The 41,024-nt window shown below is 72.2% G+C and carries 39 protein-coding genes (1 of these 39 only partly in view); 16 read left to right on the plus strand and 23 right to left on the minus strand.

Features of this window, described 5'->3' with window-relative positions:
* The 3 genes in view from HHL10_RS02910 to HHL10_RS02920 are tightly spaced (at most 10 nt apart) and all read right to left on the minus strand, a layout consistent with a single transcriptional unit that may run on beyond the window.
* Positions 1-176, minus strand: partial view of an ABC transporter permease gene (locus HHL10_RS02910; RefSeq protein WP_169158808.1) — the start only. Its footprint begins 1,003 nt before the window's first position; only the first 176 of its 1,179 coding nucleotides appear in the window; the start codon lies at positions 174-176; the stop codon falls past the left edge of the window.
* Positions 177-186: 10 nt separating this feature from the next.
* Positions 187-1,224, minus strand: coding sequence for a microcin C ABC transporter permease YejB (locus tag HHL10_RS02915; RefSeq protein WP_169158809.1), 1,038 nt, complete (start codon positions 1,222-1,224; stop codon positions 187-189).
* Positions 1,225-3,192: an extracellular solute-binding protein gene (locus HHL10_RS02920; RefSeq protein ID WP_169158810.1), complete on the minus strand. Its 1,968-nt coding sequence runs from the start codon at positions 3,190-3,192 to the stop codon at positions 1,225-1,227.
* Between the two features lie 209 nt (positions 3,193-3,401).
* On the opposite strand from HHL10_RS02920, the gene HHL10_RS02925 reads away from it, so the two are divergent.
* The 4 genes from HHL10_RS02925 to HHL10_RS02940 all read left to right on the plus strand — a co-directional run bounded on the left by HHL10_RS02925 (position 3,402) and on the right by HHL10_RS02940 (position 6,310).
* Complete coding sequence (locus HHL10_RS02925) at positions 3,402-4,184, plus strand: TerC family protein (RefSeq protein WP_169158894.1); 783 nt, start codon at positions 3,402-3,404, stop codon at positions 4,182-4,184.
* A 92-nt stretch (positions 4,185-4,276) separates the two neighbouring features.
* Positions 4,277-4,516 (plus strand): PA2433 domain-containing protein, encoded by a 240-nt coding sequence (locus HHL10_RS02930; protein ID WP_169158811.1) that lies wholly within the window; start codon positions 4,277-4,279, stop codon positions 4,514-4,516.
* A gap of 121 nt (positions 4,517-4,637) precedes the next feature.
* Positions 4,638-5,510 carry a pirin family protein gene (locus tag HHL10_RS02935; RefSeq protein WP_169158812.1) on the plus strand — a complete coding sequence of 291 codons (873 nt, stop codon included), beginning with the start codon at positions 4,638-4,640 and terminating at the stop codon, positions 5,508-5,510.
* Positions 5,511-5,602: 92 nt separating this feature from the next.
* Positions 5,603-6,310 (plus strand): phosphatase PAP2 family protein, encoded by a 708-nt coding sequence (locus HHL10_RS02940; RefSeq protein WP_169158813.1) that lies wholly within the window; start codon positions 5,603-5,605, stop codon positions 6,308-6,310.
* Positions 6,311-6,320: 10 nt separating this feature from the next.
* Here the strand turns inward: HHL10_RS02940 and HHL10_RS02945 are convergent, their stop codons facing one another.
* Positions 6,321-7,556 (minus strand): RtcB family protein, encoded by a 1,236-nt coding sequence (locus HHL10_RS02945; RefSeq protein WP_169158814.1) that lies wholly within the window; start codon positions 7,554-7,556, stop codon positions 6,321-6,323.
* A 106-nt stretch (positions 7,557-7,662) separates the two neighbouring features.
* On the opposite strand from HHL10_RS02945, the gene HHL10_RS02950 reads away from it, so the two are divergent.
* Positions 7,663-9,312, plus strand: coding sequence for a catalase (locus HHL10_RS02950; protein ID WP_169158815.1), 1,650 nt, complete (start codon positions 7,663-7,665; stop codon positions 9,310-9,312).
* Positions 9,313-9,475: 163 nt separating this feature from the next.
* Here the strand turns inward: HHL10_RS02950 and HHL10_RS02955 are convergent, their stop codons facing one another.
* Positions 9,476-9,964 carry a c-type cytochrome gene (locus HHL10_RS02955; RefSeq protein WP_169158816.1) on the minus strand — a complete coding sequence of 163 codons (489 nt, stop codon included), beginning with the start codon at positions 9,962-9,964 and terminating at the stop codon, positions 9,476-9,478.
* Between the two features lie 307 nt (positions 9,965-10,271).
* On the opposite strand from HHL10_RS02955, the gene HHL10_RS02960 reads away from it, so the two are divergent.
* A complete protein-coding gene (locus tag HHL10_RS02960) occupies positions 10,272-11,669 on the plus strand; it encodes a chloride channel protein (protein ID WP_169158817.1) in 1,398 nt (465 codons plus the stop codon).
* A gap of 138 nt (positions 11,670-11,807) precedes the next feature.
* Here HHL10_RS02960 and HHL10_RS02965 read toward each other — a convergent pair whose 3' ends face one another.
* The 8 genes from HHL10_RS02965 to HHL10_RS03000 form a co-directional block, all read right to left on the minus strand.
* On the minus strand, positions 11,808-12,155 hold the full coding sequence (locus tag HHL10_RS02965; protein ID WP_169158818.1) for a hypothetical protein: 348 nt from the start codon (positions 12,153-12,155) through the stop codon (positions 11,808-11,810).
* Between the two features lie 10 nt (positions 12,156-12,165).
* Positions 12,166-12,798 carry a cytochrome c oxidase subunit 3 gene (locus HHL10_RS02970; protein ID WP_169158895.1) on the minus strand — a complete coding sequence of 211 codons (633 nt, stop codon included), beginning with the start codon at positions 12,796-12,798 and terminating at the stop codon, positions 12,166-12,168.
* A gap of 2 nt (positions 12,799-12,800) precedes the next feature.
* Positions 12,801-14,783, minus strand: a complete 1,983-nt coding sequence (ctaD, locus tag HHL10_RS02975) for a cytochrome c oxidase subunit I (protein ID WP_169158819.1) — start codon at positions 14,781-14,783, stop codon at positions 12,801-12,803.
* Positions 14,780-15,718 (minus strand): cytochrome c oxidase subunit II, encoded by a 939-nt coding sequence (locus HHL10_RS02980; protein ID WP_235971003.1) that lies wholly within the window; start codon positions 15,716-15,718, stop codon positions 14,780-14,782. The genes ctaD and HHL10_RS02980 overlap by 4 nt, the downstream gene beginning before the upstream one ends.
* Before the next feature lie 265 nt (positions 15,719-15,983).
* On the minus strand, positions 15,984-16,655 hold the full coding sequence (locus HHL10_RS02985) for a c-type cytochrome (RefSeq protein WP_235971006.1): 672 nt from the start codon (positions 16,653-16,655) through the stop codon (positions 15,984-15,986).
* Positions 16,652-17,425: a quinoprotein dehydrogenase-associated putative ABC transporter substrate-binding protein gene (locus HHL10_RS02990; RefSeq protein ID WP_235971008.1), complete on the minus strand. Its 774-nt coding sequence runs from the start codon at positions 17,423-17,425 to the stop codon at positions 16,652-16,654. The genes HHL10_RS02985 and HHL10_RS02990 overlap by 4 nt, the downstream gene beginning before the upstream one ends.
* 223 nt (positions 17,426-17,648) lie before the next feature.
* Positions 17,649-19,460 (minus strand): methanol/ethanol family PQQ-dependent dehydrogenase, encoded by a 1,812-nt coding sequence (locus HHL10_RS02995; RefSeq protein ID WP_169158821.1) that lies wholly within the window; start codon positions 19,458-19,460, stop codon positions 17,649-17,651.
* Positions 19,461-19,574: 114 nt separating this feature from the next.
* The gene (locus HHL10_RS03000; RefSeq protein ID WP_169158822.1) at positions 19,575-19,757 is read right to left on the minus strand and encodes a hypothetical protein; all 183 of its coding nucleotides are present in this window, start codon (positions 19,755-19,757) and stop codon (positions 19,575-19,577) included.
* Between the two features lie 239 nt (positions 19,758-19,996).
* Here HHL10_RS03000 and HHL10_RS03005 point away from each other — a divergent pair, with 239 nt between their 5' ends.
* Positions 19,997-20,527 carry a hypothetical protein gene (locus HHL10_RS03005; RefSeq protein ID WP_169158823.1) on the plus strand — a complete coding sequence of 177 codons (531 nt, stop codon included), beginning with the start codon at positions 19,997-19,999 and terminating at the stop codon, positions 20,525-20,527.
* 90 nt (positions 20,528-20,617) lie between these two features.
* Here HHL10_RS03005 and HHL10_RS03010 read toward each other — a convergent pair whose 3' ends face one another.
* Entirely contained in the window at positions 20,618-21,904 is a 1,287-nt protein-coding gene (locus HHL10_RS03010; RefSeq protein WP_310734513.1) for a DUF445 domain-containing protein, read from the minus strand.
* Between the two features lie 150 nt (positions 21,905-22,054).
* Here HHL10_RS03010 and HHL10_RS03015 point away from each other — a divergent pair, with 150 nt between their 5' ends.
* Both HHL10_RS03015 and HHL10_RS03020 read left to right on the plus strand, forming a co-directional pair.
* Positions 22,055-22,387 carry a hypothetical protein gene (locus HHL10_RS03015; protein WP_169158824.1) on the plus strand — a complete coding sequence of 111 codons (333 nt, stop codon included), beginning with the start codon at positions 22,055-22,057 and terminating at the stop codon, positions 22,385-22,387.
* Between the two features lie 59 nt (positions 22,388-22,446).
* Positions 22,447-23,334: a YihY/virulence factor BrkB family protein gene (locus tag HHL10_RS03020; protein WP_169158825.1), complete on the plus strand. Its 888-nt coding sequence runs from the start codon at positions 22,447-22,449 to the stop codon at positions 23,332-23,334.
* Positions 23,335-23,343: 9 nt separating this feature from the next.
* Here the strand turns inward: HHL10_RS03020 and HHL10_RS03025 are convergent, their stop codons facing one another.
* Positions 23,344-23,673: a hypothetical protein gene (locus tag HHL10_RS03025; protein ID WP_169158826.1), complete on the minus strand. Its 330-nt coding sequence runs from the start codon at positions 23,671-23,673 to the stop codon at positions 23,344-23,346.
* A gap of 139 nt (positions 23,674-23,812) precedes the next feature.
* On the opposite strand from HHL10_RS03025, the gene HHL10_RS03030 reads away from it, so the two are divergent.
* Positions 23,813-24,292 carry a CreA family protein gene (locus tag HHL10_RS03030; protein WP_169158827.1) on the plus strand — a complete coding sequence of 160 codons (480 nt, stop codon included), beginning with the start codon at positions 23,813-23,815 and terminating at the stop codon, positions 24,290-24,292.
* Between the two features lie 19 nt (positions 24,293-24,311).
* On the opposite strand, the gene HHL10_RS03035 is transcribed toward HHL10_RS03030, so the two are convergent.
* The gene (locus tag HHL10_RS03035; RefSeq protein ID WP_169158828.1) at positions 24,312-26,087 is read right to left on the minus strand and encodes a S8 family peptidase; all 1,776 of its coding nucleotides are present in this window, start codon (positions 26,085-26,087) and stop codon (positions 24,312-24,314) included.
* A gap of 462 nt (positions 26,088-26,549) precedes the next feature.
* The gene (locus HHL10_RS03040) at positions 26,550-28,358 is read right to left on the minus strand and encodes a S8 family peptidase (protein ID WP_205832870.1); all 1,809 of its coding nucleotides are present in this window, start codon (positions 28,356-28,358) and stop codon (positions 26,550-26,552) included.
* A gap of 313 nt (positions 28,359-28,671) precedes the next feature.
* Between HHL10_RS03040 and HHL10_RS03045 the strand changes: the two genes are divergently transcribed.
* Positions 28,672-29,631 (plus strand): MBL fold metallo-hydrolase, encoded by a 960-nt coding sequence (locus HHL10_RS03045; RefSeq protein WP_169158829.1) that lies wholly within the window; start codon positions 28,672-28,674, stop codon positions 29,629-29,631.
* Between the two features lie 15 nt (positions 29,632-29,646).
* Here HHL10_RS03045 and HHL10_RS03050 read toward each other — a convergent pair whose 3' ends face one another.
* Positions 29,647-30,858 (minus strand): polysaccharide pyruvyl transferase family protein, encoded by a 1,212-nt coding sequence (locus HHL10_RS03050; RefSeq protein WP_169158830.1) that lies wholly within the window; start codon positions 30,856-30,858, stop codon positions 29,647-29,649.
* Between the two features lie 167 nt (positions 30,859-31,025).
* On the opposite strand from HHL10_RS03050, the gene HHL10_RS03055 reads away from it, so the two are divergent.
* On the plus strand, positions 31,026-31,643 hold the full coding sequence (locus HHL10_RS03055) for a BPSL1445 family SYLF domain-containing lipoprotein (protein WP_169158831.1): 618 nt from the start codon (positions 31,026-31,028) through the stop codon (positions 31,641-31,643).
* On the opposite strand, the gene HHL10_RS30380 is transcribed toward HHL10_RS03055, so the two are convergent.
* Positions 31,630-32,889, minus strand: a complete 1,260-nt coding sequence (locus HHL10_RS30380; protein WP_235971010.1) for a MerR family transcriptional regulator — start codon at positions 32,887-32,889, stop codon at positions 31,630-31,632. The genes HHL10_RS03055 and HHL10_RS30380 overlap by 14 nt on opposite strands.
* 110 nt (positions 32,890-32,999) lie before the next feature.
* Between HHL10_RS30380 and HHL10_RS03065 the strand changes: the two genes are divergently transcribed.
* From HHL10_RS03065 to HHL10_RS03075, 3 genes are all read left to right on the plus strand, one after another.
* Positions 33,000-34,070, plus strand: a complete 1,071-nt coding sequence (locus HHL10_RS03065; RefSeq protein ID WP_169158832.1) for an NAD(P)/FAD-dependent oxidoreductase — start codon at positions 33,000-33,002, stop codon at positions 34,068-34,070.
* 131 nt (positions 34,071-34,201) lie between these two features.
* Positions 34,202-34,966 (plus strand): SDR family NAD(P)-dependent oxidoreductase, encoded by a 765-nt coding sequence (locus HHL10_RS03070; RefSeq protein ID WP_169158833.1) that lies wholly within the window; start codon positions 34,202-34,204, stop codon positions 34,964-34,966.
* Positions 34,967-35,278: 312 nt separating this feature from the next.
* Positions 35,279-36,262, plus strand: coding sequence for a CAP domain-containing protein (locus HHL10_RS03075; RefSeq protein ID WP_169158834.1), 984 nt, complete (start codon positions 35,279-35,281; stop codon positions 36,260-36,262).
* Between the two features lie 269 nt (positions 36,263-36,531).
* Here HHL10_RS03075 and HHL10_RS03080 read toward each other — a convergent pair whose 3' ends face one another.
* The 4 genes from HHL10_RS03080 to HHL10_RS03095 all read right to left on the minus strand — a co-directional run bounded on the left by HHL10_RS03080 (position 36,532) and on the right by HHL10_RS03095 (position 40,196).
* On the minus strand, positions 36,532-37,842 hold the full coding sequence (locus HHL10_RS03080) for a patatin-like phospholipase family protein (protein ID WP_169158835.1): 1,311 nt from the start codon (positions 37,840-37,842) through the stop codon (positions 36,532-36,534).
* Positions 37,843-38,034: 192 nt separating this feature from the next.
* Complete coding sequence (locus HHL10_RS03085; RefSeq protein ID WP_169158836.1) at positions 38,035-38,508, minus strand: hypothetical protein; 474 nt, start codon at positions 38,506-38,508, stop codon at positions 38,035-38,037.
* The gene (locus HHL10_RS03090) at positions 38,505-39,221 is read right to left on the minus strand and encodes a LysM peptidoglycan-binding domain-containing protein (RefSeq protein ID WP_169158837.1); all 717 of its coding nucleotides are present in this window, start codon (positions 39,219-39,221) and stop codon (positions 38,505-38,507) included. The genes HHL10_RS03085 and HHL10_RS03090 overlap by 4 nt, the downstream gene beginning before the upstream one ends.
* A gap of 153 nt (positions 39,222-39,374) precedes the next feature.
* Positions 39,375-40,196 (minus strand): 2-keto-4-pentenoate hydratase, encoded by an 822-nt coding sequence (locus HHL10_RS03095; RefSeq protein ID WP_169158838.1) that lies wholly within the window; start codon positions 40,194-40,196, stop codon positions 39,375-39,377.
* A 215-nt stretch (positions 40,197-40,411) separates the two neighbouring features.
* Between HHL10_RS03095 and HHL10_RS03100 the strand changes: the two genes are divergently transcribed.
* A complete protein-coding gene (locus HHL10_RS03100; RefSeq protein ID WP_169158839.1) occupies positions 40,412-40,645 on the plus strand; it encodes a hypothetical protein in 234 nt (77 codons plus the stop codon).
* Positions 40,646-41,024 lie beyond the last annotated feature (379 nt).

Consider the following 41,024-nt stretch of genomic DNA (forward strand, 5'->3'; position numbering starts at 1 on the left):
TTGGGCGAGCGGTACGCCGGGGCGGTTGCGGGCGCGACGGCCGTGTCGGCGGCCTCGCCCACGGGCGGCTGCACCAGCAGGTCCACGGGCCGGTCGCCGCCCTGCGCCGCCGCGGGCGTGGACGGGGTGGCGGGGCCGCGGTCGGAGACGCCGGGCACGATCGGTTGAGAGCTCATGCCATGCGCCTCACTTGCCCACGCTGCCGAACTGCACGCGCGGATCGACCACCACGTACAGCAGGTCCGAGATCAGCTTCACCACCAGGCCGATCAGGGTGAAGAGGTAGAGCGAGCCCAGCACGACGGGATAGTCGCGCCGCACCACGGATTCATAGGCCAGCAGCCCCAGCCCGTCGAGCGAGAACAGCGTCTCGATCAGCACCGAGCCGGCGAAGAAGGCGCCGATGAAGGCCGCCGGGAAGCCCGTCACCAGCGGGATCAGCGCATTGCGGAAGATGTGCTTGTAGAGCACGCGCCGCTGCGACAGGCCCTTGGCGCGCGCCACCAGCACGTACTGCTTGCGCATCTCCTCGACGAAGGTGTTCTTGGTCAGCATGGTCATGACGGCGAAGCTGCCGATCACCAGGCAGATCAGCGGCAGCGTCAGGTGCCAGAGGTAATCGGCGATGCGCGCCGGCCAAGCCAGCTCCTCCCAGTTGTCGGAAGTGAGCCCGCGCAGCGGGAACCATTCGAAGAAGGTGCCGCCGGCAAACAGCACGATCAGCAGCACGCCCAGCACGAAGCCGGGAATGGCGTAGCCCACCAGCACCGCCATGGTCGTGACCACGTCGAAGCGCGTGCCTTCGCGCACCGCCTTGGCCACGCCCAGCGGGATCGACACCAGATAGGAGATGAAGAAGGTCCACAGCCCCAGCGAGATCGACACCGGCAGCTTCTCCTTGATGAGCTGCCACACGTCCTTGTTCTGCAGGAAGCTCTTGCCCAGGTCGAAGCGCGCGAACTGGCCCAGCATCTCGACGTAGCGCACATGCGCGGGCTTGTCGAAGCCGTAGAGCTTCTTGAGCTCGGCGATCTGGCGCGCGTCGCTGTCGCGCCCGGCCTTGTAGGCGTCGCTGTCGCCGCCCTTCTGAGTGGCGCGCGCCTCGGCCATGAGCTGTTCCACCGGCCCACCGGGCACGAACTGGATGACGATGAAGGTGATGGTCAGCGCCCCCAGCAGCGTGGGGATCATCAGCAGCAGTCGTTTGAGGATGTAGCCCAGCATTCAGCGGCGCTCCTTGTTCCACCAGCACATGATCGGCCACGCGGTGTGGTCGCCCGCGGTGTCGATGCTGAAGTACAGCGGCTGCTTGGGCGGGATGCCGAAGCGGTCCCAGTACGAGGCCCGCTCCGCCGAGACGTAGACGTCGGGCACCTGGTAGTGATTCCACATCACGATGCGGTCCATGGCGCGGCAGCAGTCGCGCAGCTCCGCCAGCGTCTTCACCTTGCCCATGACCGCCAGGATGTGGTCGATGGCCCGGCTCTTGATGCCGCGGAAGTTGTCGTTGCCCTTCTCGTCGGCGGCCTGCGAGCCGTAGCTGGTGATGTAGCCCGCGGCGTTGGGCAGCGAGAACTTGCCTTCGACGATGGTGATGATGTCGAAGTCGTAGTTCTCCAGCCGGTTGCGGTAGAGCGCGAAATCGACGTTGCGCTCCTTGAGCGTGATGCCCAGCTTCTCGCAGTTCTTCTGCCAGTCGGTGATGCGCCCGCCGGTCTCGCCGGGGTTGAGGTATTCCAGCTCCAGCGCCTGGCCCTGGGCGTTGCGCACCTTGCCGTCGGGCGCGAGCTTCCAGCCCGCCTGCTCCAGCAGGGCGCGCGCCTGGAGCAGGTGCCGGCGCAGGTCGGCCGCGCCGCCGGCGTTGCTGGGCGGGCGGTACGCGGGCCCGAACACCTCGGGCGGCAGCTCCCGGCGGTAGGGCTCCAGCAGCCGCAGCTCGCCCGGCGAGGGCAGGCCCTCGGCCGCGAACTCGGAGTTGTTGAACACGCTGTAGGCGCGCTTGAGCAGCCCGAAGCGGTTGAGGCGCTCGAAGTCGTAGGCCAGCCCCAGCGCCTGGCGCACGCGGCGGTCCTGCAGCAGCGGGCGCCGGGTGTTGAACTGGTGGCTCTGCAGGCCCTGGCCGGTGGCGGTCTCGAACGACTTCTTGACGATGCGCCCGTCGTCCCACTTGGGCCCGCGGTGCTGGCGCACCCAGGCGCGCGAGCTGTACTCCTTGTAGATGTCGTACTCGCCGGTCTTGAAGGCCTCCAGCGCCACGGCGCCGTCCTTGTACATGCGGTAGACGACGCGCTCGAAGTTGAACCAGCCGCGGCGCGCGGGATGGTCCTTGGCCCAGTAGTCCGGGTTGCGCTTGAACTCGATGCGCCGGCCCATGTCCACCGCGCCGATGGTGTAGGGGCCGGTGGTGATGGGGTACTCGCCGATGATCTGGTCGAAGGGCTTGAGCTTGCCGTTCTCCAGGCCCCACTTGCGCGAGAACACCGGCAGCCCGCCGACCAGAAACAGCGTGTCGGTGCTGCGGTCCTTGATGCCGAAGCGCACCGTGCGCTCGTCCAGCACCGTCACCGGCCCCGCCGGCGCGTAGGCCTGCACCAGCGCCGGCGAGGCCTGCTTGCTGGTGAGCATGTCGAAGCTGTGCTTCACATCGGCCGCCGTCACCGGGTCGCCGTTGTAGAAGCGCGCCCTGGGGTGCAGCCGGAAGGTGATGCTGGACTTGTCCGGCGCCACCAGGAAACGCTCGGCCAGCAGCCCGTACATGGTCTGTGGCTCGTCGTCCGAGGCGGTGCACAGGCCCTCGAACATGAACAGCCCCACCCCTGCCGGCGCGTTGCCGCGGATGGTGAAGGGGTTGAACTTGTCGAAGCTGGTGCGTCGGTCGGGGTTGCGCAGCCGCAGCACGCCCCCCTTGGGTGCATCGGGGTTCACGTACTCGAAGTGCGTGAAGCTCTCGGGGTACTTGGGCTCGCCGAAGGCGGCCAGCGCATGCACCCAGCGCCCGCCCTCGGCGGCGGGGGCGGCATCCTCCGGCGCGGCCGGGGCCGGCGGGCCATTGGGCGCGGCGGGCGCCGCCTGGGCGCGGGACTGGGCGATGGCTGCCAGCGCCGGCCAGGCCGGCCACAGGCCCGAGGAAAGCAGCAGCGCCGCGGCACGGCGCCGGTCACGCCGCGGCGGCGCGGCAGGCTTGTTTGGCATCGGTGTTAACAGGCGGACCCGCAGGTCCGGGGTTGGAAAAAGCGCGTCGATCATGCGCGAAATGGCGCCGGGGCGGCAACGCGGCCAAGCGGAACCCCGGCGCCGGCGTGCCGGTACGCGGCAGCCTGGAACGGCCACCCCGCAGGCGCCCTGAAACTCTTGGCCCGCAACCTGCTCCCACGACGACCACGACCCGCCACGAGGACCTGCTGATGGAACTGCTTACCGACCCGCAAGCCTGGATTGCCTTCCTGACGCTCACCGCGCTGGAGCTGGTGCTGGGCATCGACAACATCATCTTCATCTCGATCCTGGTCGATAAGCTGCCGCGCGAGCGGCGCGAATTCGCCCGGCGCCTGGGCCTGTTCATGGCCATGTTCATGCGCATTGGGCTGCTGCTGCTGCTGGCGTGGATCGTGGGCCTGGTGGAGCCGCTGTTCACGGTGCTGGGCCAGGAGATCTCGGGTCGCGACCTGATCCTGATCCTCGGCGGCCTGTTCCTGGTCTGGAAGAGCACCGGCGAGATCCACCAGTCGCTCGAAGGCGAGGAGGGCCACGAGTCCAAGAGCGTGGCCGCGAGCTTCGGCGCCGTGATCCTGCAGATCATGGTCATCGACCTGGTGTTCTCGCTGGACTCGATCATCACCGCCGTGGGCATGGTGGACGAGGTGGCGGTGATGATCGCCGCCGTCATCGCCTCGGTGGGGATGATGATGGTCTTCGCCGGCCCCATCGGCCGCTTCGTCTCCGACCACCCGACCATCAAGATGCTGGCGCTGTCCTTCCTGGTGGCCGTGGGCGTGGTGCTGCTGGCCGAGGGCTTCGGCCACCACGTGCCCAAGGGCTACATCTACTTCGCGATGGCCTTCTCGCTGGTGGTGGAGATGCTCAACATCCGCCTGCGCAAGCGCGCCCTGCAGCCCGCGCACCTGCACTCGGCCTACGCGCCGGACGAGCCCGGCGCCAAGCCCACCACGCCGCCGGTGCGCTGATCGGCACGGCCGCCGCGCCCTGGACAGCCGCCATGGGCGCGGCGCACCATCGCGCGGCGGCATCCGTGCCGCGACCGCCAAGGAGGTTCGCGATGAAGAAAGTTCTGCTCACCCTGGCGCTGGCCGGCGCCGCCGGCCTGGCCCTGGCGCACAACTGCCCCAATGAGATGAAGGCCATCGACGCCAAGCTCGCCACCAGCCCCACGCTGGCCGAGGCCGACATGGCCAAGGTCAAGCAGCTGCGCGCCGAGGGCGAGGCCGCGCACAAGGCCGGCAAGCACGACGAGTCGATGCAGAAGCTGGGCGAGGCCAAGAAGCTCCTGGGCATTTGAGCGCCGCCGCCACAGCCACAAAGACCAAGGGCCGCCTCCGGGCGGCCCTTTGCATTCCCTGCAACCCGGCATGCAGCCCGGCGCAATGCGGGCGCCGCGGGCGCCGCCTACAGTGGTTGGCATGAACACCACCTCGACTCCCGACACCGTCCGCCAACCGCGCAGCGTCGAACGCCTGGTCGCCGGCATGCCGACCAGCGACGGCGCGGGGGTGAAGCTCACGCGCGTGCTGACGCAGCCGCTGCAGCGCCGGCTCGACCCCTTCCTGATGCTGGACGCCTTCGGCACCGACAACCCTGACGACTACATCGCCGGCTTCCCCGACCACCCGCACCGCGGCTTCGAAACCGTGACCTACATGATCGCCGGCCGCCTGCGCCACCGCGACAGCGCCGGCCACGAGGGCCTGCTGGCCAACGGCGGCGTGCAGTGGATGACCGCCGGCCGCGGCCTGGTGCACAGCGAGCTGCCCGAGCAGGAGGAAGGCCGCATGGAAGGCTTTCAGCTGTGGCTGAACCTGCCGGCCGACCGGAAGCTGTGCGAGCCGGGTTACTGGGACATCGCCTCGGAGCAGATCCCGGAGTTCGAGACCGCCGAGGGCGTGCGCGTGCGCGTCATCGCCGGCGCCAGCCATGGCGTGGCCGGGGCCATGCAGCGCGAGCGCACCGAGCCGCTGTACCTGGACCTGCACCTGCCGCCAGCCGCCGCCTTCGCGCAGGCGCTGCCGGACGCGCACAACGCCTTCGCCTACGTCTATCGCGGCGCGCTGCGCATCGGCGACACCGACGTGCCGCTGCAGCGCATGGCGATCCTGCGCAACGACGCCGACAGCGACGGCGTGCGGCTGCAGGCCGGGCCCGAGGGCGCGCGGGTGCTGCTCATCGCCGGCCGGCCGCTGAACGAGCCCATCGCCCAGTACGGCCCCTTCGTGATGAACAGCAACGAGCAGATCTTCCAGGCCGTGGAGGACTTCCGCGCCGGCCGGTTCGTGTAGGGGGAAACCCCGAGGTTTTTGGCCGGTACGTCGGGAGCCTCCAGTAAGCTGCGCCGCGGTCCGACTTCCCGACCGCGCGCCGCGCGGCTGCCATGTCCGAAGCTTTCTGGAACCTGCTGACGCGCCTGGGCGAGGCGCAGATCCTCTTGCCCGCCATGCTGGCCACCTCGCTGTGGCTGATGCTGCGTTCGCACAAGCCGCGCGCGGCGCTGGTGTGGTGGGCCTGCACGGCGGTGGCGGCGCTGCTGACCACGCTCACCAAGCTCGCCTTCTTCGGCTGGGAGATCGGCTACGCGCCGCTGAACTACACCGGCATCTCCGGCCACGCCATGTTCTCCACCGCAGTGCTGCCGGTGCTGCTGCGCGTGCTGGTGGCCGACCGCGGCCCGCGCCGCCAGGCCGCCGCGATGGGCGTGGGCATCGCGCTGGCGGCGCTGATCGCCTGGTCGCGCGTGCAGGTGATGGCGCACTCGCCGGTGGAGGCGGTGCTGGGTTTCGCGCTGGGCCTGGCCGCCGCCGTCGCGGCGCTGCGCGTCATGCATGCCCCGCCGCTGCACGCGCCGCGCACGCTGGTGCTGGGGCTGGCGGCCTGGATGCTGCTTACGCCCGCCGGCGCCCCGCCCTCGCAGACTCATAGCTGGGTCACGCGGCTGTCGGTGGCGCTGTCGGGCCGCGCCGAGCCCTACTCGCGCTGGGACATGCTGCACGCCTACCGCCAGGACCTGCAGCGCCGCGGCCAGCCGCTGCCGCCCTTCTTCAGCGGCCCGATGGTGCTGGGGCGGATGCGGGCGATGGAGTGAGGCAGCGCCCTCACCCCTTCACGCACACCACCTGCCGCAGCGTGTGCACCACCTCCACCAGCCCCTCCTGCGCCGCCATCACCGCGCCGATGTCCTTGTAGGCGTGCGGGATCTCGTCGATCACGTCCTTGTCCTTGCGGCATTCCACGCCCTCGGTGGCGGCGCGCTGATCGGCCACGGTGAAGCGGCGTTTCGCTTCCGCCCGGCTCATCGTGCGCCCGGCGCCGTGCGAGCAACTGTTGAAGCTCTCCGGGTTGCCCTTGCCGCGCACGATGAAGCTGCGCGCGCCCATGCTGCCCGGGATGATGCCCAGCTCCCCTTCGCGCGCGCTCACCGCGCCCTTGCGCGTGACCCAGACCTCCTCGCCGAAGTGGCGCTCGCGCTGCACGTAGTTGTGGTGGCAGTTCACCGCCTGCGCCTGCACCTCGAAGGGCTTGCGGATCACCTTGCGCGCCGCCGCCACCACCGCTTTCATCATCAGCTCGCGGTTGGTGGCCGCGAACTTCTGCGCCCAGCCCACCGCGCGCACGTAGTCGCCGAAGTAGCGTGAGCCTTCCTCCAGGTAGGCCAGGTCGCGGTCGGGCAGGTTGGCCTGGTGCCGCATCGCGTCCTGCTTGGCCAGCTCGATGAAGTGGCTGCCGATAGCGTTGCCCACGCCGCGCGAGCCCGAATGCAGCATGAACCACACGGCATCGCTCTCGTCCAGGCAGACCTCGATGAAGTGGTTGCCCGTGCCCAGCGTGCCCAGGTGCGTACGCTGGTTGGTCTTCTCCAGCCTGGGGTGGTCGCGGCACAGCGCCTTGAACTCCGGCGCCAGCGCGGCCCAGGCCGCGTCCACCGGCGGCGGCACCTCGCGCCAGGCGCCGGGGTCGCGGCTGCCGGGCGCGCGGCCATGCGGCACGGCGTGCTCGATGGCGCTGCGCAGCGGGCCCAGGTTGTCCGGCAGGTCTTGCGCCGTGAGCGTGGTGCGCGCGGCGATCATCCCGCAGCCGATGTCCACGCCCACCGCGGCCGGGATGATGGCCTTCACCGTCGGGATCACCGAGCCCACCGTGGCGCCGATGCCCAGGTGCACGTCGGGCATGGCCGCGATGTGGCGGAAGACGATGGGCAACCTCGCCGCGTTGGCCAGCTGCTGCCGCGCCTGCTCTTCCACCGGCACGCCGCGCGTCCACATCTTGATCGGCACGCCGCCCTCGACCGCCTGTTCCTCGTAGTCCTGATTCCGTTGCGCCGTCTTGCTCATGGCCCAACCCCTTCTCTTCCTGTCCATGAAACCCTGACGCCTTGTCGGCGCCTCATTTGCCTCTGCTGATGCTCCGTTTTCCCTTCATCGCCGCAGAAGGACCACCATGAGCGACACCAGCAACCCGCGACCCACCCTCACGACCCGACAGGGCCATCCTGTTTCCGACAACCAGTCGCTGCGCAGCGTGGGCGAGCGCGGCCCGGCCACCCTGGAGAACTACCAGTTCATCGAGAAGATCACCCACTTCGACCGCGAGCGCATTCCGGAGCGCGTGGTGCACGCCCGCGGCACCGGCGCCCACGGCTGGTTCGAGGCCTACGGCAAGATCGGCGACGAGCCGGCCACGACCTACACCCGCGCCAAGGTGCTGACGCAGACCGGCGTGCGCACGCCGGTGTTCGTGCGTTTCTCCACCGTCATCGGCGGCAAGGACTCGCCCGAGACCGCCCGCGACCCGCGCGGCTTCGCCGTGAAATTCAAGACCGTGGACGGCAACTGGGACCTGGTGGGCAACAACCTGAAGATCTTCTTCATCCGCGACGCCATCAAGTTCCCGGACATGATCCACGCCTTCAAGCCCGACCCGGTGACGAACCGGCAGGAGGCCTGGCGCTTCTATGACTTCGTCTCGCTGCACCCCGAGGCGCTGCACATGGTGACCTGGGTGAAGAGCCCCTGGGGCATCCCGGCCAACTACCGCGAGATGGAGGGCTCGGGCGTCAACACCTACAAGCTGGTCAACGACCAGGGCGTGGCGCACCTGTGCAAGTTCCACTGGGTGCCCAGGCAGGGCGTGCGCAACCTGACCACCGCGCAGGCCGCCGAGATCCAGGCCAAGGATGTGGGCCACGCCACGCGCGACCTCTACGACGCCATCGAGCGCGGCGACTGCCCGGAATGGGAGTTCTGCGTGCAGCTCATGAGCGACGACGCGCACCCCGAGCTGGACTTCGACCCGCTGGACGACACCAAGCGCTGGCCGGAAGACCAGTTCCCGCTGCGGCCCGTGGGCCGCATGGTGCTGGACCGCAACCCGGACAACGTCTTCGCCGAGACCGAGCAGGCGGCCTTCGGCACCGGCGTGCTGGTGGACGGCATCGACTTCTCCGACGACAAGATGCTGCAGGGCCGCACCCTGTCCTATTCCGACACCCAGCGCTACCGCGTCGGCCCCAACTACCTGCAGCTGCCCATCAACGCGCCGCAGGAGCAGGCCCGGGCCCGCACCAACCAGCGCGACGGCCAGATGACCTACTGCGTGGACGGCGGCGGCGAGGACAAGCACCTCAACTACGAGCCCAGCAACCTCGGCGGCCTGCAGGAAGCGCCGAAGCCCGATAAGGACTACCACCAGTGGGTCGAAGGCCACCTGGGCCGCTACCAGACCACGCGCACGGCCGACGACTACCGGCAGGCCGGCGAGCGCTACCGCACCTTCGAAGACTGGGAGCGCGAGGACCTGATCGCCAACGTCGGCGGCGACCTCAAGGAATGCCCCGAGGTGATCCAGTTGCGCATGGTCTGGCACCTGCTGCACTGCGACGAGGACTACGGCCGCCGCGTGGCCGAGGTCGCGGGCATCGACGTGGAGAAGGCGCGCGCCCTGCCGCCGCTGCCGGGCAAGCCCGCGCCGGGCGAGCACCGGCAGCAGCCGACCTACACCAGCGGAAAAGCCGAGGAAACGGCCCAGGCGCCTGCCGCCTCGCCCGCGCAGCGAGGCAGCACGCAGGAGCAGACGGCCGGGGCGAAGTGAGGCGGCGACAGCGGCGGGGCTGCCCCCGGCCCGCCGGTAACCTGAAGCCCGAAAGGCCAATGCGCCGCTTCCCCTCGCCCGCGCAGCGGGAGAGGGGCAGGGGTGAGGGCTGGTGGCGAGGGAGAACAACAGCAGCGGCCTTGACTTCCGAGCTGGCGGTTTCCTAGGGCCGCTGCGCCGCCCTGTACTGCGCATTGATCTTGTCGTGCTTCTCCCGCACCGCGTCCGGCCACTTGGACTTGATCCACGACAGCACGGCCACGATCTCCTCGTCGCTGAGCACGCCCTCGAAGGCCGGCATGGCGGACTTGTGCTCCGGCAGCCCGGCGGCCTTGGCCACGCCGTACTTGGTGATGCGCAGCAGCAGCTCGTCGGGGTGGTGCCAGGTGTGGCCGCCCTGGTCGTGCGGCGGCGCGGGCAGCAGGCCGTCGGCGCCGGGTTCGCGCCAGTCGGCCTGGCCTTCCAGGTTGGCGCCATGGCAGCTGGCGCAGTGGGCCTGGTACAGGCGCTCGCCCCGCATCACCACCCGCGTGTCGTCGGGCCGCAGCAGCGGGCGCGGCGCCGGCGGGTGGCCGGGATGCAGGACGAGCGCGGCCAGCAGCCCCACGGCGCCCACGGCAGCGGCGACGAGGAGGAAGAAACGGATTTTCATGGGCGCGTGGCCTCGTGGCAGGGATGAGCAGCCAATAGCGTGCCACCGCCGGCCGACCCGGCTGTGACAGCGCCGTGCGTGTGCCCGACAGGCGACGGCACCCGCCCCCTGCGCCCCTGTGGTTCCCCACAACTTCACGCCCGCAGATTCGGCACACCATCGACGCCCCGCATCGCGCTTCGGCACACGGTCCCGTCCCGCGCAACGGGCTGAGCCCACGGGCTCGGACCTTGCTCGCCGCGGGCACGGCCTGCGGGTCGTGCTTGTCGATGCGCCGCAGCAGTGCGTCCCGCCACCGTCACAACCCATGCAGCACCACGAACCCGACATCCTCCACAACCTGCGCACCGAGCTGGTGGGGTGGCGGTCGTGGCTGGACCGCGCCGTCGTGCTGGCTGCCGCCGCGCTGGCCGGGCTGCTGGTGGTCGGATTCACCTTGCTCACCCAGCAGGCGCTGCACCTGTTCGGGCTGCTGTGGGCGCACGCGCCCTGGGCGCTGTTCGTGGCCGGCCCGCTGTGCGCGGCGGCCATCGTGGGATTCACCCGGCGCTGGCTGCCCGGCGCGGGCGGCTCGGGCATCCCGCAGGTGATGGCGGCGCTGGATACGGCCACGCCGCCCGAGCGCTACGGGCTGTTCGTGTCGCTCAGGATCAGCGTGGCCAAGGTGCTGCTGTCCTCGGCAGGGCTGCTGGCCGGGCTGTCCATCGGCCGCGAGGGGCCGTCGGTGCAGGTGGCCGCCGGGGTGATGCTGGCGGCGCGGCGCTGGCTGTCGGCGCGCACCGTCATCAGCGCGCACGGCCTGCTGGTGGCCGGCGGCGCGGCCGGCGTGGCCGCCGCCTTCAACACGCCGCTGGGCGGGGTGCTGTTCGCCATCGAGCAGCTCTCGCGCACGCTGAACCAGCGCAGCAGCGGCCTGCTCATCGCCGCCATCGTGCTGGCGGGCCTGATCGCGGTGTCGGTGTTCGGCAATCTCGCCTACTTCGGCGTGATCCGCGTGCCCGCGCTGGGCTGGGAGTTGCTGGGCCCGGGGCTGCTGGTCACGGTGGCGGCGGCGCTGCTGGGCGGGCTGTTCGCGCGGCTGATGATCGCCTCCATGGCCGGCGGCGCCGACCGATTCAGCGCCTGGCGCCAGCGCTGGCCGATCCGCTTCGCCGCCGGCTGCGCGCTGGCGGTGGCGGTCATCGGCGCGGCCACCGGCGGCGCCACCTTCGGCAGCGGCTACGAGCACACGCGCGCCTTGCTGGAGGGCGACGGTGGCACCGCGCACCAGCCGGGCCTGTTCGTGCTGCTGAAATTCGCCGCCACCTGGCTGTCGGCCTGGTCAGGCGTGCCGGGCGGCATCTTCGCGCCCTCGCTGTCCATCGGCGCCGGCGTGGGCCACGACGTGGCCTGGCTGCTGCAGCGCCCGGAGCTGTCCTCGGCGCTGATCGCCATGGGCATGGCCGCGTTCCTGTCGGCGGTGACGCAGGCGCCCATCACCGCCTTCATCATCGTCATGGAGATGGTGGCCGGCCACACCATGGTGCTGAGCCTGATGGCGGCCTCGATGCTCGCCAGCCTGATCTCGCGCCAGATGAGCCGCCCGCTGTACGAGGCGCTGGCGCAACTGCAGCTGCGGCGGCTGGAGCCGGTGGAGGCGGTGCCGAAGGCGCAGAGTGAAGAAGGGGCTTCCGCTACGGGGGCTTCGACACCGCGGCGGCCGTAGGCCCGCCGCGCTGGGGAACCGTCAGGTCCCGGGCTTGTCCCCCACGCCACCAGCCCTGTCCTCTCCCGCTTTCGAGGGCGGGGGACACTGGCATCCCGGCCATCCGGGCTCCGATCACGGGCCCTGCGCTGCCCGGCCTCACACCGTGCAAGGCGACAGCACCGCCACCGGCAGCCACATCGCGGCGATCACCAGGCAGGACAGCGCGCCCAGGGTCACGGCCAGCCAGGCGACGAAGCGGCGACGCTCCTGCGCCGCGTCCGGGTCCGCGCCGCCGGGGCCGGGCACGGGTTGCGCCTGGCGCGTGCGCCGCAGCGTGCGCGCCGCCCACAGCGTCAGCCCCAGGCACAGGATGAGACTCGCCGCCATCGGCAGGTGCAGCATGGAGCCCTGCTGCAGGTTGCAGCCCGGGCCGATCAGCGAGTAGGTCAGGCCCAGGTCGCCCAGCACCAGCAGCGGCCCCAGCAGCAGCGCGATCCAGCCCATCTGTCGCCCCTCAGCCCAGCCGCGGCACGCCGTAGATCACGGCGTACAGCGGCAGCCAGCTCCACACCACGAAGTACCAGTAAAGCGAGTTCTCGCTCACGTCCACGTAGCGCTTGCCCTCGATGGGGCCGGTGTGCATGAGCACGGTCAGCACCAGCGTGTCGTAGGCGTCGGTGATCAGGTGCAGCGTGTGCAGGCCCATCAGCATCCAGACGATGGAGCCGTAGGCGCTGCCGTCCCAGCGGCAGTTGAGCGTCTGGAACTCCAGCGCCCGCACACCCAGGATCGCCAGCTCGGCGGCGCTGGTCATCAGCAGGCCCAGGCGCACCTTGCGCAGGTCCAGCGCCTCGGCCGCGCGCTTGGCGTAGTGGGCGGGCCACAGGCTCGCCAGGAACAGCAGCGTGTTGACCGTGCCCCACAGCAGCGCCGGCGGCTGGTCCTCCATCGGCCAGCGCGAGGCGAAGGCACGCAGGTAGAAATAGGCGCCGATGGCCAGCGCGAACACCGTGCCCTCGATGGCCATCAGCCCCAGCGTGCCCCACCACATCAGGCTGCGGTGGCTGAAGCCGAAGCTCGGCAGGTGCGACACGTCCAGCGCCGCGCCGTCCACGCGCGCGCGCGCCAGCTCGGTCTGGCGGCCCATCTTCATCGCGGTGCCCTTTCCACGGCCAGGTGCTTGGCCGTTTCGCGGCGCCGGGGCCAGAACCACAGCGTCAGCCCGATGGCGGCCGGGATCAGCCCGTACACCGCGCCCCAGGGCGTGAAGATGGACCAGACGAAGCACAGCGTCACGGCCACCGCGCTCCAGAACGGCCAGGGCGTGGGCTCGGGGAAGTTGGCGCGGTGGTCGGGCACGGCATCGAGCACGGTGGTGACCAGCTGCTCGCGCCGGTCCACCGCCAGCCCCGCGACCTGGCTGGGCTGCTGCGGCGGCATCCACAGCGGGTAGGCCCCGTGCACCACCGGCGGGGCGTCGAAGTTGGCCGCCGGCGGCGGGCAGGTGGAGCCCCACTCCAGTGTGCCCGCGCCCCAGGGGTTCGCGCCCGCGCGCTCGCCGTGCCGGTAGCTGCGCCACAGGTTGAACAGCATCACCAGCAGCCCCGCGGCCAGCAGGTAGGCGCCCAGCGTGGCCAGCAGGTTCAAACCGTCCCAGCCGCGATCCGCCGGGTAGGTGTAGACGCGTCGCGGCATGCCTTCCAGCCCCAGCAGGTGCATCGGGAAGAAGGTCACGTTGAAGCCGATGAACAGCAGCCAGAAGCTCCAGCGGCCCAGGCGCTCGCTGGCCATGCGCCCGGTGATCAGCGGCCACCAGTAGTGCACCGCGCCCAGCAGCGGGAACACCGCGCCGCCCAGCAGCACGTAGTGCAGGTGCGCGACCACGAAGTACGTGTCGTGCACCTGCAGGTCCAGCGGCACCGAGGCCAGCATCAGCCCGGTGAGGCCGCCGAGCACCAGGATGAAGAAGAAGGCCAGCACGTACAGCAGCGGCGTCTTGAGGTTGAGCTTGCCGCCGGCCAGCGTGGCGATCCAGCAGAGGATCTGGATGGCCGTGGGGATGGCGATGAGCATGCTCGACGCCGTGAAGAAGCTCTTGCCCATCTCGGGCAGGTTGGTGGCGAACATGTGGTGCACCCACAGCCCGAAGCCCATGAAGGCCGTGGCGATGAGCGCCAGCACCATGGCCGGGTAGCCGAAGACCGGGCGCCGCCCGAAGGTCGCCACGATGGTGCTGACGAAACCCAGGCCGGGGATGAAGATCAGGTAGACCTCGGGGTGGCCGAAGAACCAGAACAGGTGCTGCCACAGCAGCGGGTCGCCGCCCTCGCCCGGGTTGAAGAAATGCGTGCCCACCAGCCGGTCCGTGATCAGCGAGGTGCTGGCCAGCATCACCGCCGGCATGGCGAACATCACCATGAAGGCCGTCACCAGCATGCCCCACACGAACAGCGGCAGCCGATTCAGCGTCATGCCCGGCGCGCGCAGCTTGAACACCGTGGTGACGAGGATCACCGCCTCCAGCAGCGCCGACAGCTCGGTGAAGGTGATCATCTGCGCCCAGAAGTCCACCCGCTTGCCCGGCGAATACTCCGGCCCCGACAGCGGCACGTAGGCGAACCAGCCGGCATCGGCGCCGGTGTTGCTGAAGAAGGCGATGAACAGCATCACCCCGCCGAACAGGTAGACCCAGTAGGCGAAGGCGTTCATGCGCGGAAAGGCGATGGAGCGCGCGCCCACCATCAGCGGCGTGATGTAGACCGACACCGCCTGCATCACCGGCACGGCGAAGAGGAACATCATCGTCGTGCCGTGCATGGTGAAGACTTGGTTGTAGAGGTCCGGCCCGACCAGCCCGTTCTCGGCGCGCGCCAGCTGCGTGCGCATCCACAGCGCCAGCAGCCCGCCGACGATGAAGAAGCCGAAGGCCGTGACCAGGAAGCGCCGGCCGATGGCCTTGTGGTTGATGGCGCTGAGCCAGCCGCTCAGGCCCGGCGGGTCCGACCAGGTGGCGTGCAGCAGCGCCGCCTGCTGCGCCGTGGGCGGGACGCTGCCCAGCACCGGCGGGGCCCCGGCCGGGTGCCCGCCGTCGCGGGCCACGGGGGAGGCGGAGGGCGGCAGCACGGCGCTCATTTCAGTCCTTGCAGGTAGGCCACCAGCGCCTGCAGGTCGTCCTGCGAGAAGGCGTGCGCGGGCATGTTGGTGCCGGGCTTGAAGTCCTGGGGATTGGTGATCCAGGCCGCCAGGCGCTGGGCGTCGTTGGGCATGCGCCCGGCGCCCAGCGTGCGCCGGCTGCCGACATGGGTGAGCGCGGGCGCCTGGTTGCCGTTGGCGTCGGTGCCCTGGATGGCATGGCACATGGCGCAGGTGCTGCCCATGAACACGGCCTGGCCGCGCAGGCGCAGCGCGTCGGTGGGCGCGCTGGCGGGCTGGCGCTGGGCCTCGGCCCAGGCGTCGAAGCCCACCGGGTCCTGCGCCACCACCAGCAGCGCCATCCAGGCGTGCTGCAGGCCGCAGAACTCGGCGCACTGGCCGCGGTAGGTGCCGGGGCGGTCGGCCTGCAGCGTGAGCGTGGCGGTGCGGCCGGGAATGAGGTCCTTCTTGCCGCCGAGATTGGGCAGCCACAGGCTGTGGATCACGTCCTGCCCCTTGAGCGTGAGGATCACCGGCCGGCCCACGGGAATGTGCAGCTCGTTGGCGGTGGTGAACACGCGCGAGGGGTCGGGGTCGTCGTAGCGCGCCTCCCACCACCACTGGTGGCCGATGAGCTCGATGTGCACGGCACCCTGCAGCGGCAGCCGCGCCAGCGCGCGATCCGTGAACACGCTGGCCGCGATCAGCAGCAGCAGCCCGACGATGGACAGCCCCAGCGCCACGTTCACCGCGCGGCGCCGGCCGGGTTCGGGAGGCACGTTGCCCGGCGCCGGCGTGCGCGCATCCGCCTTGGGCGCGCGCCACAGTGCCCACAGCGTGGCCAGCACGACCAGCACCAGCACGGCGCTGCAGGTCCAGAAGAAGAGCTGGCCGAGCTCGAACACCCGCGCGGCCTGCGGGCCGGCGGGGGACAAGGCGTCCTGGGGGGCGGATTGGGGGAAGGCGGTGGCGGGGAGCAGGAGGAATGGGCTCAGCCAAGCCTGCCCGGCAAGGCCCAGGTGCAGCCTTCCCCTCTCCCGCCCGGCGGGAGAGGGGCTGGGGTGAGGGTTGCAGCCACACGCCGACGCTTCCACACGCCGAGCTTCTGCCCTCACCCCTGCCCCTCTCCCGCTGCGCGGGCGAGGGGAAGCCGACGGCGCGGTAGGCGCGTGGGGCATCGACGGGCTGCGCTTCATTCCCTCACCTCGCCCTCGGCGGCGCTTCCGGCCGCGGCGTCTCGTCGTCGCGCCGCTGCTCCGGCAGCGGCCCGCTCAGGCCCTCGTTGCGCCCGGGCGCGACGTCGGTGCGCAGCTGGCCGCTCATCGAGCGCACGTAGGCCGCGAGCTGCCAGAACTGCTGGTCGCTGAGCCGGCCCTCGAAGGACGGCATGCCGTTGGGCCGGCCCTGGCGCAGCGTGGCCACGATCTGCGCGGCGCTGCCGCCGTAGCGCCACTGGTCGTCGATCAGCGGCGGGCCGCTGTCGCCGCCGCCGTTGGCGTGGCAGCCGTTGCAGTTGAACCAGCGGTACCAGCGCTTGCCCTGCGACACCGCGTAGGCGTTCTCTTCGAAGCCCGGCGGCGGCGCGATGGCGGCCACGGCGTCGGAGGCCGCCGCCGCGGCGCGGTCGATCTGCGCCATCGAGGCCTGCATCGCCGGCGCCGGCGCGGCCTCGGCACTGGACGCGGACGCCGCCGCCACCAGCGCCGCGGCATCGCCCGGCGCCCCAACCGCCGGCCCCACGTGCAGGCTGGTGGTGCGCGGCACGGGCTGGCCCGGCGGCTGGGGCGGCATGTCGGGGCGGCGCCGTTCGCGCTCGCAACCGGCGCCCAGCGCGGCGCTCAACACCAGCACGGCCAGCAGCAGGGGTCTCATCGCGGCTCCTCCTCGGTGGAGCGTGGCAGCAGCGGCACGCCGTACCGCGCCAGCAGCGCGTCGATGCGCGGCTGCAGCCGCGCCAGCGCCGTGTCCAGCTCCGCGCGCAGCGCGGTGTCGGCCGGCCGCACCGCCAGTGCCATGTCGAAGGCGAAGGGCGACAGGGCCCCCGGCACCGCCCCGCGCACGGGCGTGAGCACCAGCGGCACGCCGGCGCGGCGCGCGAAGTACCCGGCCGGCGGGCCCCACAGCACAGCGGCGTCGATCTCGCCCGCCGCCAGCGCCTGCACCGCGCGCTGCGCCGAGGGCTGCTCGCCCAGCGGCTCGAAGCCGCGCACGTGCTCCACCGCGCCGCGCTGCGCCAGCACCTGGCCCGGCGGCGTGGCGGCGCCGTCGCCCGGGAGCTGCACGCCGATGCGCAGCTTCTTCAGCCGTGCATCGTCGAAGCCGCACAGCGGGTGCCCGTCCAGCGGCTGCGACAGGAACACGTAGCCGCTGCGGTAGTAGGGCCGAGTGGTCGCCACCCGCTCCAGGCCCACGGGCACGCCCAGCAAAACGTCGCAGCGCCCTTCGCGCAGCGTCTTGCGCACGAAGCCGCGCTGCAGCGGCACCCACGTCACCTGCAGCGGCCGGCGCAGTTCCTCGGCCAGCCACTGCGCCAGCCGGTTCTCGAAGCCGCTGCCGTCCTGGTGCGAGTACGGCAGGTTGTCCGGGTCGGCGCACACGCGCAGCGCCGGCGCCGGCGTTTCGGCGCGCGCGACGCCGCCCATACACAGCGCGGCGGCGAGCAGGAGGTGGGGCAGGCGCGGGCGCCGATCACGACACACAAAGGCGGGCTGCTCCCGTTTCCCGCAATCGGTGATGTATTCCGTTCGTCCTGAGGTATCGAAGGATGAACGGCCCCTGCCGTGGTGCAGCCATCGCAGCCTCCCGGATTCGCACTTCGATACCTCAGTGCGAACGGGTCGTTGGGCGACCCAAGGAAGGCTGGAATCACTTGGGCAGCGCGAAGACATGGATCGCTCCCCCCTTGCGCGTGGCCTGTGGCAGGTCGCGCATGGCGTTCACGAAACCCTTGGCGGCGGTGCCGTCGCGCGGGTCGAGGTCGCCCGAGACGATGGCGCCGGCCCAGCCGCCCACGCCGGAGAGCACGGCCACGTACTGGCGCCCGTCGGGCCCCCTGAAGCTCACCGGCTGGCCGATGATCCCGGAGGGCGTCTTGTGCTTCCACAGCTCCTTGCCGCTGCGCGCGTCCACGGCCTTGAACCAGCCGTCCATGGTCCCGTAGAACACCACGTCGCCGGCGGTGGCCAGCGCGCCGCTCCACACCGGGAAGTTTTCCTTGATCGTCCACGCTTCCTTGCGCGCCACCGGGTCCCAGGCGCTGAGCTCGCCGCGGTGGCCGCCGGGGCCGGGCTTCATGCGCACGTCCGCGCCGACGTAGGGCGTGCCAGCGATGTAGCTCGTCGCGTAGGTGACGGCGTCCTGGCACATGTTCTGGTGCGGGATGTAGAGCAGCCGCGTGCGCGGCGACCAGGCCGAGGGCTGCCAGTCCTTGGCGCCGGGCGAGGGCGGGCAGATGTCGCGCATGACGCGCCCGGTGCGCGGCTCCTTGGACGGCTCGTAGCGCAGCGCGCCGGTCTTGAGGTCCACGCCCAGGCTGGTCGTCACCGCCGCGAAGGGGTCGGCCGACAGCACCTGCCCGGTGGCGCGGTCCAGCACGTAGAGGTAGCCGTTGCGGTCCGGGTGCAGCAGCACCGGGCGCGGCTGCGCGCCGCCGATGGGCAGGTCCACCAGCACGTTCTCGTTGACGCCGTCGTAGTCATGCAGGTCGTGCGGGCTCCACTGGTAGAACCACACCGCCTCGCCGGTGTCGGGGCGGCGCGCGAACACGCCGCTGGTCCAGTGGTTGCTGCCTGGGCGCTGCTCGGGGTTCCAGGGCCCGGGGTTGGCGGTGCCGTAGTAGAGGAGATCGAGCTTGGGGTCGTAGGACACCCAGCCCCAGACGTTGCCGCCGCCCTGCTTCCAGGCCTGGCCGGACCAGCTGCGCTCGCCCAGGTCCGGGCCGCGGTCCTGCGGGTAGAAGGGCTTGAAGGCCGGGCCGATGAGCACGTCCTTGTCCGGCCCGGTGCTCCAGGCGCGCCAGGCTTCCTTGCCGCTGGCGGCGTCCAGCGCCACCAGCCAGCCGCGCACGCCGTACTCGCCGCCGGAGTTGCCGATGAGCACCTTGCCGCGCACCACCAGTGGCGCCATGGTGATGGTCTCGCCGCGGCGGATGTCGGCCAGCTTCGTGCGCCAGATTTCCCGGCCGGTTTCCAGCTCGACGGCGATGGCCTGCCCGTCCAGCGTGTTGAAGAACACGCGCCCGTCGGCGTAGGCCGCGCCGCGGTTCACCACGTCGCAGCAGGCCACGCCCTGCGCGGCGGCGTCGGGATGCGGCTTGTAGCGCCACTTCTCCGGGAAGCCGGGCCGGGACAGGTCCAGCGCGATCAGCTCATTGGGATAGGGCGTGACCACCAGCAGGGTCGCGCCCACCACCAGCGGCGCCGCCTCGTGGCCGCGCTCGGCGCCGGTGGGGCGCTCCAGCACCGGCTGCAGCCGCGCCACGTTGGCAGGCGTGATGTCCGAAAGCGGACTGAAGCGGGTGTTGGCATGGTCCCGCGCGGCCATGGGCCACTCGCCCTCGGCCTCATGCTCGGCGGGCGCGGGGGCCGAGGCGGCTGCCGGTGGGGACGGCGGCGCCGCCGCCAGGACTGAAGCGCCCTGCAGCAGCGCGACACACAGCAGCACGCCTGCGCGAACCATGCTCCTCCGATATGGGCCATCCGGGCCTTGTTGGAGGCGGTTCGGCAACCCCCGTGCCGCAACGGCCCGGGAAAAACACCGGTCAGGGCGGGGTTGGCCGCCGTGGAGGCGGCGTCAGCGCGCGCGGCGCGCGCGCCAGCGCTCCAGCAACTGCCGCACCAGCGGGGCGGTGCACATCATCCCGGTGGAGGCGCCGCAGGCCATGGGCCACATCGAGCCGCTGGCGTCCATGCCCCAGGCGCCCGTGACGATCGCGGCCAGGCCGAGGAAGTACAGCTGCAGGGGGGTCGGTCTCATGGCGTGGCGCGGACGGTGAAAAGCTGAAAAGGCTGAAAAACCCACGCGGCGCGCGGACTTGTGAGGATTGTCGGGCGCGTCCGCAGCGCTGCTGAGGCCGCGCGCCGGCGGCGCCATGCACTCCGTCACGCCGGCGCCGGGCACGTGCGGGCACGGGGGACGGGCGCGTGGCTTGCTGAATGCCTGGGCCGGCGCCGCATCGGGCGGCGCCCTCACCGCAACTGCAACAGGAGTCCAACATGGCAGACACCCCGTACGTCACCGGCTTGTTCCGCGATCGCGACAGCGCCGAGCGCGCCTATCAATCCCTGCACGAGCGCGGCTACACCAAGGACGACCTCAACCTCGTGATGTCCGACGAGACGCGCAAGCGCCACTTCAGCACCGACACGACCACGGGCACGCAGACCGAGCTGGGCAACAAGGCCGCCGAGGGCGCGGGCATCGGCGGTGCGATCGGCGGCACGATCGGCGCCATCGCGGCGGCCGTGGCGGCGGTGGGCACCTCGGTGGCCATCCCGGGCCTGGGCGTGGTGATCGCCGGCCCGATCGCCGCGGCGCTGGCCGGTGCCGGCGCGGGTGCGGCCAGCGGCGGCCTGATCGGCGCTCTCATCGGCTGGGGCATCCCCGAGGAGCGCGTGAAGCACTACGAGGAAGGCATCAAGCAGGGCGGCATCCTCATGGGCGTCAAGCCCCGCAGCGCCGAGGACGCGGCCCACTTCGAGCAGAGCTGGAAGGCCGCCAACGGCGAGCACGTGTACTACCGCTGAGTGCAACGGATGCGGCGTGTTCCAGGGGCCGCCGCATTTTGACCAGCGCCCGCCGCAGGCCCCGCGGCCCGCGGCGGGCGCTGTGTTTTTTCACCCTCCCAGCGCCACCGTCAGCGTGTGGATGAGCAGCCCGATGAGCCCGCCCACCAGCGTGCCGTTGATGCGCACGAACTGCAGGTCGCGGCCGATGTTGCGCTCCAGCTCGGTGGTGAGCTCCTCGGTCTGCCAGGCGTCCACGCGCGCCACGATGTAGGCGCGGATGTCCTCGCGGTAGCGCTCGATCCACTTCGGCGCGGCCTGCATCAGCTGCGCGTTGATCCACTCGCGCATGGCCGCGTCGCCCTGCAGGCGCTGGCCCAGCGTCCGCGCGCCCTCGGCCACGCGCGCGCGCAGCGTGGACTCCGAGCGCTGCAGGTCGGCCTGCAGCCACTGCAGCAGCTGGTCCCACAGCCCGTGCAGGTACTGCGCCAGCGCCGGGTGGCGCAGCCACTCGCTCTGCAGCTCGCGCCCGCGCTGGCGCAGCGCCGGGTCCTCGCGCAGCCGCTCGATGCTGTGCGCCATGAAATCGTCGAAGCGCAGCCGCAGCGGGTGGTCGGGCTCGGCGCCCATCTCGGCCGTGAGCGTGCCCAGCGCCGAGATCAGCTTGCGCGTGGCGATGCGCCCGGCCACGGCGTCCAGCCCGATCACGCGCAGCACCCGCAGCTCCGAGGCCACGATTTCCGCCACCTTCTCCTGGATGCCCTCGTCCTCCAGCAGGGCGGCGAGCTGGCGCAGCAGCTCGTCGAGCAGCGCCTGGTGGCGGCGCTCCGCCGTCAGCAGCGCCAGCATCTCGCCGGCCAGGGCCGAGACGTCGAGCTGCTCCAGCTTCGCCAGCACCGTGCTGCGCAGGAAGTGGCGCACGCGCTCGTCGTCCAGCGTGGACAGCAGGTAGCGCGCCGCAGCCGAGAGGTGCTCGGCCAGCTGCTCGGCGTGGCGCGGATTGGCCAGCCAGCCCGCGAGCCGGCTGGCGGCGTCGAACTCCCGCACCTTGGCCAGCACCTGCGGCGTGCCCAGGAAGTTGTTGCAGATGAAGTTGGCCAGGTTGCGGCCGATGCGCGCCTTGTTGGTGGGGATGATGGCGGTGTGCGGGATGCGCAGCCCCAGCGGATGCCGGAACAGCGCCACCACCGCGAACCAGTCGGCCACCGCGCCCACCATCGCGGCTTCCGCGAAGGCCGCCAGGTAATGCCAGCCCGGGTGCTGGTGGCCCAGCACGGTGGCCAGCGCGTACAGCACGGCCGCCCCCAGCAGCAGGCCCAGCGCGATGCGCTTCATGCGCACCAGGGCGGCCTCGCGCTCCGCGGAGGCCGGATCGAGAGTCAATGTGGCTTTGTTCACGCCGTCGATCATGCCCGGCCCCCCCGCGCGCCGCGGAAGCGCCAAACTGCCCGCACCGGGCCGCGCTTTTCCGGCCATGGCCCCAGGCCGCACGGCCTCATGCTTGCGCATCGCCGGAAGCGTCCGGCCCCGCAGTACCCCCGTCCCGTCATGAACAAGCTCCCGCTCGACGTCACCAAGTCCCTCTACGACAGCGATGGCTACCGCCACACGCTGGTGACGGCCACGCCGGTGCAGATCGTCACGCTGCTGGAAGGCTTCTACTGGCTGTGGGATCGCGTCACCGGCCGCTGCCTGCTCGAAGGCATGAGCCATGCCCGGCTCAGCAACCACATCCCCCCGGGCGACGACGCGCAGGCGCGCCGCAACCCGGTGGCCGAGACCCGCGCCTTCCTGACTGCGCAATCCGTCATCCGCAACGCCGCCAGCGGCCGGCGCGACATCGACGACACGCCGGCCGGGCCGCACGACGTGGCGCATTGAGCATCCCGCACCTGCGCTGACACGCCCATCGCGGGCCCGTTCCCTGCTCCACGGCGCGCATGTCGCGCGCCGCCTCCGAACTCCTGCACCACCCGGGCCGCTTCTTCGGCCAGTGCGTGCGCGCCTTCCGCAAGAACCAGGGCCTGCTGCTGGCCGGGGCGGTGGCGTACTACGCGCTGCTGTCGCTGGTGCCGCTGCTGATCCTGTGCGTGATCGCGCTGTCGCACCTGGTGGACCCGGGCGAGCTGCTCGGGACGCTGGCGCGCTACCTGGGCTGGCTGCTGCCGGGGCAGTCCGCCCCCTTCATCGCCGAGCTCGACACCTTCCTGCGCAACCGCGACACCGTCAGCGTGTTCCTGCTGGCGACCATGCTGTTCTTCAGCTCGCTGGCCTTCACGGTGCTGGAGAACGCGATGTCGGTGATCTTCTTCCACCGCGTCGCCATCCGGCGGCGGCATTTCCTGGCGTCGGCGCTGCTGCCCTACGCCTGCATCCTGGCGCTGGGCTTCGGGCTGCTGCTGATCACGGTGGTGGCCGGCGCACTGCAGACGCTGGGCAGCGACTCGGTGCGGCTGCTGGGCCACGAGTGGTCGCTGGACCGGCTCTCGGCGGTGCTGCTGTACCTGCTGGGCTTCTCGGGCGAGGTGCTGGTGCTCAGCGCCATCTACATGGTCATGCCGGTGGGGCGGCTGTCGTGGCGCCATGCGCTCATCGGCGGCGTCACGGCCGCCGTGTGCTGGGAGATCAGCCGCCACCTGCTGGTGTGGTACTTCGCCACGCTGTCGCGGGTGAACGTGGTGTACGGCTCGCTGACCACCGCCATCGTGGTGCTGCTGAGCCTGGAGATCGGCGCCACCGTGCTGCTGTTCGGGGCGCAGGTGATCTCGACCTACGAGCAGCTGCTGCGCGGGGGCACGCAGACGCCGGAATGGCGCACGGACCGCTGAGGCCGGCCCTCAGCCCTCGCGCGCCGGGTCCCCCGGCAAATCCGGACACTCCCACCCCAGCAGCTCCGACAGCCGCTTCACCACCCAGGCCGCCTCGGCGGGATTGAAGCCCGACTCGGGCGCCGCCAGTCCGGCGTGGTAGCGCAGCAGCAGCTCGAACTCGGAGCCGTGCGCGTGGATGCTGCGGCTGCGCGCGTGCTCGTCGAGCTGCTGCGCCAGGTCCTCGCACAGCTCATAGCGCGCGCGCACCTCGGCCAGCGGCGCGGTCAGGCGCTGGCGCGCGTCGCGGTACAGCGCCAGGAAGGAATCGGGCAGGTAGATCTGGTTCTCGTCGCTCATGGGGCAGTCCTTCGCGCCGCGCGCGGCCCCTTCTCCGCGAAGCGGCCCGGCGCGGCCTCTGCCCGGCCTTGTACCCCAAGCCGGCAGCCCGCCCGGCGCTGGTGACAATCGGCTTGATCGAAACCCAGGAGTGACACCCATGCCGCACCGCCGCCTGCTGTTCATCCCGCTGCTGCTGGCTGCTGCCACCACGGCCCGTGCCGAGCCCATCGGCGAGGTGGACACCGTGTTCAAGCTCATCGGCCCGGACCACAAGATCGTGGTCGAGGCCTACGACGACCCGAAGGTGCAGGGCGTCACCTGCTACGTCTCGCGCGCCAAGACCGGCGGCATCAAGGGCGCCATCGGCATCGCCGAGGACAAGTCCAACGCCTCCATCGCCTGCCGCCAGGTCGGCCCCATCGCCTTCACCGGCGGCAAGCCGCTGCCGCAGCAGGAGGAGATGTTCAGCGAGCGCATCTCGCTGGTGTTCAAGCGGCTGCGCGTGGTGCGCATGGTCGATCCCCGGCGCAACGCGCTGGTGTATCTGACCTACTCGGAACGGCTCATCGAGGGCTCGCCGCAGAACAGCGTCACCGTGGTGCCGGTGGAGCGCTCGCAGGTGATTCCGGTGAAGTGAGGTCCGCGCCGGCCGCGTCTCAGTTCAGCTCCACCCCCAGCCGGTACGCCCCCGTGGCGCCGGCGGCCCAGCGCACGCGCAGCGCCACGCTCATGGCGGCGCTGCCGCCGTTGCGCACGCTCACCGTGTCGGTCTGCGCGCCGGAGAGCTGGCTGATGGCCAGCCGCGCGCCGCTGCCGTCCACGGCGACGAGGTCGTAGTTGGCCTCGGGATTGGGCGTCAGCCGCGCCGTGAGGGTGCCCCCGGCCGGGAGCTGCACGCGGTAGAGGTCCAGGTCGCCACTGGTGCGCAGCGTGCCCTGCACCAGCGCCGGCAGGGCCGACAGCGGCTGGGCGCTGGCGAGGTTGTCATTGGGCTCCACCTCCGCCACCGCCACCGGGGCCGGCGCGCCGCCGGCGGCGTCCACCGCGGCGTTGGCGTCCAGCAGCCCGCTGCCGCAGCCGCCGCACGCGCCCGGGAAGGGCCGCGCCGAGTTCTTCAGCCGCGTCTCCACCTCGTCCGGCGTCAGGCTCGGGTTGCGCGCAAGCATCAGCGCCGCCGTGCCCGCCACATGCGGCGTGGCCATGGAAGTGCCCATGTAGGCGGCATAGCTGTCCGCGCCCGGCGTGGTGCTGCCGCCGTTGAGCGTGGAGAGGATGCCCGCGGCGCTGTCGCCGCCCGGCGCCGCCAGGTCCACCGCCGTGCCGTGGTTGGAGTACGAGGCGCGGCTGCCGGCGCGGTTCACCGCGGCCACCGCCACCACGCCGGGGCAGTTGCCCGGCTGCGAACCGCTCACGTCCGAGCTGCCGTTGCCCGCGGCCACCACCACCACCGCGCCCAGCGAGCGCGCCGTCGCCACGGCGTTCTGGTAGGTGCGGCTGCAGCTGCCCGCGCCGCCCAGCGACAGGTTCAGCACCCGCGCCGGCGTGGCGTTGGCCGGCTGGCCGCTGACCGTGCCGCCCGCGGCCCAGACCATGCCGTCGGCGATGTCCGAGGTGTAGCCGCCGCAGCGCCCCAGTACGCGCACCGGCAGCACGCGGGCGCCGAAAGCCACGCCCGCCACGCCGGCGCCGTTGTTGGTCACCGCGGCGACGATGCCCGCCACGTGCGTGCCGTGCCAGCTGCTCTTGCGCGCCGGCGAGCCGCCGTAGCACTGGCCGGCGCTGACCCAGTCGCCGGGGTCGGCCGGGTCGGCGTCGCGGCCGTCGCCGTCGCGGGCGATGAAGGTGTCCGTGATGAGGTCGCGCCCGGGCAGCAGGTTGGGCAGCAGGTCCGCGTGCGGGCGCATGCCGGTATCGATCACCGCCACCACCACGCCGGCGCCGCGGGACTTGTCCCAGGCCGTGGGGGCGCGGATGCCGGCCGTGGCCTCGGACAGCGCCCACTGCTGCGCGTAGCGCGCGTCGTCGGGCTCGAACTGAGGCTGCATCAGCGCATCGGGCTCGACGTACTCGACGTCGGCGTTGCCGTTGCGCAGGTCCTCGCCGATCTGGCGCAGCTGCGCCGCGGGCAGCGGCCGGTCCAGCCGGAACACGTGCGCGCCGTCGGCCAGGCGCCGCACATGCGACAGCCGCACGCCATGGCGCTGCACGGCGGCCTCGGCGCGCAGCTGCGCGGCGGCCGACGGGGCGCTTTCGCGTGCGGCGCTGCGGTACTTGACGATCAGCCGGTCCGTCGGCGCCGCCGCGGCCCGCTCGGCGGCCGACAGGGGCGCGGACGCCGCGGCGGTCGGGGCATCGGCACGCTCGAAGGCGGCGGCAAGCAGCGGCAGGGCGGCCAGGGTGGCGAGCGAGAGGGGGAGGAACTTCTTGGGCATGGGACCTGGAGGTGATGCGGGGCCAGGAAAGCCGCCCGCCGGGCGGGCAGTGCCTGCCGGCAGCGGCAGGCCGCCCGGTGACCCGGGCGCGAGGGGCGGCATGGTAGGCAGCCAGTGAAGGCCCCCGGGGCGGTCCGGTCAACCGCCGGGTTCCGGTTCCTCCAGGTGCACGGGGCGCCGCGCGGGGCGGGCCGCCGTGGTTCCGGGGCGGTGCACGAGGGGCATGCCGGGAGAGGCCCGCCCAGGTGAAAGGGAGTGCAGCAGGTGTAAGGGACGGCGGGCGATGGCCTGCGCCGCAGTGCGCCGCCTCGTCTGCCTTGCGCCAACGGCGCCGGTCAATGGGTCAGCCTGCCCAAACAAAAGCCCCACTCAGTGGGGCCATTGCCCAGCTGTTCCAGGCAATCCAGGGCCGCTGCCGCCCTGGACCGCGGCGCCCCGGGGCGCCGGGCCGGCTTCAGGGCCTCAATTGGGGCTCACCGACAGCGTGTAGGTGCCGGTGCTGCCGGTCAGGCCGCTGATGCGGCGCACCTGCAGCACCAGCGTGTACACGGTGCTGCCGCCGTTGGTGATGGTGATCTGCTCCGCCAGCGAGCCCGACGAGGCGCTGTAGCCCAGCTGCGTGCCGGTGGCGCTGTAGAAGTAGAGGTCGTAGTTGGAGCTGGCGTTGGGCGTGAGCCTGGCCGTGATGCGGCCGCCGGCCGGGATCAGCACCTTGTAGTGGTCGCGGTCGGTGGACGAGGCGATGGTCCCGTTTACCGTCACCGGCAGCGTGTTCAGGGACTGCGGCGCGGTGACGCTGTTGTTGGGCTCCACTTCCGCCACGGTGCTCGGGGCCGGCGGCGGCGGGGGCGGCGGCGTCACGGTGCCGCCACCCAGGGCCGCGTCCACCGCGGCGTTGGCGTCCAGCAGGCCCGTGCCGCAGCCGCCGCACGCGGCCGGGAAGGGGCGCACCGCGCCCTTGAGGCGCTCCTCGACCTGGTCGGGCGTGAGGCTCGGGTTGGCCGCGAGCATCAGCGCCGCCACGCCGGCCACGTGCGGCGTGGCCATGGAGGTGCCCATGTAGGCCGCGTAGCTGTCGGCGCCCGGCGTCGTGGTGCCGGTGTTGAGGGTGGACAGGATGCCCGCGCCGCTGTCGCCGCCCGGGGCTGCCAGGTCCACCACGCTGCCGTAGTTGGAGTAGGACGCCTTGCCGCCGCTGCGGTTCACCGCCGCCACCGTCACCACGCCGGCGCAGTTGGCCGGCGCGCTGTTGAGCGCATCGACGTTGGAGTTGCCCGCGGCCACCACCACCACCGTGCCCAGCGAGCGCGCGGTGTTGATGGCGTTCTGGTAGGTGGTGGGGCAGGCGCCCGTGCCGCCCAGCGACAGGTTGAGCACCCGTGCCGGCGTGGGATTGGCCGGCGCGCCGACGACGCTGCCGCCCGCGGCCCAGACCATGGCGTCGGCGATGTCCGAGGTGTAGCCGCCGCAGCGGCCCAGCGCGCGCACCGGCAGCACCTTGGCACCGAAGGCCACGCCCGCCACGCCGGTGGCGTTGTGGGTCACGGCGGCGATGGTGCCGGCCACGTGCGTGCCGTGCCAGCTGCTGTTGGCCGCGGGCGAGCCGCTGTAGCACTGGCCGTAGGTGGTCCAGTCGCCGGGGTCGGCGGGGTCGGCGTCGCGGCCGTTGCCGTCGTTGGCCACCAGCGTGGTGTCGCTGATGAAGTCGTAGCCCGGCAGCAGGTTGGGCTGCAGGTCGGCATGCGGGCGCACGCCGGTGTCGATCACGCCCACCACCACGCCCGCGCCGGTGGACTTGTCCCAGGCCGTGGGCAGGTTCAGGCCGGCGGTGGCCTCGAAAAGATCCCACTGCTGCGCGTACATCGCGTCATTGGGCTGCAGTTGTGCACGCATCCACAGGTCGGCCTCGGCGTACTCCACGTCGGCGTCGCCGTTGCGCAGCTCATCGATCAGCGACTGCAGCTGCGCCGGCGGCAGCGCGCGATCGAGCTTGAGCACATGCGCCCCGTTGCCGAGGCGGCGCAGGTGGCCGAGCTTGAGGCCGCGGCCCTGGGCCGCGTTGCTGGCGCGCTGCAGCGCCGCGGCCGAGGGCGCGGTGGCGGTGGTGGCGCTGCGGTACTTGACGATCAGCCGGTCGGTGAGGTCGGCCGCCGCCGCCGGGGCGGCGCCGGGACGCTGCAAGGCCGCGGCCGGTGCCGCGTGCAGGGCCATGAATACAGCGGCCGCGACGGCCAGCAGCGGGGACGAGAACTTCTTGGGGCGCGAGGGCATGGGGCCACCTGTAGGGGTTGGTGCGGACAGGAGCCGGCTTCGGCTCCGCGACAACTGCCCCTGTTCTTTCGGACCCTGAGCGCCGGAGATTGATACAAATTCGCGCCGTCTTGCGTGACAAAGCACCGCTCGCGACGGCCGTTGACGAGCCCGGCGTACGCGGCTCGCGCCAGGAGTGGCGCCGCTCGGTGAGGCGCCGGTCCTGGTGTGCGGTGGGCAGCCAGGGCGCGGGCATGGCCCCGCGCCGCAGGCGCACGCGGGTGGCGGCTATCCTCGCGCGGCCTTGTCCCACCGCTTGAGAGGCCCGCGCCGCATGTCCGCCGTACCTATCGCTTCCTCCACCCCTGCCGATACCCTGCGCGCGCTCGGCGCCCAGCTCTTCGTGCGCGGCTGGCTCTCGGCCAACAACGTGCTGTTCCCCGACAGCGGCGAGCAAGGCGCGGCGGTGGTGGACAGCGGCTACGTCTCGCACGGGGCGCAGACGCTGGCGCTGCTGGAGCACGCGCTGGGCGAGCGGCCGCTGGCCCGCATCCTCAACACGCACCTGCACTCCGACCACTGCGGCGGCAACGCCGCGCTGCTGCGGCGCTGGCCGCGGGCGCGCCTGAGCGTGCCGCTGGGCTACGCGCCGCATGTGCGGCCCTGGAACGCGCAGGCGCTGGGCTTCCACGCCATGGACCAGCGCTACGAGCCTTTCGAGGTGCACGGCTTCCTGGCGCCGGGCAACACGGTGCGGCTGGGCCCGCACGATTGGGAGATCCACGCCACGCCCGGCCACGACCCGGACGCCGTGGTGCTGTTCGAGCCCGTGACCCGCACGCTCATCAGCGGCGACGCGCTGTGGGAGCAGCGGCTGGCGATCATCTTCCCGGAGCTGGTCGGCGAATCGGGCTTCGAGGAGGCACAGCGCGCGCTGGACCTGATCGAGCGCCTGGCGCCGCGCCTGGTGCTGCCCGGCCATGGTGAGGCCTTCACCGACGTGGCCGCGGCACTGTCGGCCTCGCGGCGGCGGCTGGACGCCTTCATGGCCGCGCCGGACCGGCACCACCAGTACGCCACCCGCGCCCTCGTGACGTACCACCTGATGGCGCAGCGCGCCCTGCCGCGCGAGGCGCTGCAGCACTGGATCACGCAGACGCCGGTGCTGCGGCGCGCGCCGGGGGAGCACGCCAGCGCCGAGGACGTAAAGCGCTTTGCCGAGGAGACGGTGCAGCGGCTGATCGCGGATGGGGTGGTTGTGGAGGAAGGCGGGGTGGTGCGGATGGCGGGGTGAGGGTCGGCCCGCGTTTCAGCACCCACCCTCGATCCACGGCCTGAACTCCCGCTCGAACCCTTCCAGCACTGCCCGCGCCAGCGCCTCCCCCTGCGCGCGCAGCGTCCCCTCCTCCACCGCCAGCGCCGCCTCCAGCGCCTCCCCGGCATCGCCCACCGCCACGCAGCCCGGCGGTTGAAACTCCCAGCTGTCCACGTAGGCCCGGTGCTTGGCGGACTCCATGCCCAGGCCGGTCTGCGGCGGCAGCAGGTTCAGGCGCGGGCGGCCGAAGGCGGTGGCGACGATGCGGCCGTGCAGGCTGCTGCCGCAGTAGCCGGCGCTCTGGGCCAGCAGCGCGCAGATATCCCACAGGTGGATCGAGTCCAGCAGCGCCGCCGGCGCGCGCAGCCGTGCCGCCAGGCGCCGCAGCACGGCCGCGTCGTCGTGCCACGGCGCGACGCCGGCCAGGAACAGCGCCACGCCCAGCCCGCGCCGCAGCGCCACCGCGTCCAGCGCCGCCGCCAGCGCGTCCAGCGTGGCGTCGTCGCCGAACTCGGCGGCGATCTGCACCGCCAGATAGCCGCCGCTGAAGCGCGCGCGCAGCGCCGCCACCTCGCCATGGCGCGCGCGGCGCCGGATGAGCGGCCCGAAGAGTTGCGCCGTCAACGCCGCCGGATCGGGCAGCAGCAGCGCCTCGATGCCGGCCTCGCGCAGCAGTGCCTGGGTGGCGCGGTCGCGCACGGCCACGCGCTGCATGCGGCGCAGCTTGTCCATCACCTCGGCGCGCATGCGGCGCGGGCACTGTTCCAGCCCGGCGCCGCCCAGGCCCAGGGCCAGCACCGGCGCGAAGCGGCCCGCCAGCGCGCGCGGCAGCAGGTAGGGGGCGTGGTCCTCCAGGCCCAGCGCGGCGCGCGCCCAGCGCCGGCGCGCCAGCGACCGGCGCGACAGCCAGGCGATGGTGGCCATGGTCTCGTCATCGGGCGGCATCAGCATGGCGGCGGCCTGCCAGGCGCTGCAGCTGAGCAGCTGCCCGCCCACGTGCAGCAGCGGCAGCGGCGCGGACGGTGCCAGCCCGGCCAGCGGGCGCACCCGAGGGCCGCCGCTGGCGCGCAGGTCGCGCGCGGCCAGGCCGGCGCAGCACACGGGTTGCCCGCGCAGCAGCCGCATCGCCACGCGCGCCAGCAGCAGGTCGCCGAAGTTGTGGCGGTCATAGGCACCGAACAGGGCCACGGGCGCGGTGGAAGGCATCCCGGCATGGTGCGCCCGGCGGGCCGGGCCCATGGTGCCCAGGGTGGCATGGCCGGTGCACGGGCAACCGGCTTGCCCCGTTCACGATGGCAGCCGCGCGCCGTCGGAACATCCGCGCGCCCTGCCGGCAAAACCATCGTCGGCAACAACGCAGAAAGGACTTCGTGATGAACCGCAGCCCCTCCCCGCTTCTCCTGTCCGGTGCCAACCCTGCCCGCCGCGGCCTGCTCGGCGCCCTGGCCGCCGCGCCGCTGCTGCTGGCCTCGGGCTGCGCCGTGACGCGCGGCGGCGACGACAAGTCGCCCGAGACGCGCCGCCGCGAGATCGACACCGCCGCCGACGCCACGCTGGCGCGGCTGCACGACCAGGTGCGCGGCTCGCGCGAGCTCACCGCCAAGGCGCGCGGGCTGCTGATCTTCCCCCGCATCCTGGCCGCCGGCCTGGTGGTGGGCGGCGAGTACGGCGAGGGCGTGCTGCGCACGGGCGGGCGCAACGAGGGCTACTACCGCGCCGCCAGCGGCTCCTTCGGCTTCCAGGCCGGGGCGCAATCCAAGGCGGTGGTGATCGCCTTCCTCACCCAGGAGGCGCTGGACAAGTTCCGCAACAGCAACGGCTGGACCGCCGGCGCCGACGCCTCGGTGGCCGTGGCCAAGGTCGGCGCCAACGGCGAGGTGGACACCAACTCGATCCGCAGCGACGTCGCCGCCTTCGCCATGACCAACGTGGGCCTCATGTACAACCTGACGATCGAGGGCACCAAGATCGCGCGGATCAACGATTTGTGAGGCCGGGCAGCGTCAGCCCCTCCTGCGTCGCCAGCCGCTCCAGCGCCTGCTCGAACAGCGCGCGCGCCGTGCCCGAGACCTGGCCCAGGTAGGTGTGCAGCGCGGCGTCGGCCGGGGAGCGCTGGGCGCATTCGGCGCTGTAGGCCTCGAAGCTGGAGAGCTGCATCAGCAGCTCCGCCACGTGGCGCGGGCACTCGCAGCTGATGGTGCTGGACAGCCCGGCGAAGTCGGCCAGCGCGGCGTCGTCCCAGCGCCGCGGCGCCACCACCAGCGGCAGCTCCAGCGGCGAGCACGAACCCTGCAGCCAGGTCGCCAGCGCGCGATCGTCCTGCGGCGCGCGCAGCAGCGCCACGCCCGCGGCCTCGAAGGACGCGCACAGCGCCGAGGCCGCGAAGCCGTAGAGCAGGTGCATGCGCTGCGCGCCGCAGCCCTGCGCCACCGCCTGCAGCAGCGGCAGGTCCTGCGGGCGCGGCGCGGCGCACTGCACCAGCAGCGCCTCGGCGGCGGCCAGCGCCGGCGCGCGCGCCGCCTCCTCCAGCGTCTCGCACACCTGCACCACCTCCAGCGGCCGGGCCAGCCGCTGCCGCAGCGGCGCGCGCTCCAGCCGCCGCGCCAGCGCCGCGCCCACCACCAGCACCCGCCAGGGCGCCGCGGGACTGGCACCGGCCCGGGAAGAAACCGCTCCGGCCACGTCCGCGCCGTCCGCCGGCGCCGGCCGGGCCGGGGCCTCAGCGCGGCCCGGCCCGCCGGAACCATCGGCGACGCCGGCCCCGGCGTGCAGCGCTGAGCCGGCAAGCGCCGCCTCGTCCGCGCGCGGCACGGCCGGGAGCAGCGGCGCCACGGCCGCGTCCACCCGGGATTCCGCCAGCGCCGGGGCTTCCGCCGCGGGCAGGCCCAGCGGCGCACGGCGCGGCGCCGACAGCACGCCGGCATGCGTGGCCGCCACCTGGTGCAGCGCATTCAGGTCCAGCCCCGCCAGCGAGCCGATGGCATGGCCCAGCGCGGTGAGCTGGCGCAGCAGCGCCAGCCGCTTCACGTCCGCGGCCGAGTACAGCCGGTGCCCCGAGGGCGAGGTGGCCGGCGAGGCCACGTTGTAGCGCCGCTCCCAGATGCGCAGCGTCGCCACCGGCATGCGCAGCATCCGCGCCACCGCGCCGCTGCGGTAGCGCGGCATCCCGTCGTCACCCGCATCGAGGTCGGCATCGGCCGCCAAGGGCAACGCCGCGGAATCGGAGTCATCAGCCATGGCCGTCCTTCTTGTTCGTGAATCGGGGTTGAATCGGATTATGAGCGGCGCAGTGTCAGGCATTGAACACTTCGAATCGTATTTGAACAGGTAATGCGTACAGTGGGCGCATGTCCTCCTCCGTGTACGTTCCAGCCCGGCCGCCGCGCGTGGCGGTGGTCGGCGCCGGCCTGGCCGGCATCACCTGCGCCCGGCGCCTGAGCGAGGCCGGTTGCGCGGTGCAACTGTTCGACAAGTCGCGCGGCGTGGGCGGGCGCATGGCGACGCGGCGCGTGGAATGGATCGACACCGACGGCGCCGTGCACCGCGCCGCCTTTGACCATGGCGCCCCGGCGTTCAGTGCGCGCTCGGCGGCGTTTCGCGCATTCATCGATGAGGCCGTCGGGGACGGCGTCCTGAGGCGCTGGGAGCCCGTGATGGCGCCCGGCAGTCATGCAAACCTCGACGGCCTCGCCCATTGGGTGGCCACGCCCGACATGCCCGCGCTGTGCCGGCATCTCGCGGCGGGGCTGCCGCTCACGCGCTCGTGCACCGTGGACGAGCTGGTGCGCGACCGCGACGGCGGCTGGCGGCTGCTGAGCCAAGGGGACATGGTGGGCGACGGCGTGTTCGACGCCGTGGTGCTGGCCATGCCGCCGGCGCAGGCCGCGGTGCTGCTGGCGCTGCACCGCGACGACTGGGCGCGCCAGGCCTGGAGCGTGCCGATGCAGCCCTGCTGGACCCTCATGGGCGCCGAGGGCGGCACGCCGCCGCCCTGGGACGCCGCCTGGCCGCAGCGCGGGCCGCTGGCCTGGATCGTGCGCAATGCCTCCAAGCCCGGCCGCGCCGCCGAGGACGACGGGCTCACGCGCTGGGTGGTGCATGCCACGGCGGAGTGGAGCGCCACCTTCTTGGAGAGCGCGAGCGACAGCGTGCAAAGCGCGCTGCAGGAGGCGCTGGCGCGCGAGCTGGGGCGCACGCCGCGCTGGGCCCACGTGGCGGTGCACCGCTGGCGCTACGCCCTTGCCCCGCGCCGCACCGACGCCGCCGGCAAGCCCTGCTGGTGGGACGCCGCGCTGGGCCTGGGCGTGTGCGGCGACTTCTTCACCGGCGCCGGCGTGGAAGGCGCGTGGCTGTCCGGCCGCGCCCTGGCGGCGGCGATCGTGCCGGCCACGGCCGATGCGCGCGCACCGGGACGCTGAGTGAACCGGGTGCAGGGCGCCCCCGGCCCGGACGGGCGGGGACGCGGTTTGCCAGGAGGCCCGGGAGACGGGACCGGCGCGCCGCGGCAGGGCGAGCCGCCGGCCCCTGGAGCAATCGAACCGGAGTAGCTATGAGCTTGACCCCTGCAGACCTTGCGGCGCCCCAGGTGGCGCTGGTGACGGGCGCGCGCGGCGGCATCGGCCGCGCGGTGGTGGCGCAGTTGCGCGCGCAAGGACACCGCGTCGCCGCCGTGGGGCGCGACGCGGCGCGCCTGGCCGACGTCGAGGCCGACGCCCGCATCGCCGCCGACACCACCACGCCCGACGGTGCCGCCACCGCCGTGGCCGCGTGCTGGAGCACCCTGGGCGGCGCGCCCACGCTGCTGGCGCATTGCGTGGGCAGCACGCTGATCGCGCCGCTGCACCGCAGCCCGGCCGAGCAGATGCGCGAACTGCTGCGCGTGAACCTGGAAAGCGCGCTGTACATGCTGCAGGCCTGGATCGAGCCGCTGCGCGGCGCGGGGCGGCCGGGCGCGGCGGTGCTGGTGTCCAGCGTGGTGGCGCGCATCGGCGTGGCCAACCACGAGGCCATCGCCGCGGCCAAGGGCGGCGTGGAGGCGCTGGTGCGCGGCGCCGCCGCCACCTACGCGCCGCTGGGCCTGCGCATCAACGCCGTGGCCCCGGGCATGACCGCCACGCCCATGACCCTGGGCCTGCTGAGCGTGCCCGCCATGCGCGAGGCCGCGGCGCGGCAGGTGCCGCTGGGCGGCGTGCAGCGCCCCGAGGACGTGGCCGAGGCCATCGCCTGGCTGCTGTCGGCCCACGCCGCCCGCGTCACCGGCCAGGTGCTGCCCGTGGACGGCGGCTTCAGCGCAGTGCGGGCGCTGGTGAAGTAAGGTAGCGGCACGCGGCCGGATTGTTCAGCTTGCCTGGACAAATCTCCCAATGATTGGGAGTTTTGTACAGAATTGCTGACCAATGCAACGCGCTCGCCGTGATGCGGGCCGCCAGCCCACCAAGTCGCCGTCCCGGTGCAAGCCGGGATGGCGACGAAACAACCGACGGCGCCGCGCGGCCATTCGCCAGCAAAACGCCTGCCCTAGCGTTGGCGGCCCCGCCCGCGCCGCGCCCCTGCCTCGGCCATCATGGGCAGCGGCCGTGCGGCTGATGCCGCGCGCCGTTTCTCCCGCCACTTCCTTCAGCCACCCATGCCCGATCGACGCCTGATGCACCGTTCTCGTCTGGCCGCCTGCGCCCTGGCCGCTGCCCTGCTTGCCGCCTGCGGCGGCGGGGGTGGCGACGACGGGACGCCGGCGGTGTCGCCCACGCCCGTCAACCCGAGCGTGCCGGCCTCCGGCTACGCCAGCGCCGAGCAGCGCACGCTGTACGAGCAGCTCAACACGCTGCGGCTGGGTGCGGGCGCCGGCGTGGTGCTGCGCGACACGCGGCTCGATGCCTCGGCCGCGGCGCACCTGAACTACCTGCGGCTCAACGGCGTGAGCGCCGGCCACGCGGAGGTGCAGGGTCAGCCCGGCTTCACCGGCGCGAGCATCGGGCGCCGCGCCGAGGCGGCCGGCTACGTCTTCCAGCTGGTGAGCGAGGACCTGGCCTGGGGCACCTCGTTCACGCCGATGCAGTGCCTGGACCTGCTGCTGTCCAGCGTCTACCACCTCGCCGGCCTGATGGGCGAGCAGCGCGACATGGGCGTGGCCTACGGGCCGGTGGGCGGCAAGCTCAACGGCTGCGTCTTCAACTTCGGCGTGCGCTGGGGCACGGCGCCGCAGCAGCGCCCCGGCGGCGTGGCCGTGACCTATCCCTACCCCGGGCAAAGCGGCGTGGCCACCAGCTTCGCGCCGGCCACGGAGTTGCCCAACCCGATGCCCGACGTGGGCAGCCGCCGCGTCGGGCAGCCGGTGTTCGTGTCCATGCGCGCGCAGGGCAGCAGCGACGCCGCCGGCTACGCGGTCAGCAGTTTCACGTTGCAGGACGCCAACGGCAGCGCGGTGCCGGCCCGGCTCATCGGCCGCGACACCGCCGGCACCAGCGCCGACCCGCAGTCGCACCTGCGCCCGGGCGAGGTGTTCCTGGTGCCGCTGGCGCCGCTGGCCGCGGGCGCGCGCTACACGGTGCGCTTCGCGGGCCGCAACGGCAGCGTGCCGTACGAGGCGGGGTGGAGCTTCACGACGCGCTGAGGGGGCGCTGCCGCAGGCAGCGTTACGAGCCGAGCCGCAGCCCTCACCCCAGCCCCTCTCCCGCGTTGCGGGCGAGGGGAAGCGGCGGCCCGGCTTCGACCGGGCCTTTTCTCATTCCACTTCTCGCTTTTGAGTGAAGTAATTCCGTTCGTCCTGAGGTATCGAAGGATGAACGGCCCCTACCGTGGTGCCGCCATCGCAGCCTCTCGGATTCGTACTTCGATACCTCAGTACGAACGGGTCATTTCACGACCAAAGTGGAATCGGTATCAGACCGTCGTTGCAGCCTGCGCCCCGGCCACAGCAGTGGCAGCCGCAGCCGGCTCAACGCCCTCGCGCAGCGCGCGGCGATGCTCCAGGAACTCCTGCGCCGCCTCGCGCCCCAGCGCGTCCAGCTCGGCCAGGAACAGCGGGCTGCGCAGCAGCTTGGTGGCGTAGTCCAGTACCTGGGTGTGCATGCGCCGCGTCTTGAGCCTGACCTCGCGCCAGCCGCCCTCGGGCTGGCGCTCGTCCTCGGGCACGTCGCTCCAGCCGTCGAGCGAGATGCCCCACAGCGCCACCTTCTTGTAGCGGTTGCGCCCGGCGGCCGAGAGCGCGCCCTTGTCGTGCATGGCGTTGACGCGGCGGATGAAGCGCTTCTCCTGCTCCAGCGACAGGTTGCCGGCGAGCTCGTTGCGGCGGTCGGCGATCTCGGTGGCGCGGGTGGGCGGCTCGATGGCGATGCGCCCGGCGCCGTTGCGCCGCGCCACCGGGTTGATGCGCACGATCCAGATCTCGTCGGGCTTGGCGGCGCGGTCGGCGAAGCCCAGGAAGTCGCTGATGGGCGGGTTCTGCGACAGCAGCCCGTCCCAGTAGTAGGCGGTGGCCGGCGCGTCCTCGCCCTCGGCCGCGGCGCCGTGGCGCGCGGTCTTCGTCGGCGTGGCGATGCCCACCGAGGGGAAGACGTCGGGCAGCGCGGTGGAGGCGACGATCTGGTCAGTGCTGGGCGGGTGGCTGGGCGTGCCGATGAAGGGCTCGAAGGTGCCCTGGTTGACGTTGGCCGCGCCCAGCAGCAGCACCGGGAAGTTGCCCGGCGCCGGCCGCAGTGCCTTGGCGCGGGCGGGTTGCAGGCTGCCTTCGGCCTCCAGGATGGGCTGCAGGAAGGAGAGGTCGCCGGCGGCGGCCTCGATCTGCGCCTTCATGTGGGCCTGGATGGCGCGCGTGGCGGCGTTGGGCGTGGACGCCAGCGTGGGCAGCGTGCCTTCCAGGCTGGCCAGGCCGACCACGGTCAGGTTGGTGAGCAGGTCGTAGGGGAAGCGGCCGAAGAGCTGCGCGGTGTTGCCGCGCCAGAAGCGCTCCACGGCCAGGGGCGCGTCGTCGGCCAGGCGCTGGCCCGCGCGCAGGCGCAGCAGGTCCAGCCAGGCCAGGTAGGCGCTGACGGCGCCGCCCGACGTGCCGCTCAGGCCCACGATCTCGTGGCCGTCGAGCACGAGGCGGTGCTCGTCGTCCACGCGCACCTGGCGCAGCAGCGCGGCCAGCACGCCGCCGGTGAAGGCGCAGTGGGAACCCCCGCCCTGGCAGGCGATGGCGATCTTCTTCATGGCTTCTCCTCTCCTGGAACCTCGTGCCGGCACGCGGGCGCGGCCGGGCCGGGAGCGCTGCCCGGCGGGAGAGGCATGTTGGTGGATGCCGAAGGGATGCGCCCTCGGGAAGCGCACAGCGGGTGCGGCAAAAGGGCCCGGGCCGTGAAATCCGCACTCAGGCCGGGGCGCGGCGGGGGCGGCCGGGACGGGTCAGCGCGCCGGGAAGACGGGCCAGTCGCTCACGTCCACGTTCTCCGCCCGGACGCGCCGGCCGCCGTCGCTGAAGACCAGCACGTTGCCCTCGGCGCCTGCGTCGTCGGCCACGGCGCCGTGGAGGTAGAGGCGGTTGCCGCTGCACCACAGCGGGCGTTCCTGCGCGTAGGCCACGCGCCGCACCGGGCGCAAGGCGGAGGACAGCAGCACGATGCGGTTGACGCCGCGCGCGGTGGCGGCGCCGCGCACCAGCTCCCGCACGTCGGCCACCGGGTAACGCTGCCCATCGATCAGCAGGTCGCAGGTGTGGCTGACGTGGACCAGGCCCCGTTCCGGATGCAGCTCACCGGCCGCGCGCAGCGCCTTCACGAGGCGGCTGCGGTCGTCCAGCGGCGCCTCGGCGGCGGGCGCGGCGCCGGCCGTGCCCGTCAGGAGGGCAAGGACACAGCACAGTGCACCGACGCTGCTCATGATCGCTTCAGCTTGGGAAAGAGGTTCAGCCGGACATGATCCAGCTTCGTGGCGTAGTCGGGATCGCCACCGCCGTTGTAGCGGTCCGCGATCATGGCGCTGCGAAACGGCCGCCAGCCGGAAATCACCTGTTGCATCGACGCCTTCTGATATTTCAGCTCCATGCCCGGCTTCAAGGCTTGCGGCTTCACGGCGTTGAGCTTTTCCAGAAGGGCCACCGTGGTCTGCAGCTTCTTCGCGATGCTGGAGAAGCTGTCCCCCAGTTGCACCTTGTAGGTCTGCAGCGCCGCACCCGGTGCGGTGACGGACTCCATCCGGTAGAGCGCCATCCTGGTGAAGAGATAGGCGATGCCGGCCCGCAGATTGACTTCCGGCTTGTCGATGTTCGCGCTGGCGCGCAGCAGGATCTTCAGGTCCTCGGGCATGACCAGGGCGCTGCCTTCCTGGCCCTGCCGCAGCACGTCGTAGGCCGGGTCGCCCGGATTGCCGATCTGCATCACGCGCGCGTTCCAGGACGGGTTGTCGGGCCCGCCGCTTTCCGTCCACAGCATGGCCTTGAAGATCGGCCACTCCACCTGCTGGTAGCCGGGTGTTCTGGACAGGCGCGCGTTGTAGGCGGCAATTTCCGTCTGGATGGCCTTGTCGTAGCCATCCCAGCGCACGTCCTCGATGCCACGCTCCACGGTATCCAGCCACTTCTTGCTGAGTGCCATCGCCGCCTCCTCCGTGAGGATGCGCCTGGCTTGGGTACAGAGAGCGTTCGTGCCGGCGCCAGACGGTTATAGGCCGTGCCCTGGCGCTCCGTCCTGGACTTTGGGCACCTTGCCAAGGCGCCGCTGACGCACGCATGGCGGCGAGGGAAAGGCTCAGGGCTTGAACTCCACTTCCAGCCCGGGCAGCGCAATACCCCGCAGCGCCGTGCTCCAGCGCTCGCCCGGGCGCACCGGCAGCGCGGTGGTGAGCGTGCCGGTGGTGACGATGTCGCCCGGCTGCAGCGCCGGGGCGGAGGGCTCGCCGGCCAGCAGCTCCACCAGGTGACCCAGCGCCGCCAGCGGGCTGCCCAGCACGTTGCTGCCCTGCCCCGTCTCGCGCGGCGCGCCGTCGCAGCACAGCTCCACGCGGAAGTCCCGCAGCGCCGTGGCTGGGTCGGGGCCCAGCGCGGCGGGCGACAGCGGCGCGCCGATCAACAGCGTGCCGTGCAGCGCCTGGTCCACCACCGTGTCGGCGGCCTCGAAACGCCAGCCGGGAAAGTGCGACTGCACGATCTCGAAGCCGTGCGCGACCCACTCGATGCATGCCAGCAGCGCCGCCTCGTCGGCCCGTGCCGGCGGCGTGGCGCGCAGGCCAAAGACGATCTCCGGCTCAATGCGGGGCTCGGCGAAGCGGCTCAAGGAACAGACGGCGCTGCCGGAAGTGAGCTGCGAGACGCTGTCCTCGTACAGCCAAGCCCACACCGGGGCGCGCACGCCGTGGAGGTCCCACATGTCCGGATTGGTGAAGCCCAGCTTGCGGCCGACCGGGCGCTCGCCGCGCGCCAGCCGCGCCTGGTGTCCCAGCGCGGCGGCGGCGTAGGCCGCGCCCAGGTCGAAGCCGGGCAGCCGGGCGCTGAAGGGCTGCAGCTGGCGGGTGCCGTCCCGGGCGGACTGGATCTCGTCGGCGACGGACTGGAGCTGGGCGATGGAAAGCATGGCGGCTCCTTGCGGGCGAAAAGCATCGGCCCGAGGACGGCATTCGGGGTGCCGCCGGCCCATGAGTGGGAACTGCCGCGCAGTTCTTCACATCGCTTTACAGCTTGTGGGGTGTTGGCTACGGGAAAACCCTAGGTTCCGGCCTAAGCTGCAGGCACCGCGACGGAAGTTGCGGCTGCTGGAAGAACTGCCCTGCTTGTCTGGAGGAAAGCGCCATGAGTCTTGCCGTCAATCTGCCCGGGGTCCGTGATGTGGCCCGCCGCCTGCACCTGCCCGAGGCCCTGGCCGGCCTGAAGGCCTTCGCGGGAGCGACCCGGCGCTTCATCGAAGCCGTGAACAGCACCGACGTGCGCGGCGAGATGCTGCAGCTCTCGCACCAGCTGCGGCTGCAGGACCCGGTGAGCTCGCAGCGGCTGCGGGCGGCGGCGTTCAAGAGCTGGATGGAGTAAGTGAACCGGATTGGCCGTTGGAAACGCAATTTCGGGTTTTGTACGGCCAATACTTGCGTGACAAGGACTTAGCTTCTTAAAGCAGCGTCGGCGGTGGCCCGGTGCGCTGGGGCTTCCCTCCAGCCCTCACTGCTGCACGCACTGCTCCACCCCGAAATTGCCGCCCTTGAATTCGGGCTCGAAGTAGGACTTGCTGAAGCTCCACTTGCTGGACTTGTTCCTGATGAACGCAGCGATGGCGGTGCCGTAGTCTGAGGTAGCCTGACTTCCGTGGACACCCGCCTCGAACAGAGAGCAGACGGGCAAGAGGATGAAGAAGAATCAGAGCTACACGGCGGAGTTCCGTGCCGAGGCGGTGAAGCTGGTCACCGAGCAGAAG

The sequence above is a fragment of the Azohydromonas caseinilytica genome, assembly GCF_012927045.1.
GTDB lineage: Bacteria > Pseudomonadota > Gammaproteobacteria > Burkholderiales > Burkholderiaceae_C > Azohydromonas > Azohydromonas caseinilytica.

Coding starts and splice junctions, on each gene's coding strand:
- HHL10_RS02915 (WP_169158809.1), bottom strand. CDS start 1,224: ATGCTGGGCTACATCCTCAAACGACTGCTGCTGATGATCCCCACGCTG.
- HHL10_RS02920 (WP_169158810.1), bottom strand. CDS start 3,192: ATGCCAAACAAGCCTGCCGCGCCGCCGCGGCGTGACCGGCGCCGTGCC.
- HHL10_RS02930 (WP_169158811.1), top strand. CDS start 4,277: ATGAAGAAAGTTCTGCTCACCCTGGCGCTGGCCGGCGCCGCCGGCCTG.
- HHL10_RS02935 (WP_169158812.1), top strand. CDS start 4,638: ATGAACACCACCTCGACTCCCGACACCGTCCGCCAACCGCGCAGCGTC.
- HHL10_RS02940 (WP_169158813.1), top strand. CDS start 5,603: ATGTCCGAAGCTTTCTGGAACCTGCTGACGCGCCTGGGCGAGGCGCAG.
- HHL10_RS02945 (WP_169158814.1), bottom strand. CDS start 7,556: ATGAGCAAGACGGCGCAACGGAATCAGGACTACGAGGAACAGGCGGTC.
- HHL10_RS02950 (WP_169158815.1), top strand. CDS start 7,663: ATGAGCGACACCAGCAACCCGCGACCCACCCTCACGACCCGACAGGGC.
- HHL10_RS02955 (WP_169158816.1), bottom strand. CDS start 9,964: ATGAAAATCCGTTTCTTCCTCCTCGTCGCCGCTGCCGTGGGCGCCGTG.
- HHL10_RS02960 (WP_169158817.1), top strand. CDS start 10,272: ATGCAGCACCACGAACCCGACATCCTCCACAACCTGCGCACCGAGCTG.
- HHL10_RS02965 (WP_169158818.1), bottom strand. CDS start 12,155: ATGGGCTGGATCGCGCTGCTGCTGGGGCCGCTGCTGGTGCTGGGCGAC.
- HHL10_RS02970 (WP_169158895.1), bottom strand. CDS start 12,798: ATGGGCCGCCAGACCGAGCTGGCGCGCGCGCGCGTGGACGGCGCGGCG.
- ctaD (WP_169158819.1), bottom strand. CDS start 14,783: ATGAGCGCCGTGCTGCCGCCCTCCGCCTCCCCCGTGGCCCGCGACGGC.
- HHL10_RS02985 (WP_235971006.1), bottom strand. CDS start 16,655: ATGAGACCCCTGCTGCTGGCCGTGCTGGTGTTGAGCGCCGCGCTGGGC.
- HHL10_RS02990 (WP_235971008.1), bottom strand. CDS start 17,425: ATGGGCGGCGTCGCGCGCGCCGAAACGCCGGCGCCGGCGCTGCGCGTG.
- HHL10_RS02995 (WP_169158821.1), bottom strand. CDS start 19,460: ATGGTTCGCGCAGGCGTGCTGCTGTGTGTCGCGCTGCTGCAGGGCGCT.
- HHL10_RS03000 (WP_169158822.1), bottom strand. CDS start 19,757: ATGAGACCGACCCCCCTGCAGCTGTACTTCCTCGGCCTGGCCGCGATC.
- HHL10_RS03005 (WP_169158823.1), top strand. CDS start 19,997: ATGGCAGACACCCCGTACGTCACCGGCTTGTTCCGCGATCGCGACAGC.
- HHL10_RS03015 (WP_169158824.1), top strand. CDS start 22,055: ATGAACAAGCTCCCGCTCGACGTCACCAAGTCCCTCTACGACAGCGAT.
- HHL10_RS03020 (WP_169158825.1), top strand. CDS start 22,447: ATGTCGCGCGCCGCCTCCGAACTCCTGCACCACCCGGGCCGCTTCTTC.
- HHL10_RS03025 (WP_169158826.1), bottom strand. CDS start 23,673: ATGAGCGACGAGAACCAGATCTACCTGCCCGATTCCTTCCTGGCGCTG.
- HHL10_RS03030 (WP_169158827.1), top strand. CDS start 23,813: ATGCCGCACCGCCGCCTGCTGTTCATCCCGCTGCTGCTGGCTGCTGCC.
- HHL10_RS03035 (WP_169158828.1), bottom strand. CDS start 26,087: ATGCCCAAGAAGTTCCTCCCCCTCTCGCTCGCCACCCTGGCCGCCCTG.
- HHL10_RS03040 (WP_205832870.1), bottom strand. CDS start 28,358: ATGCCCTCGCGCCCCAAGAAGTTCTCGTCCCCGCTGCTGGCCGTCGCG.
- HHL10_RS03045 (WP_169158829.1), top strand. CDS start 28,672: ATGTCCGCCGTACCTATCGCTTCCTCCACCCCTGCCGATACCCTGCGC.
- HHL10_RS03050 (WP_169158830.1), bottom strand. CDS start 30,858: ATGCCTTCCACCGCGCCCGTGGCCCTGTTCGGTGCCTATGACCGCCAC.
- HHL10_RS03055 (WP_169158831.1), top strand. CDS start 31,026: ATGAACCGCAGCCCCTCCCCGCTTCTCCTGTCCGGTGCCAACCCTGCC.
- HHL10_RS30380 (WP_235971010.1), bottom strand. CDS start 32,889: ATGGCTGATGACTCCGATTCCGCGGCGTTGCCCTTGGCGGCCGATGCC.
- HHL10_RS03065 (WP_169158832.1), top strand. CDS start 33,000: ATGTCCTCCTCCGTGTACGTTCCAGCCCGGCCGCCGCGCGTGGCGGTG.
- HHL10_RS03070 (WP_169158833.1), top strand. CDS start 34,202: ATGAGCTTGACCCCTGCAGACCTTGCGGCGCCCCAGGTGGCGCTGGTG.
- HHL10_RS03075 (WP_169158834.1), top strand. CDS start 35,279: ATGCCCGATCGACGCCTGATGCACCGTTCTCGTCTGGCCGCCTGCGCC.
- HHL10_RS03080 (WP_169158835.1), bottom strand. CDS start 37,842: ATGAAGAAGATCGCCATCGCCTGCCAGGGCGGGGGTTCCCACTGCGCC.
- HHL10_RS03085 (WP_169158836.1), bottom strand. CDS start 38,508: ATGAGCAGCGTCGGTGCACTGTGCTGTGTCCTTGCCCTCCTGACGGGC.
- HHL10_RS03090 (WP_169158837.1), bottom strand. CDS start 39,221: ATGGCACTCAGCAAGAAGTGGCTGGATACCGTGGAGCGTGGCATCGAG.
- HHL10_RS03095 (WP_169158838.1), bottom strand. CDS start 40,196: ATGCTTTCCATCGCCCAGCTCCAGTCCGTCGCCGACGAGATCCAGTCC.
- HHL10_RS03100 (WP_169158839.1), top strand. CDS start 40,412: ATGAGTCTTGCCGTCAATCTGCCCGGGGTCCGTGATGTGGCCCGCCGC.